Raw genomic sequence first — 57,671 nt, 5'->3', positions numbered from 1 at the left:
TCTTCAACTGCGACATCATCTGCTCGAGCGAGCCGCGCATGCCGGAGATCGAGGCCGCCGCGTTCTCGCGCTTCTGGTGCGCGCGGTAGCTGGTGACCTGGCGGGCGCGGGCTTCGTTCTCGACCACGGCGAGACGATCGCCGGCTTCCGGCGGACCGTTGAAGCCGAGCACTTCGACCGGCACCGAGGGGCCGGCTTCCTGCACCGTCTCGCCCTGATCCGAGATCAGCGCGCGGACGCGGCCCATCTCGGCGCCGGCGACGATGATGTCGCCGACACGGAGCGTGCCGCGCTGGACCAGCACGGTCGCGACCGGACCACGGCCCCGATCGAGCTTGGCTTCGATCACGGTGCCTTCGGCCGGACGCTCCGAATTGGTCTTGAGGTCGAGGATTTCGGCCTGGAGCGCGATCATCTCGAGCAGCTTGTCGAGATTGGTCTTGTTCTTGGCGGACACCTCGACGTCGACGACGTCGCCGCCGAAGGATTCCACCTGCACCTCGTGCTGGAGCAGCTCGGTGCGCACGCGCTCGGGCTTGGCTTCGGGCTTGTCGATCTTGTTGATGGCAACGATGATCGGCACTCTCGCCGCCTTAGCGTGATTGATGGCCTCGATCGTCTGCGGCATCACGCCGTCATCGGCCGCAACCACCAGCACGACGATGTCGGTGACCTTGGCGCCGCGGGCGCGCATCGCAGTGAACGCGGCGTGGCCGGGCGTGTCGATGAAGGTGATCTTCTTGCCGGTTTCGGGCGAGGATACTTGATAGGCGCCGATATGCTGGGTGATGCCGCCGGCTTCGCCCGAGACGACGTTGGCATGACGCAGCGCGTCGAGCAGCGAGGTCTTGCCGTGGTCGACGTGGCCCATCACTGTCACGACCGGCGAACGCGTCTCGGTGTCGGTGGAATCGTCGACCTGGTCGAACAGACCCTCTTCGACGTCGGAGGCGGCGACGCGCTTGACGGTGTGGCCGAGCTCTTCGGCGATCAGCTGCGCGGTGTCGGCGTCGATCACGTCGGTGATCTTGTGCATCGCGCCCTGCTTCATCAGCATGCGGATGACGTCGACCGCGCGCTCGGACATGCGGTTGGCGAGCTCCTGGATCGTGATCGCTTCCGGAATCGTCACTTCGCGGACGAGCTTTTCCTTCGGCTCGTTCGAGGCGTGACCCTTCAGGCGCTGGGTGCGGCGGCGGAACGAGGCGATCGAGCGCTCGCGCACCTCGTCGGCATTGAGCGCGGTGACGACGGTCAGGCGGCCGCGTTCTTTCTGCGGGCCGGGCTTGTGGGTGGCCTTGGGAGCTGCCGCGGGACGCGCAGCGCCGCCGGGACCGCGACGAATCTGGCGCGGACCATCATCCTCGTCCGGTCCCGCGGCAACGGCGGGGGCGCGACCCACAGGGCCTCCCCGTGACGGAGTGGTGCTTGCCGGACGAGCGGTCGTCGTTGCTCCAGGTCGCGTCGTGGTGGGCGCGGGGCGCGGACCGCTGGTCGCCGGGGCTGAGGCTGCAGCGGTCGGACGCGCGCCGGCGGCGGGCTGGTCGCCTTCGCCAAAACGCTTCTTGGCCTCGGTCTCGGCCTTGCGCTTGGCCTCGTCCTCGTGACGGTGGCGCTCTTCCTCGGCCTTGCGGCGGGATTCGGCGGCCTCGCGCTCGGCGCGTTCGGCGGCTTCGCGGACGGCGCGGCGCTGGGCCTCTTCCTCGGCCTGGCGGCGTTCCTCGATTTCGCGCAGCTTGGCATCGGCCAGCGCGCTGGCGCGGGCCGAACGTTCGTCCTCGGTCAGCGTGCGCAGCACCACGCCGGAGCCGGCATTGCGCGGGGGCGAGGGGCGCGACGGAGCGGGCGCGGGTGCAGCCTGCGCGGGCTTCGGCGCCTCGGGAGTCTGCGGCTCTGGGGTGCCGTCGATGCGGCGCTTGCCGCGCTTCTCGACCACGACCTGCTTGCTGCGGCCATGGCTGAAGCTCTGGCGCACAGTGCCCGTTTCGACGCGCGGCTTGAGCGATAGCGTCTTGCTCGGAACGCTCAGCTTCTTGTCGCCAGGGGTCTTGGTATCAACCATTCAGCAGTCCTAATCCTGATCTTGTTAGTGTTGTGCGTTCCCGCACCGTCCCATCGGGTCGTCGTTTCTTCTCAGAAATCCTGGCCGGGTTTCTCGGCAGTCTTGTCAGCGTCCGCCATCCGGTATCGGACCAGCATCTGGCTACGCGACAGGAATGACTTGCTCGCCGGGCCCGTGAGCAGGGCAGCATGTATCACATTTGACCGGGTTAGTGCCAAATCCAATTCTACCGATTTCAGTGCGGTGACGACGGGAATCGGCGGCTTGGCGCCGCGATTTCCGGCATTTTGACGCGCCAGCATGTCCAATTTGCGGATTCCGTCCGCGGCCCCGTCGCTGGCGTGGATCAGGACCTCGACCGTGCCTTCCCGAAGCGCGCTTTCGACCTTGCCGAAGCCGGCCACGACCTGGCCCGCCTTGGCGGCGATCCCAAGGGCTTCCGTCACACTCCGAACCAGGAGCGCCTCGATATCGGCGGGAAGCGTCTGAGGGATGCGCAGCTCGCGCTTGAAGGCTTTGCTAAATTGGTGACGCCGGACGGCTTCCGCAACCGCCTCGCGCGAGGCAGTGATCCACATGCCCCGCCCGGGCAGCTTGCGCTTGAGATCGGGAACTATCTGCCCGTCAGGGGATACGACGAAGCGGATTAGCTCGTCGATCGGCCGGACCTCGCGACTGACCGCGCACATGCGCATGGTCGCGGACCTTTCGGTCCGCGGCCCATGGTCGAGTTCGCTGTCAGTGCTGGCGAGCATCCGGGCGACATCCTCCGTCGCCCTTAAGCCGGCTGATCTTCGGTTGCCTCGGCCTCTTCAGAGGGCTTGGCGAGATCGGCCTCGGTGATCCAGCCGGCCTTGACGCGCGCCTGCATGATCATCGCTTCGGCATCGTCACGGGAGATGTCGATGCCGTCGAGCGCACCCGGATGCTTGGCCTGCTCGCCGCCTTCCTTGCGCTCGGTCCAGCCGACCAGATCATCGGTGGCACAGCCGGCGAGATCCTCGACCGTCTTGATGTCGTTCTCGCCGAACTTTACCAGCATCTTCGAGGTCACGCCGGGCACGTCCTTGACGGCGTCCTCGACGCCCAGCTCCTTGCGCCTCGCCTCGATCTCGGCTTCCTGCTGCTCGAGATATTCGCGGGCACGGCTCTGGAGCTCCTGCGCGGTCTCCTCGTCGAAGCCCTCGATGCTGGCGAGTTCCTTGAGGTCCACCATCGCGAGTTCCTCGACCGAGGTGAAGCCTTCGGACGCCAGCAGCTGGCCGACCACTTCGTCGACGTTGAGCGATTCCATGAAGACGCGCGTGGAGTTCTCGAAGTCGGCCTGGCGGCGCTCCGATTCCTCCTGCTCAGTCAGGATGTCGATGTCCCAGCCGGTGAGCTGGGAGGCCAGACGCACGTTCTGGCCGCGCCGGCCGATCGCGAGCGAGAGCTGGTTGTTGGTGTCGGGCACCACGACCTCGATGCGCTCGCGATCCTCATCGATGACGACCTTGGAGACTTCGGCCGGCGCCAGCGCGTTGACCACGAAGGTGGCGATGTCGGGCGACCACGGGATGATGTCGATCTTCTCGCCCTGCAGCTCGTTCACCACCGCCTGCACGCGCGAGCCGCGCATACCGACGCAGGCGCCGACCGGATCGACCGAGGAATCGCGGGAAATCACGCCGATTTTCGCGCGCGAGCCTGGATCGCGGGCCACCGCCTTGATCTCGACGATACCGTCGTAGATTTCAGGCACTTCCTGCGCGAACAGCTTCGCCATGAACTGCGGATGGGTACGGGAGAGGAAGATCTGCGGGCCGCGCGTCTCGCGGCGCACGTCGAAGATGTAGGCGCGGACGCGGTCGCCGTTGCGGAACACTTCGCGCGGCAGCATCTCGTCGCGGCGGATGATGGCTTCGCCACGGCCGAGATCGACGATCACGCTGCCATATTCGACGCGCTTGACGACGCCGTTGACGATGTCGCCGATGCGATCCTTGAACTCCTGATACTGCCGGTCGCGCTCGGCCTCGCGCACTTTCTGCACGATCACCTGCTTGGCCGACTGCGCGGCGATGCGGCCATATTCCAGCGGCGGCAGGGTGTCGGCGATGGTATCGCCGACCTGGGCGCCGGGATTGGCACGCTGCGCATCGGCCAGCGAGATCTGGTTGGAATGGTTTTCGACTTTGTCGACGACGAGCATGTGGCGCGACAGCCGCAGCTCGCCCTTCTTCGGGTCGATCTCGGCATGAACGTCAGTCTCGCTGCCGTAACGGGCGCGCGCGGCCTTGGCGATGGCGTCCTCCATCGCCGCGATGACGATGCCGCGGTCGATCGATTTCTCGCGCGCAACGGCATCGGCGATCTGGAGCAATTCAAGTCGATTGGCGCTGACTGCCATGGCTAGTCTCCTTCGTCAGGCTCGATCTCGCCACGCCGCGCGCGTTCGGCGGCCAGGCGATGTTTCTTGGTATTGGTCGGGGCCGGCTTCTTCTTCGGCCTGGTGTTCCTAGTGGTCTTCTCGCTGATCTTGGCGTGCGGTGCCTGCGGCGGTTCCAGGCCGAGATCCCGGCGCATCTGGCGCTCCTCGGCCTTGCCGCGGCGCATGGATTCCGCGATCAGCTCGTCGGTCAGCACCAGCCGCGCCTCGCCGATATCTTCCATCGTCAGAAGGACGTCGGGATTGTCGCCGGCCTTGACGTCGTCGCGGTGCAGATGCACGCGGTCGCCTTCGACAGCGCCGAGCGTGCCGCGGAACCGCTTCCGCCCCTCATGGGCGACAGCCATCTCGATCTTGACGAGGTGCCCGGAAAAACGTTCGAAGTCGGAACGGCGCACCAGCGGACGATCGATGCCTGGCGATGAGATTTCCAGCCGGTAGGCGCGGTCGATGGGATCGGCGACGTCGAGCACGGGTGACAGCGCCCGCGAGATCGCCTCGCAATCCTCGAGCTGCATCGATCCGTCCGGCCGCTCGGCCATGATCTGCACCGTGCAGCCGGCTTCGCCAGAGATGCGGACCCGCACCAGGCGGTAGCCCATGCCTTCCAGCACAGGCGTTGCGACCGCAGACACCCGTGCCGCCACGCCCGGCTCGACCACGAGCCTCGGCTCGGCCAGCAACTCGGCATCGGTTGAACCAGTGGTCGGTCCGGTCATCGCAAGGATCAAGGCGCTCGTTGGTTAACGCTTGGGTTAAGGCTTGGTTAACAAAGCCCGCTTCGGAACTTTCCCGACAGCGCGTCGGGCCGCATCTTCCACCAAGCCGCGCCCAGGTAATAAAAAAGAGCGGGTCCTTTCGGGCCCACTCTCACTACGCGGATCGTATGAGAAGATGAATTAGCGCTGATATAGCCCTTTCCGCCCGCTCGGACAAGGCCCATCGCAGCGGCGAGGAGCCTTTTTGCGCCCGATTCGCGGCCCCCTTAAGGCAACGCTTCTTTCATGAAGCAGGCCTAAATTCCCCGATTGTGGGGCGACTTGGACCAAGGGCGCATCCGCGGCGTGCCCTGTACGAGTTTGCGTTTTCATGACCGTTGCCACGTCGCTCATTCCCGAACTGGACGATATCGTCAAACGCGGCGACCCCAGGCGTCGCGGCGAGATCGCGCGTGCCATCTCCGACCTGTTCTTCCAGGATCCCGAAAGGCTCCGTCCCGAGCTGATTGATCTCTTCGACAATCTCCTGATCGATCTCGTCCCCCATGCCGAGCTCGCCTCGCGGATCGATCTCGCCGAGCGCTTCTCGCGCCTGAACAATGCGCCGCCGCATCTGGTCAACCAGCTGGCGCGCGAAAACGAGATCATGGTGGCCGGCCCCGTGCTGCGCCGCTCGCCCGTGCTCGACGATGCCGCTCTGGTCGAGATCGCGCGGCTGAAGGGCCAGGGCCATCTGCTGGCGATGACCGAGCGCCCTGCTTTGTCGGCCGTCATCACCGACGTGCTGATCGAGCGCGGCGATCGCGACGTGGTGCGTCGCGCCGCAGGCAATGGCGGCGCGGTGTTCTCGCCCGGCGGCTATTCCGAGCTGATCAGGCGCGCGGCGCAGGATGGCGTGCTGACGCTCAAGATCGGCCAGCGCAGCGATCTCTCGGGTGAGAATCTGAAGGAGCTGCTCGACGGCACGCTCGACGTCATCCGCCGCCGTCTCTCCACCGTGGTCAATCCCGCGCGCCAGGTCGAGATCAAGCGCGCCATGGCGGCGATCGAGGAGGCGGCGCTACCGCCGGGACCGCGCCGCGATTATTCGGACGCGCAGCGTACCGTGCTCGCACTGCGCCGCGAGGGTCATCTCGGCGAGAGCGCGCTGCTCGGCTTCGCCAAGGCGCACAAATACGAGGAATCGATCGCTTCGCTGTCGGCAATGTCCGGCGTCCGCCTCTCGATCCTCGATCGCCTGATCGCGGGCGATCGCTACGATCCGATCCTGGTGCTGGGTCGTGTGCTGAATCTCGGCTGGCCCACGGTGCGCGCGCTGGTCCTGCTCTGGTACGGCCCGCAACGCACGCCTGCAGACGCCGACATCGAGGCGGCCCGCACGAACTTCTCCCGCCTGATGCCGGCGACGGCCGAGCGCGTCGTCAATTTCTGGCGCAACCGCCAGACGATTTGAAATGTCATTCCGGGGCGCGCGAGCGCGAACTATGGTGCGCGATTGCGCACCATAGTTCGATGCTGCGTATCGCCCCGGAATAACGGCTACACCCGCCTGAACCGCAAATACGCCGCCTTGCGCCCCTCGCGCGCGGCCTTCCGGCCGTAGCGCGTCATGGTGTAGCCCGCCCATGGCTGGCGGAAATCGTCGGCGCGCTCGGCAAGCCAGACGAAATCGGGAGAGCGCGCCAGATGCGACAGCGTCCAGGCGCAGTAATCGTCGATGTCGCAGACGAAGCGGAATTCACCGCCACGCTTCAGCACGCGCGCCATCGCCGCGATCATCCTGTCCTGGACGAAGCGCCGCTTCCAGTGCCGGCGCTTCGGCCAGGGGTCGGGATGGATCAGATCGATCCGTGACAGCGAAGCCGGAGGCAGCCAGGCCAGCAGCTCGGCGGCATCGCCGGCGAACAGGCGGATGTTGCCGATGTTGCCGGCCTCGATTTGCGCGAGGATCTTGGCCATGCCGTTGACATACGGCTCGCAGCCGATGAAGCCGGTGGTCGTGAAGTGCTGCGCTTCCGCCGCAAGATGCTCGCCGCCGCCGAAGCCGATCTCGAGCCGCACATCGTCTGCCGCGGGATCGAAGATCTCTGCGGCATTCGCCGGCGCTTCGCCCTCGATGTCGAGCGCGAGATGCGGCAGCAGCTGATCGACCAGCGCGGCCTGGTGCTGCCGCAGCTTGTGGCCCTTGCGGCGTCCGAAGAAGGCGCGCTCGCTGTCCTCGCGATTGGGATCTGATTTGCGTTCGCTCATCGCAGCGTCTGGTATAGCCGATGGAGCAGCCGCGCGCGCGGCGCGAGCGAGGAGACGTAGAGCTGCTCATAATGGGTGTGCGCGCCTTTGCCGTCGACGCCGAGGCCGTCGAGCGTCGCGGTATGCGCGGCGGTGAAATTGCCGTCCGAGCCACCGCCGGTATGGGTGTCGATCAGCTCGAAGCCGATTTCGGCGGCGAGCGTCTTGGCATGCTCGTACAGCGAGGCGCCGGCGTTGCTCTTCTCGTAGGGCGGCCGATTGAGCTCGCCCGTGACGGTGACGCTGACGCCTTCGGTCTTCGATGTCAGCCCGAGGATCTTGCCGACGAATTCTTCTGCGTCGGCAAAGCTCGGCACGCGCAGATCGACTTCAGCAAAGGCCTCTTCCGGGGTCACGTTGGGGCGTGTGCCGCCGCGCGCCACGCCGACATTCACGGTGACGCCGCGCTCCAGATCGTTCATGCCTTCGAGCGCCAGGATCACGTTGGCGAGCTCGCGGACGGCGCTGCGGCCGTCCTGGGGCCGCGTGCCGGCATGCGCAGGCACGCCCTTGATGAACACGCGGAAGCGTCCGACGCCCTTGCGCCCCGTGACGATCTTGCCGCCTTCGCGCGCCGGCTCCGTCACCAGCACGTATTTGGCCTTGCGTCCCTCGTTCTCAATCAGCGCACGCGAGGTGGGGCTGCCGATCTCCTCGTCGGAGGTGAAGATATGGGTGATGCCGAGCGGCGAACGATTGCCAGCGGCGCACAGCGCGCGAAAGGCGTGATGGGCGATGTAGGCGCCGCCCTTCATGTCGTAGATGCCGGGACCGAATGCGCTGTCGCCTTCAACCTTGAACGGCAGGCGCTCGATGAAGCCCATGGGGTGAACCGTATCGAGATGGCTGAGGACCAGGACGCCTGGCTGATCCTGCCCCACGCCGAACGCGCGATGAGATGATCGCCGCAGCCGTCGATGCCGGCGACGCGTTCGAGCGTGACGGGCAGGTCGCGATGTTGCTCCGCGACCAGCGACATCAGCTTGTTCACCTGTTCAGGTGTGTCCGTCGGCGTCTCGATCTCCACCCAGCGGCGGATGCCATCGAGAATAGTTTGGGAATCGAACCAATTGGCGCTGGTCATGAACGCATCTGTGCCTTCGAGCTGCATCATCGGAGAGGGCGCGCAGCAAAACGCGGCCGCAAATCACGACATAGGCCAGATTTCGCGCAGCCTCAAATCGGATCGAAGCGGCGCCTCAGCGTTTGTCGGGGCCTTCGCGCGCGGCGATCTGCTCGACGAGATCGACGATCGAGCGGCGCATCTTCGAGTCGGTGATTCGGGTGAACGCCTTGGTCAGTGCGAGACCTTCGGAGGTCGCGAGGAAGTCGGAGACGTAAGAGGGTGAGGCGCCTTCGCTGAAGCCGTCCGGCCCCGGCACGCCGCTCGGGCCGCCCTCGAACAGGAACGACACCGGCACCTGGAGGATCTCGGCGATCTGCTGGATGCGGCTCGCGCCGACGCGGTTGGTGCCTTTCTCGTACTTCTGAATCTGCTGGAAAGTCAGACCTAAAGCTTCACCGAGCTTTTCCTGACTCATGCCCAACATGATGCGGCGCATACGCACGCGACTGCCGACATATTTGTCAACAGGGTTGGGCGCTTTCGACATTTCCTCAGCCTCCAAACACCACCCTCAGCGCAATCGGCAAGTTGCCTCAGGTGCCAGCATCGTCAAAATCAAACCCTGTTATTGGGTCACATTGCGGAGAAATTTAGCAATGCACCGCTGTCTTTCGCAGCCGGTGCAGAATGGGGAACCCGCGTGCAGTCTGTCAACCGTGGGACCGCGGTTGTCAAAGGATTCCGGCCGCGGCCCGCGGCGCGAGTGCGATCAGGGGTGCCGCTTGGTCCCACGGCGGCGGAGCGCCAGAAATACCGCCAGCGCGACGAGCATCGCTGCGGGCGCATCGCCGACGCGCGCATAGACGGTCGGCGGGATCGCGGCGGGCAGGCTTGCATCCAAAATGCCTTCGATGCCGAGACCGAGGCTGGCAATCGTTCGCCCGACCGGATCGATCACTGCGGAGATGCCGGTATTGGCGGAGCGCACCAACGGCAATCCGAGGTCGATCGCGCGCATCCGCGCCTGCTCCAGATGCTGATAAGGACCGGTCGAGATGCCGAACCAGCCGTCATTGGTGAGGTTCACGATCCAGCCCGGCCGCTCGCTTCGTCCGGCAACCTCGCCGGGAAAGATGGCTTCGTAGCAGATCAGCGGCAGTGCGCTTGGCGCGCCCGGCACTGAAAGTGCGTTTCGCACAGTTCCGGGAATGAAGCCGCCGCGCACGCGCGTGAGCTGCTCGAAGCCGAGCTTCTCCATCAGATCCTGATAGGGCAGGAATTCGCCGAACGGCACGAGATGCAGCTTGTCGTACACGGAGAGCACGCTGCCGTCGTGATCGATCAGATAGATCGAATTGTAGGCGCGCGTGACCGGCACGCCGCGCGGCAAATCGGGCGCGCGAACCGAACCCGTGATCAGCGTCGTGCCCTTCGGCAACAGCTCGGCGATTTGCGCCATTGCGTCGGCTTCGCGGGTCAGGAAGAACGGAAAGGCGGATTCCGGCCAGATCAGGAGGGTGGCATCGCGCACGCCGGTCGATTGCGGCCCGGAGGCGCGGTCCGACAGCGCGAGGTATTTCTTCATCACCTCGGCTTTGGCGGCGTAGTTGAATTTCGCGTCCTGCTGCAGGTCCGGCTGCATCAGGCGCAGCTTGGTGCCCGCGACCATGGTGGTCGGATGCAGCGACAGGCGGACCGCGCCGAAGATGCCCATGACGATCAGCAGCGCAATCGCAGCGGCGGGCACGCGCCATTGCAGGCGGCGATCGGGCGTGCGGTCGATCAGCGTCGCGGGGCTCGCAAAGATCGCAACCGTCAGGAACGTCATGCCCCACAGCCCGATCAGCGACGCCGTCTGCGCCAGCGGCAGCGGCTCGGATAGCGCATAGCCGAACGCGTTCCAGGGAAAGCCCGTCAGCGCGTGCCCGCGCAGCCATTCGCTGATGGTGAGGCTTGCCGCGAGCGCGAGCACGCGCGTGGCGTTCTTGGTCCAGAGCAGGCGCGCGAGCGCAAAGCCGATCGCCGTGAAGATGGAGAGATAGGCGGGCAGGCCCAGCACGGCGAAGGGGGTCAGCCAGGCGAACACATCGGCATCGACAAAGAAGGCGTAGCCGATCCAGTAGAGGCCGGGAACGAAATAGCCGAGCCCGAACCAATAGCCGGTCAGCGCCGCGGCGGGCACGCCGCCATATCGTCCGGCGCCTGCGCCGTCGATCAGCCAGACCAGCACCGGAAAAGTAATGAGCAGCACCGGGAATATATTGAACGGCGCCAATGCCAGCACCGACAGCGCGCCGGCCGCCATCGCGATGAGCGCACGCTTCCAGCCCCACGTGAGGATGATGGCCAGCGCGATCTGCCGAAGTCGCTGGAGCGCGCTCACTGCTGGCCGGTCCCCTCGCTCGGCGGCGGGGTGGGCGTGTCGCCGGCCGGCGGCTGACTGCCGTCCGGCGTAGCCTCGCGGCGGCGGCTCTCGCGCTGGGTGCGCGGGGCCGGGCGTTCCTTGCGGGTCGAGATGCGCAGCCGCTTGACGCGGCGCGGATCGGCATCGAGCACCTCGACCTCGTAATTGCCGGGGCCCGAGATCACCTCGCCGCGCACCGGCAGGCGGCCGACGAAGCTGACGAGATAGCCGCCGAGCGTCTCCACCTCCTCGCCGGCCTCGCCGGTGACGAAGTCCTCGCCGATCACGGTGCGGACATCGTCGAGGCTGGCGCGGGCATCGGCGATGAAGGCGTTATCGGGCAGGCGCACGATCGACGGTGGCTCGTCGCTGTCGTGCTCGTCGTCGATCTCGCCGACGATCTGCTCCACGATGTCTTCCAGCGAAACCAGCCCGTCGCTGCCGCCATATTCGTCGACGACCAGCGCCAGATGAATGCGCGTCGCCTGCATCTGCGCGAGCAGGTCGATCGCGCGCATCGACGGCGGCACGTAGAGCAGCTTGCGGATGATGCGCGCATCCTCCAGCGGCAATGCGAGGTCGACCGCCCGCAGGTCGAGGCCCGCCGGGAGCGGCTTCTTGCGCTTGGTCTTGGCGGCTTCCGACACGCGCGCACGCGCGGTCATGAAGGCGAGCAGGTCGCGGATGTGGACGATGCCGACGGGATCGTCGAGCGTCTCGTTGTAGACCACGAGGCGAGAATGGCCGGCGCTCTCGAAGCGGTCCATCAGCTCGCCGAGCGGGATGTCGCGCTTCACTGCGACGATGTCGGCGCGATGCACCATGACGTCGGCGATGCGGCGCTCGTGCAGGCCGAGAATGTTGCGCAGCATGGTGCGCTCGACCGCGGAGAAGCCGGTGTCGTCGGGCGTGGTGGCGTCGAGCACGACCTGGAGGTCGTCGCGCACCGAGCCGGCCTTCCAGCCGAACAGCGTGCGGATGGCGCGCAGCAGCCAGCCCTCCGCGGTCGGCCGCATCACCTCGCCTGGCGTCACCACGGCCGGCAGATTGGCCGTGTTGCGCGGGTTGTCGTGGATTGGTTCGGAATCCGGCATCTCAATGCGTCCCCGGACGCTCGGCATAGGGATCGGGGATGCCGAGGTGCGCCAGGATCTGCGTCTCCAGCGCTTCCATTTCCTCGGCGTCGTCGTCGTTCTCGTGGTCGTAGCCGATCAGATGCAGAAAACCGTGCACTGCGAGATGGCTCAAATGATGGTCGAACGGCTTGTGTTCCTCGTTCGCCTCGCGCCGCATGGTCTCATAGGCGATCGCAATGTCGCCGAGCATGCGCGGCGCATCGCCCTCCTTCCGCTCGCCCTCCGGCTGGAGCGCGGGAAACGACAGTACGTTGGTCGGCTTGTCGATGCCGCGCCAGTTGCTGTTGAGGGTGCGGATGCCGGCATCATCGGTCAGCATCACAGCCACTTCCGCGTCGGCGACGTCTTCATCGACGCTCTCGGCGGCGGCGGCAACCGCGCGCTGGATGACGGCTTCGGAATCGGGCTCGCGCTGCCAGCAATCGGCAACGACGAGGACCTCGGTCATGGGAAGGTTGGGATGGGCCATTGTGTTGTCTGGGACGAAAGGCGCTGTGTCGGCGCCCACTTGGTCCGGTTGCTATCTCGTCAGGATTGCGCGGCCGGCCGCTGCGGCGAACCTTCATAGGCGGCGACGATGCGCGCCACGAGCTCGTGGCGGATCACGTCCTCGGCTTTGAAATGAACCTGGGCGATGCCTTCGACTCCGCTCAAGAGGCGCGTCGCTTCAGCCAGGCCCGAAGTCTGGCCGTTCGGCAGATCGATCTGCGAGGGATCGCCGGTCACGATCATGCGGCTGTTCTCGCCGAGACGGGTCAGGAACATCTTCATCTGCATCGACGTGGTGTTCTGCGCCTCGTCCAGAATGATGGCGGCATTGGTCAGCGTGCGGCCGCGCATGAAGGCGAGCGGCGCGATCTCGATCTCGCCGGTCTGCAGCGCACGTTCGACGATGCGCGCATCCATCAGGTCATAAAGCGCGTCGTAGATCGGGCGCAGATAAGGATCGACCTTCTCGCGCAGGTCGCCGGGCAGGAAGCCGAGCCGCTCGCCGGCTTCCACCGCCGGACGCGACAGGATGATCTTGTCGACCTCCTTGCGCTCGAACAGCTGCGCGGCATGCGCCACGGCGAGCCAGGTCTTGCCGGTGCCGGCGGGCCCGATGCCGAACACCAGCTCGTGGCGCTTCAGCGCGCGGATGTAGGAATCCTGCGCGGGGGTGCGCGCGCGCACCGGACGCTTGCGCAAGTTGATGCTGTCGAAGGTCGCCTTGGCCGATTTGGCGTCGAACTCGAACAGCGACCCCTGCGCGATCACGGCGCGAATCGCGCCTTCGACCTCGCCCTGGTCGAGGTCCTGTCCCTTCACCGCTTGCGCGTAGAGCATCTCCAGCACGCGCCGCGCCGCGTCGCAGCCGTCACGCGTGCCGCCGATGGTGATGTGGTTGCCCTTGGAGTCCACGACGACACCGAGCCGCCGCTCGATCTGCGCGAGGTGCTGCCCGTAGGGGCCGACCAGCGCGGATGCGGCACGGTTGTCGTCGAAGTCGATGACGACCTGGGTCTCGGGCGGAACTTGCATGTCGCGGTCAAATTTGCGGCTGGGAGCGATAGAAGACGAATCCGATGCACTTTTGGGCAAGGGTTCAGGCTCCAGTGGCTTGCGATAAAGCGGGCTCGCGCGCGCTGCGCGTTGTGGCGAGCTCGCCAAGGAAACTGTAGCGCTCGAGCCTGTCGATCCTGACCGGCAGGATCTGTCCGATGATGTCGGGCGAGGCCATCACATGGGCGGGCTGGAGGAATGCGGTGCGGCCGACGATCTGGCCGTCCTTGCGCGCCGGACGTTCGAACAGCACGTCGACCGTTGAGCCAATCGCAGCCTTGTTGAAGGCCGATTGCTGGCTGTCGATCAGTTCCTGGAGCCGCTCCAATCGCTGGTCCATCTCGGCGGGGGACACCGTCTCCTGCATATCCGCAGCCGGCGTTCCCGGCCGGGCGGAGTATTTGAACGAATATGCCGCAGCGTAGCCGATTTGCGTGACAAGCGCGAGGGTGGCGAGAAAATCTTGCTCGCTTTCGCCGGGGAAGCCGACGATGAAATCTGATGAAAAAGCAATGTCTTGGCGCGCGGTACGGAAACGGTCGATGACGCGCCGATAATCATCGGCGGTATGTTTGCGGTTCATGGCGGCGAGAATCCGGTCGGAGCCCGACTGCACCGGCAGGTGCACGAACGGCATCAAGGCCTCGAGATCGCGATGGGCTGCAATCAAGCTGTCATCGACGTCGCGGGGATGGCTGGTCGAATAGCGCAGCCGCGCAATGCCGGGAATCGTCGCCAGATGCTCGAGCAGGCGGCCGAGCGGCCAGATTTTTCCGTCGGGGCCCTCGCCATGATAGGCGTTGACGTTCTGGCCGATCAGCGTGAGCTCGCGCACGCCGTTATCGGCGAGCCGCTTCACGTCGTCGACGATTTTTGCGACCGGGCGCGAGACTTCCGAACCTCGCGTGTACGGCACGACGCAGAACGTACAAAACTTGTCGCAGCCTTCCTGCACCGTGACGAAGGCGGAAATGCCGCGCGCGCGGATCGCGTCAGGCTTGGGCTGCGCCAGGAAGCCGAACTTGTCGGCGGCCGGAAACTCGGTCTCGATCGCACGGCCTTCATGGCCGGCGCGCTTCAGCAGATCAGGTAGGTGATGATAGCTCTGCGGCCCGACCACGACGTCGACGACCGGCGCGCGGCGCACGATCTCCTCGCCCTCGGCCTGCGCCACGCAGCCGGCGACCGCGATCTGCATCGCGCGGCCGGAGCGCGCCGCCTCGTCCTTGGCAACGCGCAGCCGGCCGAGCTCGGAATAGACCTTTTCCGAGGCCTTCTCGCGGATATGGCAGGTGTTGAGGATGACGAGGTCGGCGTCCTCGGCGCTATCAGTCTCCACGAATCCTTCCGGACCCAGCGTGTCCACCATGCGCTGGGCATCGTAGACGTTCATCTGGCAGCCATATGATTTGATGTGCAGCTTGCGCGGCGGCGTCATGGAACCCGGCATTGAGGTGGAGGACGGCCCTCAGATATAGGCTGGAGGGCCGAAAATCCAGCGAACGGGGCACTTTCAGCCGTCATTCCGGGGCTCGCGCCAGCGCGAGGGCGGAATCTCGCGCCAAAACCTCTGGATTCCGCATTTCACGCGCGCCGTGCGGGCCCCAGAATGACGCTGAGCGGCCGAAATCACCCCGCGAGGGCGTCCGCCGCGACCTGCCGGACCAGCTCCGGCAATTGATGCATGTCGGAGAAGGTCAGGTCGGCCCCGGCCCGGCGCAGGGTCTCGGCATGGCCGGCGCCGCAATGACTGCCGCCGCAGAACCCGAACACGGTCATGCCGGCGGCCCGCGCGCCGGCGATGCCGGCCAGGCTGTCCTCGATCACGACGCAGCGCTCGGGCGGCACGCCCATTTCCTTGGCCGCGAACAGGAACAGGTCCGGTGCGGGCTTGCCGTTCGTCACTTGCGAGGACGAAAAGATGTTTGGCGCGAGGCGATCATAGAGCCCTGTCTTCCCTAGGCTCACTTGCATGCGCGGATGCGAACCGCTCGAGGCAACGCAGACACGTTGCGTAAGGACGTCGAGCACGTCGTGGATGCCGCGGATCGCTTCGAGGTCGGCTTCGAAGGCGCGAAACAGCTCGTCCTGCAGATCGCCGTGATAGGCTTCGGGCAATTTACGGCCGAGCTCGGCTTCGATCTCGAGATTAGCCTGTTTTGTCGAGCGGCCGAGGAAGCGTTCGGACACCTTTGCCGACGTGATCGGATAGCCGTGCCGCGTCAGCACATCGGCATGCGCGCGACAGGAGATCGCCTCGCTGTCCACGAGCACGCCGTCGCAATCGAAGATGATGAGATCTATGGGCATTCAGTGTGCGGCGAGGTTGAAATGATCTGGGCGATGCGGGTCCTGCCACCTCTCCCCAACGGGGAGAGGGGAAGAGAGCTCGCCGAAAGATAGGTTCATCAATTCGTCGGCTTGTCGTCGTCGAGCGGGACGCAATAGAGCTCGAGCCGGTGGTCGACCAGGCGGTAGCCGAGCTTGCGGGCGATCTCCGCCTGCAGCTTCTCGATCTCTTCGGAGGTGAACTCGATCACCTTGCCGTCGCGCAGATTGATGAGGTGGTCATGATGGCTGTCGCGCATCGTCTCGTAGCGCGCGCGGCCCTCGCGGAAATCATGGCGTTCGATGATGCCGGCATCCTCGAACAGCTTGACGGTGCGATACACGGTCGAGATCGAGATCTTGTCGTCGACGGCGACACAGCGCCGGTACAATTCCTCGACGTCGGGATGATCGACCGCCTCGGCCAGCACGCGGGCGATGACACGGCGCTGCTCGGTCATGCGCATGCCGGTGGCGGCACAGCGCGCCTCGATGCCGGACGCCTTGGAAGCGGAAGAAGGTTTCAGTGCGGTCATGATGTGTCTGCCTGGCGGGGCGCTTTCTGCCATCGATGTTACGACAAGTCACGTCGCATCAGAAGGGCGTTCAATTGTTCCCCGTTGGCCTGCTTATAGTAGCGTTCGCGGCGCCCCACCACCACGAATCCGGCCCCATCATAGAGCCGCCGCGCCGGTTGGTTATTTTCTTCGACTTCGAGAAATATTGTGCGCACACCGCGCCCGGCAAGGTGGCCGAGATGGGTCATCAGCAGTGTCCGGGAGAGGCCGCGGCCCGCGATGGGCCTGGTCGACCGCAATCGAGAGGATCTCTGCCTCGTCCGCGCCGATCCGCGACACCGCAAAGCCGATCGTCTTGCGGCCGAGGCGCAAGCGATGCACCAGCGTGTTGCGCTCGATCAACATGCTTTCGAATTCGCTTTCGCCCCAGCCGCGCGCAAACGACGCGCCATGCAGCTGTGCGAGCCGCGCGGCATCGCGCGCGGAGGCGGGCTCGACGGCGGCGGTGCCGCCGCGCCACCACTCCGAAAGCCATCTCATCATGAGGTTGCGGCTTGTGCGAGCGGCGGCAGCGCAGGTGGCTTTGCGTCGGGCGCCTTCAGATAGAACGGCCGCGCCGGATTTGTCTCGGGAGCGGCCGCCGCGCCAAGCCAGGCGACCCAGTCGATATCCGGCGCGGGTTGCGCGTCCACCGCAACGGGCTGCGCTGCGTCTGTTGGCCAGCGCTCGGCGAGGATGTGTGCGGCATTGCCGACCAGATGCGGGGCGCCGAACTGCGAGGCCGCGATGGCTTCGTCGATGGCAGCAACGCCCGGCCGCACCAGCTGGCTGCCATCACCGGCGACGATCTGGAAATAGACGTGATCATGCCGGGCATCGATCGCGGAGATCACGGGCGCCGCCTCGTTCCGGCTGACGATAGCCGCGGCATAGGCCGACAGCGTGGTCACTCCGACCGTCGGCTTGCCGGCTGCGAGCGCAAGCCCGCGCGCCGCCGAGATGCCCACCCGCAGGCCGGTGAAGCTGCCGGGGCCGGTGGTGACCGCGATGCGGTCGAGCGCGGTGAACGCAAGATCTGCCGATTTCATCACCCGCGCGATCAGCGGCATCAGCGCTTCCGCATGACCGCGCTTCATCGGCAGGGATTCCTGCGCTTGCAGCTCGGCCGTTTCGGTGTCGAGCACGGCCGCAGAGCAAGCGTCGAGCGCAGTATCGATGGCGAGGATCAACATGGAAAAACGAATGGCGTGTGGCGAATAACGATCAGTCTAGCGAAGCAGACGCCTATCCGCCATTCGTCATTCACTATTCGTAGCCCCCGACAGCGCCGCATTTCGTAGGGGGCAAAGCGAAGCGTGCCCACCATCTCTATCGCAGGTACATGGTGGGCACTGCGCAAACGCGCCTTTGCCCACCCTACGGCACCTTTTACATCGGCCGGACTTCGACCACGTCGGGCACGAAGTGCTTCAGCAAGTTCTGAATGCCGTGCTGAAGCGTCGCGGTCGACGACGGACAGCCGGAGCAGGCGCCCTTCATGTTGAGATAGACGATTCCGTCCTTGAAGCCGCGGAAGGTGATGTCGCCTCCGTCATTGGCGACCGCCGGCCGCACGCGGGTCTCGATCAGATCCTTGATCATGTCGACCGTCTCGGCATCGGCCTCGTCGAAGAACTCGTCCTGGTCGTCGAGATCGTTATCGCTGGTCGCGGTGCCGTCGGCGAGCAGCGGCGCGCCGGACATGTAGTGCTCCATGATGGCACCTAAGATCGCGGGCTTGAGCTGCTGCCACTCACCGCTCGCCTTGGTCACGGTGATGAAATCCGATCCGTAGAACACGCCGGTGACGCCGGGCACGTCGAACAGCTTTTCCGCCAGCGGCGAGCGCGCCGCCGATTCGCGGCTCGAAAATTCCATCGGACTGCCGTCGACCACGACGCGGCCGGGAATGAACTTCAGCGTGGCGGGATTGGGGGTGGCTTCGGTTTGAATGAACATGGTTTTCTCCAGACGTCGCCGGTTCAAGGCCGGCGCGTGCTCCATCCACTAGCAGATGGCGACGGCGAACGCACGATCAAGGGGCGGCGAGGGTGTTTTGCTGTTATTTCAGGGGGTTAGGGAGTTAAAGCGCCTCCGCGACGTCATGGCCGGGCATAGCCGTCCGAAGGAGGGCGTCGCTTCCGCTCGCCTATGTCCCGGCCATCCACGCCTTGCTTCGTCGCGCCAAGAACGTGGATGCCCGGGACAAGCCAGGACAAGCCCGGGCATGACGAATATTGGGCTGGCTGCAAGCCTACGATAGCGAATCCACGCTTTGGTCGCTGAGCGCGCCCGAGATGATCGTCACCGGCACCGGGAACGTGCCCAGCTCATGCGCGAGCAGTGCGACCAGCGGCCCGGGACCTTCGGCGCCCGGACTGGCGGCGAGCACCAGCATGGCGATATCAGGGTCCTCGTCGATGACAGCGAGCAGCTGTTCCATCGCTGCGCCTTCGCGGATCACCCGCTCCGGCGTGATCGCGGCGATGCCGTTCGCTCTGCCGGCGGCGCGGTCGAGCGCGGCCTCTGCCGCTTCATGCGCCTCGGCGCGCATGATCTCGGCGACCCCCAGCCATTCCTGGCTCTGCTGCTCGGGTTCGATGATGCGCAGCATCACCACGCCGCCGCCGGCGCGGATCGCCCAGCGGCTCGCATAGTAGACCGCGCGATCCCATTCGGCGGTGTCGTCGACGATGACGAGGCATTTGGGCTTGTGACCCGGCTCGAAGCAAAGTCGCTTGCTGGTCATGCATGTCCCGGAATGTGCACGGCTGGCATGCTGCCACACTCCCGCAAAATTGGGGAGGGGAGAAGCGGCCGGCGCCCTGACGCCGGCCGTATGTCGCGGATGCGCTTTAGCGCCGGCGGATGAAGCCGACGATGTCCTTCGACAGGTTCATGGTTTCCTCGGCGATGGCGCGGGCGCGATCGGAACCGTCGTTCAGGATGGTGTCGATATGGCCGGGGTCGGCGACGAGGCGCTTCATCTCGCCAGCGATCGGCGCGAGCTTGGTCACGCATAGCTCAGCCAGCGCGTTCTTGAAGCTGGAGAACTGGCCGCCTCCGAAATCCCTGAGCACGTCGGCCTTGGGGCGGCCGGAGAGCGCGGCGAAGATGCCGACGAGATTGTCCGCCTCGGGGCGCGCTTCCAGGCCCTTCTCCTCGGTCGGAAGCGGCTCGGGATCGGTCTTCGCCTTGCGGATCTTCTGCGCGATGGTGTCCGCATCGTCGGTCAGATTGATGCGCGAATTGTCGGACGCGTCCGACTTCGACATCTTCTTGGTGCCGTCGCGCAAGCTCATCACGCGCGTCGCCGGGCCCGTGATCAAGGGTTCCGGCAGCGGGAAGAACAGGCCGTCATTGGCGCCGTTGTTGCGGATCGACTCGCCGAAGTCATTATTGAACTTCTGCGCGATGTCGCGCGAGAGCTCGAGATGCTGCTTCTGGTCCTCGCCGACCGGAACGTGGGTGGCGCGGTAGAGCAGGATGTCGGCCGCCATCAGCACGGGATAATCGAACAGCCCGACGGAGGCGTTCTCGCGATCCTTGCCGGCCTTCTCCTTGAACTGGGTCATGCGGCCGAGCCAGCCCATGCGAGCGACGCAGTTGAAGATCCAGGCGAGCTCGGCATGGCCCGAGACTTGGCTCTGGTTGAACACGATGTGCTTCTTGGGATCGATGCCGCTGGCGATGAAGGCCGCGGTCACCTCGCGGGTATTGCGCGCGAGCTCGGCCGGGCCGCCCCAGACGTCCACGCCTTGCGTGATCGCGTGCATGTCGACGACGCAATAGATGCAGTTGTGGGTTTCCTGCATCTTCACGAAGTTGACGATCGCGCCGAGATAATTGCCGAGGTGCAGATTGCCGGTCGGCTGGACGCCCGAAAAGACCCGTTCAACGAATGGCATGGTAAGCCTTCCCATAGGTATTCGGCCGTCGTTTCCAACAGCGGCGCTGCCCCGTCAAGGGTAATTCGCTTGCTTCAGGCGCGCTGGTCCTTCGTGACGGGCCGCTTCAAGGCACTGACCGCCTCGCGCCAGGAGGCGGCGCCGAGGATTTGCAGCAGCAGCCCGTAGATGGCGATCCCGGCTCCGATTTGCGCGCCCAGGACGATGAAGCGGATCAGGCCGTGCGCTTCGTCAGGGATGAGATCCATGGTCAGCCAGAGCAGGCCGCCCATGGCGACCGCGGCGAGCACGATCCGTGGCAGCCGTTTTCGCGCGGCTGCATCGACCGAGAAGCCGAATTTGCTGTTGCCTTTCCGGAGCAGCGAAAGCGCGCTGCTCCAGGCGCCGGCCGCGATGCTCGCGGCGATCCCGCTCGCGCCGAAGACATGGCCGAGCAGGACGGCGAGAGCGACCGCGACGACAAAGCCTTTGGCCGTGGCCATGAGCGGCGTCATCGTGTCGCTGCGGGCGAAGAAGGCCGGCGACAGCGCCTTGATCAGCACGTGGGCAGGCAGACCCAGCGCCAGCCACATCAGCGCATGTGCAGTGGCGACGCTGTCCTCGGCGCCGAAGGCGCCATGCTCGAACAGCAGCCGCACGATCGGCTCGGCCAGCACGATCAGGCCGAGCATGGCGGGCAGCGCAAGCCCCGTGGCAAGCTCCAGCGCGCGCGATTCCGCATGCGCCACCGTATCGCGATCGCCGCTCCCGACGGCGCGCGTCAGCTCCGGCACCAGCACGGTGCCCATGGCGACGCCGACGATGCCGAGCGGCAGCTCGATCAGGCGGTTTGGCGAAATAGAGCCAGGACACGGCGGAGGGCGTCGCCGAAGCGATAATCGCGCCGGCCACCATCAGCCATTGCGGCCCCGAGCTTGCGATCATGCCGGGGATGGCCTTGGCGAAAAAGCCGCGCATCTCCTTGTCGAAGCTGACGCGCAGCGGCGTCGCAAGCCGTCCGCTTCGCTGCGACAGCAGCATCGCGAGTTGCAGCAGGCCGGCAATGCCGACCGTCGCCGCCAGCATCCACGCCCCGAGCACCGCATCGGCGTGCCAGGCGAGCAGCATCGCGATCACGGCGATCAGCGCGATATTGAACAGCAGCGGCGAGAACGCAGTCAACGCAAACCGCCCCCGGGCGTTCAACAGTCCCATCAGCACCGTGACCGGGCCGGCGAAGGCGAGATAAGGCAGCATCAGCCGCGCGTTCTGAACCGCGAGATCGAGCGTCCCGCTGCTGAGGAATCCCGGCGCGATGATCGTGACGATCAGCGGCATCACCAGCGCAATGACGATCGAGAGCGCGATCAGCGCCACGCTCACCGTGCCGAGCACGCGGCCTGCGAAGGCGGAGGCGGCCGCCTCGCCCTCGCGTTCACGGACGCGCAACCAGGCCGGGATCAGCGCCGCATTCAGCGCACCCTCACTGAGCAGGCGCCGCACCACATTGACGAGCTGGAAGGCGGCCAGGAACGCATCCGCCACCGCCCCGGTGCCGAGCAGCGCCGCGATCAGGGAATCGCGGGCAAAGCCCAGCAGCCGCGAGGCCAGTGTTCCCGTCGAGACGGTCAGGAAGGAGCGGATCATGGCCCGTTATAATACCGTTGCTTGCCCGTGCAGGCCCGGTCGTGATAGGCCGCGAGCCGGATTTCAGGCCGACAGGAAGCGGATTTTGCCGGGTATCGCAATCCGCCAAACAGGATCAAGGTGAATGGCTGACGTGAAATATGACGTTCTCGGCATCGGCAACGCGCTGTTCGACGTGCTGGTCAGGACCGACGAGGCTTTTCTGGCCAAGCATGCGATGACGAAGGGCAGCATGTCCCTGATCGACGAGGCGCGGGCGGCCGCGATCTACGCAGACATGGGCCCGGCCACGGAAGTCTCGGGGGGGTCGGCCGCCAACACCATCGTCGGCATCGGCAGCCTGGGCGCACGCGCCGCCTATGTCGGCAAGGTCAAGGACGACCAGATCGGCAAGCTCTATGTCCACGACATCCGCGCCGCCGGCGTCGCTTTCAACACGCCCGCCGCGAAGGACGGCCCCGCCACCGGCTGCTCCTACATCCTGGTCACGGATGACGGCGAGCGCACCATGAACACCTATCTCGGCGCCGCGCAGGACCTGTCGCCCGCCGACATCGATCCGGCCGAGATCGCGGCGGCCGGCATCGTCTATCTCGAGGGCTATCTCTGGGACCCCAAGAACGCCAAGGACGCCTTCGTCAAGGCGGCCGGCATCGCCCATGAGGCCAAGCGCAAGGTGGCGCTGACGCTGTCGGATTCGTTCTGCGTCGATCGCTACCGCGACGAGTTTCTGGGATTGATGCGGGGCGGCACCGTCGACATCGTGTTCGCCAACGAGTCCGAGCTGCATTCGCTCTATATGACCTCGGATTTCGACACCGCGCTGAAGCAGCTGCGCAACGACGTTAAGCTCGGCGTCGTCACCCGCAGCGAGAAGGGCTGCGTGGTGGTGACGCCGACTGACGCGGTCGCAGCTCCCGCTTCGCCGATCAAGCAATTGGTGGATACCACCGGCGCCGGCGATCTGTTCGCGGCCGGCTTCCTGTACGGCCTCGCGCGCGATCTGTCGCACAAGCAGTGCGGCGAGCTCGGCGCGCTTGCGGCCGCCGAAGTGATCCAGCACATCGGCGCCCGCCCGCAGGTGTCCTTGAAGCAGCTCGCCCAGCAGCGTGGGCTGACGGTTTAGGCCCTCGCTCTCTCCCCGTCATTGCGAGGAGGGCAGCGACGAAGCAATCCAGTCTGTCTCCGCGGAAAGACGCTGGATTGCTTCGCTGCGCTCGCAATGACGACGTTGATGCAGGCGCGCGTCAAGCACTCAGCCGTCATGCCCGGGCTTGTCCCGGGCATCCACGTTCTTCGTACCACTCGGTGAGGCGTGGATGGCCGGGACAAGCCCCCGGCCATGACGCGGGGACAGAGACGCGCAACTACGCCGCTTTCTTCCCGCTGCCCGCATCGAGCCCGGCATACACGCCGCGCTCGAAGGCCGCGAACGCCTCAAGGCACTTTCCGTCCGCGAACGGCAAGAGCTGCATCAGGATCACGCCGGTGACGTCGCGCGCGGGGTCGATCCAGTAATAGGTGTTGGCGAGGCCCGCCCAGGCGAGGCTGCCCGCGCTGCGGCCCTCAGCGGTCCTGGCCGTGTTGATCATGAAGCTGAGGCCCCATTTCTTCACCTGCTCGGGATAGAGATCGACGTCGTTGGTGTACATCGGGGCCGCCGTGGTCAGCTTGCCCATGGCGAGATCGCCGATGTGGTTCTGCCCCATCGTTGCGACCGTCTCGGGCTTCAGCACCTGGTTGCCGTTGCCGTGGCCCTTGTTGAGGATCATCTGGGTGAATTTGATGTAGTCGGCGGCAGTCGAATAGAGCCCGCCGCCGCCCATGTGGAATTCCGGGGTCTGCTCGAGCTCGAACGGGATCGAGGCGAGCTGGCCGTCCGCGCCGCGGGCATGCATGCCGACGAGGCGCTTGCGCATGTCGTCGGTGATCTTGAAACCGGTGTCGCTCATGCCGAGCGGTGCGAACATGTTGTCGCGCAGGTAAGCGTCGAGCCGCTTGCCGCTGACGGCTTCCACCGCCTTGCCGACGAAATCGATGTTGGTGCCGTATTCCCAGCGCGTGCCGGGATCGGTCATGACGGGCGTCTTCAGTGCGGCGTTCTGGCAGGTGATGATCCCGGGCGTTCCGGTCTTCTCCATGTAGCGCGCGAACTCGCCGTTCCACATGTCGTAGCAGAAGCCGGCGGTGTGGGTCATGAGCTGGCGCAGCGTGATCGGCCCCTTCGCCGGCCGCAGCTTCGGCTCGCCCGCGGCGTCGAAGCCTTCGAGCACCTGCGGCTTGGCGAGGTCGGGCAGCACGTCGCCGATCGGCGCGTCGAGCGAGAGCTTGCCTTGCTCGACCAACTGCATCGCGCCCGCCGATGTCACCGCCTTCGTCATCGAGGCGATCCAGAACACGCTGTCCTCGGTCATCGCATCGGGCTTCGACAAATCGCGCTTGCCGAACGCGCCGTGATACAGCACGTCGCTGCCGCTCGCGGCGATGGCGACGACGCCGGGGATTTCCTTGGCGTCGCTCTTCTGGCGCAGGATCTCGTCGATCTCAGCTTGGCTTCGCATACGCGTTTCCTCCGGTTTGATTATTGTTGGAAGTGATCGATTGTCCTCCCGGAGGTCGCGTGCGGCAAGTATCTCAACTTGCGCGCCGGTCGCGATGTCGTGACTTGACGGTGCGCTGTCGCCGCAGGACGACAAGACGCGCTGAACTGCAATTTGCGGTGGACGGCCGCAACTCACCATGACCTTGGATGGGCATAGGCGATATGTTTTCAATGTTTGAAGCACTTGAAACATTTTGTGCGTTGCGGCGTTCAGCACATGGCCCGATCAGCGCCTGACGTTAGAACTTGATGCAATTTGCGGCCGTCCATGACCGCGAGGGGACCTCAAATGATTTCGACTTGGAGCGAATGGAAGCGCTATCCCCGTCCCGGACGAGGGGACAATCTGGAGGCGCCGATCTCGCCCGGCATTTACGAGGTCCGGATCGCCGGCACCGGCGCACTCTACTCGTTCGGCGCGGTCGACAATCTCGCGCAGTCGCTGGCGCTGCTGCCGGTCGGCTCGAAATCCTGGTTTGGCCGCCGCGATACCTCCGACGTTCCCGATCTCGAATACCGGACTTGCGCGACCTCCTCGAAGGCGGATGCCAAGGCGGCCGCCGAGCGCATGATTGGCCGGCGCGAGACCTATATGAGCGGCGCGGCGTAACCACCGACGACCGCGTTGAGCTGTTGCCGAGCTCACGATGCCTACCGCTCCCTTAGGGAGAGGTGAGGTAAACGCTGCTCCCAGCTTAGCTCCCATCAGATGTGCGTTGCCGGGCGGTGCATTGCGCACCGCCTGCCCCTATATTCGGGACCAAATCGATGTCCGAGGAGCAACGCCATGACCCCGACCGCCGCCGCACGCGCCACGCAAGCCACCACCCTGCGCGACCGGTTGAAGGATCCCTCGCTGCTGAAGGAGGCCTGCTACATCGATGGCGCCTGGGTCGGCACGCCCGTCTTCGCCGTCAACAATCCGGCAACCGGTGTCGAGATCGCGAAGGTCCCGCAGCTTGGTGCGGACGAGACCACCAAGGCCGTCGAAGCCGCCGAGCGTGCGTTCCCGGCGTGGGCCAAGCACACCGCAAAGCAGCGCTCCAACATTTTGCGCAAATGGTTCGAGCTGATCATCGCCAACCGCGAGGACCTCGCGCTGATCCTCACCTCAGAGCAGGGCAAGCCGCTGTCGGAAGCGCTCGGCGAGGTCGACATCGGCGCCGCCTATATCGAGTTCTTCGCCGAAGAGGCCCGCCGCGTCTATGGCGAGACCATCCCGACGCAGCGGCCCGATGCGCGGCTGCTCGCCATCAAGCAGCCGATCGGCGTCTGCGGCGCGATCACGCCGTGGAATTTCCCAAACTCCATGATCACGCGAAAAGTGTCGCCGGCGCTGGCCGCGGGCTGCACCGTGGTGCTTAAGCCCGCCAACGAGACCCCGCTGTCGGCGCTGGCGCTGGCCGTGCTCGCGGAAAAGGCCGGTATCCCAAAGGGCGTGCTCAACATCATCACCGGCGATGCGCCGCCGATCGGCAAGGTGTTGTGCGAGCATCCGGCGGTGCGCTTCGTCGGCTTCACCGGCTCGACCGCGGTCGGCAAGATCCTCTATCAGCAGGCCTCCGTCGGCGTGAAGCGGCTCGGCCTTGAGCTCGGCGGCAATGCGCCGTTCATCGTGTTCGACGACGCCGACATCGATGCGGCGGTCGAAGGCGCCATCGTCTCGAAATACCGCAACATGGGCCAGACCTGCGTCTGCGCCAATCGCATCTACGCCCAGGACAAGATCTACGACGAGTTCGTGCAAAAGCTCTCGAAGAAGGTCGCGGCGATGAAGATCGGCGACGGCACCGAAAGCGGCGTCACCCAGGGGCCCCTGATCAACATGAAGGCCGTCGACAAGGTCGAGCGCCACATCGCCGATGCGGTGAAGCGCGGCGCCAAAATCGTCACCGGCGGAAAACGCAGCGAGCTCGGCGGCTCGTTCTTCGAGCCGACGGTGCTCGCCGACGTCAAGCCGGACTCGCTGGTCTCGCAGGAAGAGACCTTCGGCCCGCTCGCGCCGGTGATCCGCTTCAAGGACGAGGCCGACGTGATCGCGATGTGCAACGCCTCGCCGTTCGGTCTTGCCTCCTACTTCTACTCCCGCGATCTCGGCCGTGTCTGGCGCGTCGCCGAAGCGCTGGAATCAGGCATGGTCGGCGTCAACACCGGCCTGATCACGACGGAAGTCGCTCCCTTCGGCGGCGTCAAGGAGAGCGGCCTTGGCCGCGAAGGCTCGCGCCACGGCATGGAAGAATATGTCGAGATCAAATACGTGATGATGGCGGGGGTCTAAGGCCCTCGCTTTCGAGCGCCTGTCGTGCTCGGAGAACCAATGGTACGCATGACCATAGTTGGAAATGGGCGCCCGGAGCCATTGTGCCAAGGCCGCGCAATGGGTCACGCCAACTGCCTTATCACGGGGCTTGGCAGCACAACTCTTACCGCCGCAGCACCGCGATCGTCCGGTTCGCGAACGTCAGCCGCTCGGCCATGACTGACACGAAATAGGTCAGCAGCTTGTGGCTGAGCGCGGGATCTTCCTCCTTGATGGCGTCGAACTGGTGCGTGTTCAGCACGTAGAGCACGCTGTCGACTTCAGCCTGGATCGTCGCGCTGCGCGGGGCGTGTGACACGAGGCCCATCTCGCCGATCGTGGTGTAGCGGCCGAGGCTGCGCACGCGCGTCGTGCGGTCGTCCTCGGCGGGCACCATGACGCCGACGCGGCCGTCGAGGACGAAATGCATGGAATCCGCGGGATCGCCGGCCTGCACGATGACCTCGCCGGCGACGACCTCGAGACGTTCGCAGCAGCGGCTTAATTGTGCGGCATCGTCTTCGTCGCCGAGGATCTGCGTGAACCAGTCGCGCAAGGAGGCCTCCTCCTGCGCATGGCCGCGATGCAGGGCAATGATCTCGTTTTCGCACCGCTCCAGGGCATGGTCGAGCTCCTCAACGACAAGCACCTCGTGCGAGATGAAGCCGCTGGCGCGCAGCGCCTTGGCCGCACTGGTCGGAAGATGCACCAGCACGAGTTCGACGCCACGCTCCCGCGCCGCACGCTTGATCTGGTCAAAGCTGTAGGCGGCCGAGGAGTCGATGCCGGTGACGAGCGTGAAATCGAACACCAGGAAGCGGCACTCCGGATGCAGGTGTAGCAGCGCCTTGACATGCTGGTACAGACGATTGGCCGAGCCGAAGAACAGGTAGCTCTGCAGTTTCAGGCCCTGGATGTTGCTGCCGTGGGCAGCCAACAGCGCCCGCTCTTGGCGCGATCGGTCGAGGGAAGAGCGATATTCGGAGCCGTCGAAGCCGAACTTGACGGAGCTGATGCGCGAGGCGCTCACGGCGAAGATCCCACAGCCGATCACGACGCCGATCAGGATTCCGGCAATGAATCCCCATTTCAGGATGATGAGGATGATCGCGAGCAGCGACAGATATTCCGGCCTCGACAACCGCCGCCGCGACTGCACGATCCATTTGTGCAGCGTGTCGCTGCCGAGATAGACCAGCAGCCCGCCGAGCACGAGCTTCGGCATGAAGCCGAGCAGCGTCGGCGCGATGACCAGCATCGAAGCCGAGATCGCCGCAGCGCTGAGGCCGGAGAGCCGGCCGCGCCCGCCGGCGGAGAAGTTGAGGATGGAACGGCTGACCGAGATGCAGCCGGTGTATCCGCCCAGCGCGCCGCAAAGGATGTTCGCAAAGCCGGTGACATTCAACTCGCGCTCGAGGTCGGCCTCGCGGTGCGTCGCGACCTCGACGCCGGTGGTGTTGAACAGCGTGCTCGACGCGGTGACGAAGATCACGGCGATGAGATTGCCGAACAGCTCCGGCAGCGTGGACCAGGGATGATCGGCAAGCGCCTGCACTGACCACGGCCACACCAGCCCGATCTGCTCCGGCGGATGGAAAGTCCACCCCAGCGCCCGCGCGTCTGCCGGCGCAATGCCGGCGAGCCAAAGCGCAAGATGCGCGGCGAGTGTCCCTGCGATCAGGATGAGCGGCAGCCCCATTGGCGCGCGAGAGCGATGCCAGGTCAGATAGAGCACGGCGGCCATCGCGCAGGCGGCGGCGATCTCGAGCGCCGTGGTCGTATTGGCGAAGCTTCCGAGCGTCGCCACCTGAAGTGGCTGGTCGGTGATGACCCTGATAGCTCCCAGGAGGATCAGGCAGCCCGTCGCGCCGAGGAAGCCGCCGACCACGGGATACGGCACGTAGCGAATGGCCCGGCCGATCCGCGTCACTCCGAAAGCGCAGAGCACGAGGCCGGTGGCAATGCTGACGAGACCGAAGGTGACGAGGAGCGGAGCCAGGAGCGGCGCAGTGGGGTCCGCTTCAACGATCCGTTCGACCAGGGAGGAGGCGACGATCCCGGTCACGGCGGCCGTCGAGGCCTCCGGCGCGGCGATCGCAAACCGTAACGAGCTTCCGACGCCGATGACGAGAGCGAGAACCGCTGATGCCACGAAGGTGACGCCGACGCCGTAGCTCAAATAGGGCGCCAGCGGGCCGGCGAAGATCAGGACCGCATAAGAGAGCCCCAGGGTGACGGTCAGGACGCTTGCGGCGGCGCCACCGAGCACGTCGTGCAGCGCGCGTGTGACGATCGGGCTTAAGCGGAGAAACGAAGTGGAATGAATTGTCGAATCTGCCACGCGCTGGTCGCCCGCATCCTCTGCTTGAATGGTCGGAGGCTGCGACCCTAGCGCAACCGGACGGTCCGGTCTTTCAACGGCCGTTGATGAAGATCGGGATCGAGGACCATGGGGATGTCCCTCGCCACGATGTTTCGTCGCGCTCTGCCGGACATATCTGGAGAGTTGGGCAGCCGACGTCTCCTCGTGGCCCGGATTGCACTTCGCTCATCCGGGCGAGGCATCCGGTTTTTGAGGCTGCGAGGGCCTAAATCGTCAGCTCCTTACCAGTCACCCGCCGATACGCCTCCAGATACCGCTTGCTGGTAGCCTCCACCACGCTGGCCGGCAGAGGCGGCGCTGGGGCGTCGCCGTTCCAGCGGCCGGCGCGGCGCTCGACGTCGAGATAGTCGCGCAAGGGTTGCTTGTCGAAGCTCGCCTGCGGCTGGCCGGGCTTGTAGGCGTCGACCGCCCAGAAGCGCGAGGAATCCGGCGTCATCACCTCGTCGATCAGGATGATGCGGCCGTCCTTGTCGCGACCGAACTCGAACTTGGTGTCCGCGATGATGATGCCCTGCTCGCGCGCCAGCTCCTCGCCGAGCGTGTAGACCGCGCGCGTCATGCTCTCGAGCGTGTAGGCGACCTCTTCGCCGACGACCTCGCGCATCTTCGCGATGGTGATGTTCTCGTCATGGCCACTTTCGGCCTTGGTCGCCGGGCTAAAGATCGAAGGCTTCAGCTTCTCGCTTTCGACGAGACCTGCCTTCAGCTTCTCGCCGGCGAGCGTGCCGCTGGCCGCGTACTCTTTCCAGGCCGAGCCCGAGAGGTAGCCGCGGATGACGCATTCGATCGGAAAGACTCTGGTCCGCTTGCACAGCATGGCGCGGCCGAGGATCTCGGCGCGATGCGGCTTCAGCGCAGGCACGGCGGCGATGATCTCGTCGGTGTCGGCGCTGATCATGTGATGCGGCACCACGCCTTCGAGCTTGCCGAACCAGAACGCGCTGATTTGCGTCAGCACCGCGCCTTTCATCGGGATGGTCTCGCCCATCACGACGTCGAAGGCGCTGATGCGGTCGGTGGTGACGAGCAGCAGGCGGTCGTCGTCGACGGCGTAGATATCGCGCACCTTGCCACGGCCGATCTTCGGCAGCGGCAGGTTGCTGGAGAGCATGGTGGCCATCGGGTAAGCTTTCGCACGGGACGTCCGGCCGCGTCTGATGGCGCGGCCGGAAACCGGATTAGCCTATTCCGGCAGCGGAATGAACTCATGTTCCTGCGGAACCGCGGCGAAGCGGCCGGTTTTCCAGTCCTGCTTGGCCTGCTCGATGCGCTCCTTGCTGGAGGAGACGAAATTCCACCAGATGTGGCGCGGGCCTTCCAGCGCATCGCCGCCGAGAAACATCATCCGCGTCGCCTTGAGCGCCTTCACGGTGATGCGGTCGCCCGGGCGGAAGATCAGCAGCCGCGGCCCCTCAAAGCGCTCATTGGCGATCTCGACCTCGCCGTCGACGATATAGATCGCGCGCTCCTCTTGATCGGGGTCGAGCGGCACGGTCGCGCCCGCCACCGCCGTGACCTCGGTATAGAACCAGGGCGACACCATCGACACGGGCGAGGTGATGCCGAAGGCGGAGCCCGCGATCACTCGCGCGGTGAAATCGCGCTCGGAGATCATCGGCAAATCGCCCGCGGCGTAATGCTGGAACGAGGGGGCGATCTCTTCCGATCCAGCCGGCAGCGCGATCCAGCTTTGCAGGCCCAGCATCTTCTGCCCGGACGCGCGCTGTGCATCCGGTGTGCGCTCGGAATGCGCGATGCCGCGGCCGGCCGTCATCAGGTTCATCGCGCCCGGCGAGATCTCCTGGACGTTGCCCTCGCTGTCGCGATGCATGATGGCGCCGTCGAACAGGTAGGTGACGGTGGCAAGCCCGATATGCGGATGTGGCCGCACATCCATGCCCTTGCCGGAGACGAACTGCACCGGTCCGAAATGATCAAAGAAGATGAAGGGCCCGACCATCTGCCGCTTGCCATGCGGCAGCGCGCGTCGAACCTGAAATCCGTCGCCGAGATCGCGCGTGCGCGGCACGATGACGAGATCGAGCGCGTCGCAGGACATGGGATCACCGAGCACCGGATCGTTGAAGGGCTGCCAGCTCATGGTGGACTCCTGTTCTTTGCTGGTATGATCGTAGCAGAACAATGATGGGAACGGGAGGAGACTGATGATTCCGCCGCTCAAGCATGGCGCCGTTCTGCTCCAGGCCACCGGTCCCAGAATAGAGACGGAACGCCTGATCCTGAGGCCGTGGCGCGCCAGCGACGTCGCGCCGAACGCCGCCATGTTGACCGATCCCGGCACCGCCCGCTTCATCGCGCCGGACGGCAAGCCCGTGACCACCGAGATCGGCGGCTGGCGCAACGCCGCCGTGATGTCCGGGCATTGGGCGCTTTATGGCTTTGGCATGTTCGCGGTCGAGGAGAAATCCAGCGGCAAATATGTCGGGCGCGTCGGTCCCTGGTGCCCGCCGGGCTGGCCCGCCTTCGAGGTCGGCTGGGGCATTGCCAGGGAGTATCGCGGCAAGGGTTATGCGGTCGAGGCGGCCCGCGCATCGATCGACTGGTCGTTCGACAGTTTTGAGATCGACGAGATCATGCACTGCATCGAGAGCGAGAACGTGCCATCGCAAGCCGTGGCGCGCAGCCTGGGTGCACGGAAGGAGCGACAGATCGACCTGTTCGGCAAGCCTGCCGACGCCTGGATCACGTCGCGGGCCTTGTGGCGCCGGCAAAATTGAATCGATCTCCGATCTGACCTAAGTTCATGGCGCCGACGAAGCGGACCGACCGGATGCTGCTGACCAACCTCGAACTCGCCTTCCGCGCCGCCAGCGTGGCGCTGTTGCTGGTGCTGGCGGCATCATTGGTCTCCGATTTCCGCAACGTGCTGGCGGGGCGGCTCGGCACGGCCTTCGCACTCGGATCGGCCGCGCATGCGGCGAGCTACTCGGTCGGCGTCTCTTCTCTGGCCGCAGGCTGGCACGCGCCGCTGATCGCGCTGTCGACCGGCAATATCGTCGTGTTCTGGCTGTTCACACGCGCGCTGTTCGACGATGAGTTCCGCCTGCGCTGGTGGCACGGGATGATCTGGGCTGCGGTGACTGCGTTCAGCTTTGCCGGATGTCTCTGGATCGCACCGGGCGGAAACGCGCGATTCTCCGTGAAGGTCGTCAATCTGATCGTGCTGGGATTCATCGCGCTCGCAGTCGCGCAGATGATCAAGTCGTGGCCAGCCGATCTGGTTGAGCGCCGCCGCAATGTTCGCGTCTTCATTGCCTGCGCCGCCGCACTTTATGGTGGGCTGAATGCAGTGCTTCAGATCCTGGTTGCCGACAGCGTCGGCGACGTCGGCAACACGATCAACGCCGGTGTGCTCGCCGGCATCGTCGCGGCCATTGCCTGTACGATGATGCGCGTCGATGAAGGCGATCTGTTTTCGGTTGCCGCGGAGGCCGCGCCAGCGGTCGTTTTCAGTCCGCAAGCCACGGATGACGCCGTCGATCAAAAGCTCATCGAAGCCCTGATGCGGCTGATGGCGGACGAGCGGATCTATCGCCAGGAGAACATCACCATTGGCGCGCTGGCGGGCCGGCTGAAAATTCCCGAATACCGGTTGCGCCGGCTGATCAACCAGCGCCTCGGCTACCGCAACTTCAATGTGTTCCTCAATAACCACCGCATCGAGGAAGCCAAGGCCGCGCTGGCCGATCCCGCCCAGGCCGAAGTCCCCGTCATCACCATCGCCATGGACGCCGGCTTCCAGTCGCTCGGCCCGTTCAATCGTGCCTTCAAGGCAGTCACGGGCGTGACGCCGACGGAGTATCGGCGGCTGAAGGTGAATGCGGTCTAGATTTTAAGGCGCTGTAATCGCTGAACTATTTCAAAATCGACCAGCCCGCTACGACTTCAATCAGGCCCTGTTCCAAATCCGGCGAGCGCTCCTCCGCCGGTTCCGGCTTCCTCCCGCCACGTCCCCAGCCGGAGAAAAGCCGTGACCCGCCGCCGCCAGATCGTCCTCCTCACCACCACCATCGCCGCTGCCGGCCTCGCGCTCGGCGCCGCACGGGCCCGCGACGTACCAAAGGTCGCGACCGGGTTCGTCGCCGACATCCTGTGCTCGGAGACGTTCGTCTCCGGCCTCGACCCTCGCCGCAACTTCACCGAGACCAACGACGCCATGCCCGGGACCGGGCTGATCACCTGGGCGATGGACTATCACGTCGACCGCGCGCGCAAGGACGTCACCGTGACGCTGTTTGGCGTCGGCCGCAGCCACGCCGTCTATCGCGAGGGGCTCGGCTGCACGCTCGAGCACGGCAGTGGCATCACCGACGTCGCGCCACCGCCGGACGAGAGGCAGCCCGCGCTATTGTCGGAGATCGCCGGCCCTTCGATCGTGCCGCCGCAAACTCCCGAGCTCGCTGCGGCGCTCGATCGCGCCTTCACCGAGCCCGCGCAGCCGCCCTACCGCCGCACCCGCGCGATCGTCGTGATGAAGTCGGGCCGCATCATCGCCGAGCGCTACGCCGACGGCACCGGGCCGGAGACGCCGCTGCTCAGCTTCTCCATGACGAAGTCCATGATCTCGGCGCTCATTGGAATCCTCGTGCGCCAGGGCAAGCTGAAGCTCGACGCGCCCGCGCCGGTCGCAGCCTGGAAGAATGCCGACGATCCACGCCGTGTGATCACCGTCGATCAGCTGCTGCGCCATACCGCGGGCCTCGCGCTCGGCAGCTCGCTGCAGGCCTCGCTCGGTTCGGCGTTCGAGCCAGTCAACCGCATGAAGTTCATGGAGACCGACATGGCGGCCTATGCCGAGAGCATTCCGCTTGCCACCGCGCCGGGCACGGCGTGGAATTATCACGACGGCAACATGCTCATCCTCTCGCATCTGATCCGCAATGCCGCCGGCGGCAGTCCCGCAGATGCGCTCCGCTTTGCGCGCCGCGAATTGTTCGCGCCGCTCGGTATGCGCCATGTCACGCTCCAGCTCGACGGTTCAGGCACGATCGAGGGCTCGAGCGAGATGCTCGCCTCCGCGCGCGACTGGGCGCGCTTCGGCCAGCTCTATCTCGATGACGGGATCGTGGGCGGCAAGCGCATCTTGCCGGAGGGCTGGGTGAACTATTCGGCCACGGCGACGCCGGGCGGATGGGTCGGCATCGGCGCCGGCTTCTGGACCAACCAGGGCGACAGCTTTGGCGCCAACTTTCGCGTCACACACGGCTGGCCGCGCGATGCCTTCTTCGCCAAGGGCACGATCGGGCAGTACACCATCGTGATCCCGTCCGAGAAGCTGGTGATCGTGCGGATGGGCCGCTCGCCGAACTGGCCGCCGGAAGCAGACGGCGTGTTCGATCTCGTACGCGATGTGGTGGCGGCGACGCACCCCACCTCTTCCCCCTTGCCCTGTTTGCGGCAGGGGAATCGCACATGAAGTTCACGGGACTGTCTGCGGGCTTGCTCCGCCTCTCCCGCTTGCGGGAGAGGCCGACGCGCTCGCAGAGCGCGGCGGGTGAGGGCTCTTTCCTCTGGGGGATTATCCCGTTGCGGAGACACCCTCTCCCCAACCCTCTCCCGCAAGCGAGAGAGGGAGCCCAGTGCCGATGCCGCCGCATCGTGCAAGCCATATGCGATTGCCCTGCCGCTTGAGGGGAGAGCGTTGGGGTGAAGGGGAGTCTCCGCGAGGGAGGTGAGAGTCGGATTCGCGGAGAGTTCGCGCGCATTCCACGCAAGCGGGGCGAGGCGAAGAGACGCCTCCTACCTCGCAAGCTCCGTCGCCTGCGCCACGCGGTCGAACCGCTCCAGCGTCATGATCGCGTCGGCAAACTTCTCCGCCCGCGCGTTCAGCACCGGGCGGGCCAAGGTCAGAAACTTCTGCTGCATGGCCTGCGTGTCGGGAAACGACGTCGGCTCGCCGGAGGGATCGGCGTAGAGCCGCTCATGGACGCCATCATCCGTGGTGATGCTGACGCGCGCGCCGAACGGATGGGTGCGGCCGACCTCGAGCCGGTCGTCCTGCACCACGTCGAACTTGTCGGCGAGCGCGTCGATGGCGGCGTCGCCAAGGCGGTTGTAATCGTCCCAGCCGAACGAGCCCTGATCGAGCGCGAGCGCGCCGGTGAAGAACATCGAGAACTGACCGCCGACGATCGAGCGCGGATGGCGCTTGGTGGCCGCATCGCCGGTCAGGGTGATGCCGTTGCGATGCAGGCCGATCTCGACGCGCTTGACCTGGTCGGGGGTCAGATTGTGGTCGCGCCGCATCGCGATCAGCGCGTCGATCGCAGCATGGGTGTAGCGGCAGCTCGGATAGGGTTTGACGCCGATCTTCATGGTCTCGTAGCTCTTGCCGAGCTCGGCCACCGCCTTGTCCGGATGCGCATCGTCGGTGTAGCCGGCGAGCAGGCCGTGCTTGCCTTCGACCGATTCGGTCGACCCGACGAAATCATTGCGCGCCAGCGTCGCGGCGATCACGCCATTCATCGCGGCGGCGCCGACCTGGTAGCGCTTGTTCCAGGCGCCGTTGACCAGAAATTGCAGCGAGCCCGCGGCCTGGCTGCCGGACACGCCGAAGGCGGAGATGATCTGCTTCTCGGACAAGCCGAACAGCTTTCCAGCCGCCGCGGCGGCGCCATAGATGCCGGCGGTCGCGGTCGGATGGAAGCCGCGCGCATAATGCGAGGTCGGGTCGAGCGCGTTGCCGAGCCGGCAGCACACCTCATAGCCCGCGACGATCGCGGTCAGCACGTCGCGCCCGGACGCGCCGACCATCTCGCCGACGGCAAAGGCGGCCGGAACCACCGGCGCACTCGGATGCAGCGATGAATCGGCATGGGTGTCGTCGAAGTCGAGGGAATGGCCCAGCGCGCCATTGAGCAGCGCTGCGACCGCCGGCGTCCAGGTCTTTGTGTCGCCGAACACGGTGGACTCGCCCTTGGTGTCGAGCGCGAGCGCCTCCAGCATCTTCAGGATCGAGGGGGTGGATTCCGCCTCGCTGCGAGCCCGGATGGCGCTGCCGAGGAAGTCCAGCGTCAGCACCTTGGCGCGATCCAGCACCTCCGCCGGAATATCCTGGTATTTCAGATTGACGACATAGGCGGCGAGCGTTGCGGTTTCGTGGGCCATCGTGTTTCCTCGTTTTGGCGCGCAAGTTAGGCGGGCTGATTTGGCCTTTCAAGCCGCCTTGCTTCCGCGGGCATCAGCTATGCTTTGGCTTGGTTGCGAGGGACTGGAGCGGGGCTTCTGACGATGACATTCGCGAAGAAGGCTTTCGAGCGGATCCGGTCACGACGCACGCAGCTGGGACTGGCGATCCGCGTCACCGTGGCCGCGACCGCGGCCTATGCGATCGCCACCGCGTTGCATCTCTTGCTGCCGCTCTGGGCTGTCCTGACCTCGCTGATCGTGACCCAGATGAGCGTCGGGCGCTCGCTGAAGGCGACGCGTGACTATGTGCTCGGCACCATCGGCGGCGCGATCTATGGCGGCGCCATCGCGATCCTGATCCCCTACTCGAGCGAGGCGGGTCTGCTCGGCCTCTTGGTGCTCTCGGTCGCCCCGCTCGCCTTCATCGCCGCGATCAATCCGAGCCTCAGCGCCGCGACGGTGACGGCCGTGATCGTGCTGCTGGTTCCGACCATGCATCACTCCGATCCCATGACCTCGGCGATCGACCGCGTCAGCGAGGTCGGCGTCGGCGCGGTCACCGGATTGCTCGTGTCGTTCCTGGTGCTGCCCTCGCGCGCGGTACGGCAGATCCGCGCCAGTGCGGCAAAGCTGCTCGAGCTGATCGCCGATGCCTTCACCGAGCTGCTCGCCGGCCTGACGCGCGGCCGCGACAACGACGCGCTGCACCGGATCCAGGACGGCATCGGCACCGCGATGGTCGGCATGAACGCCATCGGCGCCGAGGCCGAGCGCGAGCGCGCCGCGCGGCTGTCGAGCGGGCCCGACACGGGTCCCTTGCTGCGCACCGTGCTGCGGCTGCGCCATGACGTCGTGATGATCGGCCGCGCCACCGTGGTGCCGCTGCCGGTCGAGGTGCAGATGCGGCTCGCTGCGCCCCTGACGGAGGTCTCCACGGTGATCGCGCGCTTCCTGCGCGCGGCCGCTGCGGCCTTGCGCGAGGGCGCCGGCGCGCCGCCGATCCATCCCGTCCACGTCGCGCTTCAGCACTATGCCGAGGCGGTCGCCGCCGTGCGCCAGGATGGCCTGATCCGCGGCCATCCCGGCGACACCGCGGAGCGTTTCTTCGCGCTCGGCTTCTCGCTGGAGCAGATGCACCAGAACCTCTGCGATCTCGACCGCGTCGTCGGCGAATGGTCGGAGGCAGCAAGCGGCAAGTCCGCGCGCGTGGCGGAGTAGGGCAATGGCACATGGAAGCGGCTTCCCTGCGGCCATCCTTCGAGACGCCCGCTTTGCGCGGGCTCCTCAGGATGAGGACGGAGTGCGTGGCCGCCATTTCAGCAGGCTCCGATCCCGATTAGCCTCATCCTGAGGAGACCGCAGAGCGGTCGTCTCGAAGGACGAGGCGCTTGCTCAGGCCGTGCAAGTAGACAGGACGCAGGTTCACCGCGAGATCATATTGCTCGACGAGCCTCAGCGTTTTCGGCAGCGCCAGATAGCTGAAGGGACTCCGGTAGGAGTAGAAGAGCTCGACCGACAGGGTCATCGGACCGGCTCCACGATGTCTGCCATCATGCTGCGGGCCACGAGCTTGTGGAACGGTACGATCAACGTGAGATACGCACGTCCGAGCAGATTGTTGGTCCGCACCAACGTGGTCAATGTCACGCGCCGGTCCACCGCCTCGCCGGTGACGTCAACCACGACGCGAAAATCGAGATGGTAGTCGTCAAACCCGGCGATTAGCCGCTCCGGCGTCTCGCTCAGCACTGGAAACAGGCCGATCATCCCGTGCGGAGCCGGAGCACCCTCGCCCGACGTCTTCAGTCCGAAGGGTTTCACCAGGATGTTGCGCAAGCGCGTCAGCGCATCGATCCAGCGCGGCCCGTGCAGCACCATTTGGGTGCAAGCCTCGCGGGCGCTCAATTGCCTCGCGCCGACCTCGACACGAAAGGCATCGATGAACTGGGCGCCCGACAGCAGCGCGCCGGCATCGACATTAGGAGCGACTTCGCGGACGGTCCCGATCATCCCGCCATTTTGCGCGTCAGCATGTGGAAGCGCAAGATCAGGAGGCCGGCATAGACGAACGTCCCGACCGAGAACCCGATCCAGATGCCGACCGCGCCGAAGCCGGCGTTGAAAGCCAGCACCCAGCCGACGGGAAATGCCACGCACCAATAGCCGATCGCCGCGAACACCAGTGTCATCCTGGTGTCATTGATGCCGCGCAGCGCGCCGCCCATGATGGTCTGCAGGCCGTCGGCGATGAAGAAGGTCGCGCCGACCACCAGCAGCGTCGCCGTCAGCTCGACCGTTGGCGCGCTGGCCTCGCCGCTGCCGAAGAACAGCCGCCCAACCTGATAACGGCCGCTGATGATGACGACAGTCAGGGCGGAGACCAGGACGATGCCGAGCAGGGCCGCGACGAGGCCCGCGCGCGTGACCGCAAGCGGCTCGTTGCGGCCGAAGGCCTGGCCGACCCGCACCGTCGCCGCCATGCCGATGCCGAGCGGCACCATGAACAGCACGGCGGTGATCTGGAGCGCGATCTGGTGCGCGGCGATCGCGGCCGTCGAGATCAACCCCATCAGCAATGCCGCCGAAGAGAACAGGCCATATTCCAGCAGCAGCGAGAACGAGATCGGCGCGCCGACGACGATGAGCTGGCGCATCAAGGGCCAGTCGATCCGCCAGAGATGGGCGAGCGGATGATAATCCGCGAACGGCTTGCGCCAGGCGGCGATGGCGAGCGCGGCGACGAAGGTGCCGAGATTGACCAGCGTGGTCGCAAGCCCCGCGCCGAACAGGCCGAGCTCGGGCAGGCCGAACAGGCCGTGGATCAGGCAATAAACCAGCGCGGCATTGACGGGGATCGCCGCAATGGTGATCCACAGCGGCGCCTGCGGCCGGTTCACCGCGCTCATCATGCTGCGCAGCGCGATGAAGCCGAGTGCCGGCGCGATGCCCCAGGCCAGGCCGTTGAGATAGCGCTGGGCGAGCGCGGCCGATTGCGGCGCCTGGCCGAGCACCAGCAGGATCTGCTCGCCATAGAGCGGCGAGGCCATCATCGGCAGCGAGATCAGCAGCGCGGCCCACAGCCCGACGCGCAAGGAGCGGCGGATCCGCCTGACATCGCCGGCGCCGAATGCCTGCGCCGCCAACGGCGACACCGCGGACATCAGGCCGAGCCCGAAGGTGAAGCTGACGAAATAGACCGTATGCGCCAGCGCGGCCGCGGCGACAGAATCCTCGCCGAGCCGCCCAATCAGCGCGAGATCGGTGGTGATCATCGCGATCTGGCCGAGCTGCGTCAGCATCATCGGCACGGCCAGCCGCAGCGTCTCGACCAGTTCCTGCGCGAGATGGTTCTGCGGCACGCCGGCCTGCGGCCGCGAATGATGTTGGACGGTGTCGAGCATGGCGGGTGAATAGCACAGCCGCTGGTCGAAAACATGGCTCTCGGGTCCCGGACGCGTGAAGCGCGAACCGGGACCCAGGAGTCACGAGTGTAGCTCTTTGCCGTATGGGCCCCGGCTCAGCAGCGCATCACCGACGTGCTGCGCCGCGTCCGGGGCACGAGATGGGTGAGGGATGCTCTATCAGCGAGCTCGAAACCGTAGCCGCAAGTTGAAACATGGCTCTGGTGTCCCGGACGCGCGAAGCGCGAGCCGGGACCCAGGAGTCACGAGTGTAGCTCTTTGCTGTATGGGCCCCGGCTCAGCAGCGCATCACCGACGTGCTGCGGCGCGTCCGGGGCATTTCTGAAAGTGGAAGCGGCCTCACCCCTTCCGCTCCGGCACGCGCTTGATCTTGGCGCCGAGCGCGTTGAGGCGCTCCTCGATGCGCTCGTAGCCGCGCTCGATCTGGTCGGCGTTGTTGATCGTCGAAGTGCCCTCGGCGCACACCGCCGCGAGCAGCATGGCCATGCCGGCGCGGATGTCGGGCGAGCTCAGCGTCGCGCCGTGCAGCCGGCTGGGACCGGCGATGATGGCGCGGTGCGGATCGCAGAGCACGATGCGCGCGCCCATCCCGATCAGCTTGTCGACGAAGAACATCCTGGATTCGAACATCTTCTCGAACATCAGGATCACGCCCTCGCATTGCGTGGCGGTGACGATCGCGATCGACATCAGATCGGCCGGGAAGGCGGGCCAGGGCTGGTCCTCCAGCTTCGGCACGTGGCCGCCGAAATCGTCCTGGATCTTCAATGTCTGGTTGGAGGGCACGATGAGATCGTCGCCCTCGACGCGGCAGACGATGCCGAGCCGCTCGAACCCCATGCGGATCGAGCGCAGATGCTCGACGCCGGCGCGCGTGATGCGCAAGGGCGAGCGCGTCACGGCGGCAAGCCCGATCAGCGAGCCGACCTCGATGTGGTCGGGCTGGATCCGGTAGGTCGTCCCGCCCAGCGTCGCCGCCCCATGAATGGTCATAGTGTTGGTGCCGATGCCCTCGATCCTGGCGCCGAGCGCGACCAGGAAGTTGGCGAGGTCCTGCACATGCGGCTCGGACGCCGCGTTGCGCAAATAAGTAACGCCGTCGGCGGCGACCGCCGCGACCAGCGCGTTCTCGGTCGCGGTGACGCTGGGCTCGTCCAGGAACACGTCAGCGCCCGTCAGCCTCGGCGCGCGGAACTCCAGCCGGTCGGTCGCGGTGACTTTGGCCCCGAGCTGCTCCAGCGCCAGCACATGCGTGTCCAGCCGGCGCCGGCCGATGACGTCGCCGCCGGGCGGCGGCAGCATCAATTCGCCGCAGCGCGCCAGCAGGGGACCGGCGAGCAGGATCGAGGCGCGGATGCGCACGCAGAGCTCGGGATCGAGATCGGCGGCGCGAATGCTCTTGGCGTGGATGTGAAGCGTGTTGCGCTCGATCCACTCCGCCGCCGCGCCGACCGAGCGGACCAGCTCGACCAGCGTCTCGGTGTCGCGGATCCGCGGCACGTTCTGAAGCGTCACCGGATGCTCGGTGAGCAGGGCGGCCGCGATGATCGGCAGCGCCGAATTCTTGTTGCCGGACGGCTCGATCGAGCCCGAGAGCCGGTGACCGCCCTCGACGATGTATTGGATGGGCGCCACTTGGTTCTGTCCTGTTGGGGGCCGGGCTGTTTCGGGCGGAAACTACAGAGAATCGCGCGCGGGAGCAATTGTGGTGGGCGCTATTGCCGCTCCGAAACGGCTGTTGATCCCTCATGGTGAGGCGCGCGGAACGCGCGGATCCGGACGATGCTTCGCATTGGCGGGCCACGCCGACCTCCCGCACGCAAGCGGGAGAGGTTGCAGCGAGCCCTCGGCTTAACCGGCCTCAGATATCGATCGTCGCGCTGAGCGAATGTTCCTGGATGAAGTCGCGGCGCGGCTCGACCACGTCGCCCATCAGCTTGGTGAAGATGTCGTCGGCCTCGTCGACCTCCTTGACCTTCACCTGCAAGAGCGAGCGGGCCTCGGTGTCGAGCGTGGTCTCCCAGAGCTGCTCCGGGTTCATCTCGCCGAGACCTTTGTAGCGCTGCAGTGTGATGCCCTTGCGCCCCGCATCGGTGACCGCCTCGAACAAATCGACCGGGCCGTGCACCACGTGCTCGCTGTCCTTGCGCCGCAGCTTGCCGGAGCGGGCGTAGACGTCCTGGAGCTTGGTCGTGTACTCGTCGAGCTTGCGGGCCTCGGCCGAGCCGAGCAACGCGTCGTCGATCACGGCCGCTTCCTTGACGCCGCGCACGGTGCGCTCGAACACAAAACCCTGGCCCTCGACGAATTGCCCGACCCAGCCGCGCTCGACCTCTTCGGCCTGGTTGTCCAGCCGGCTTGCCATGTACTGCGCGGCGGCCGTCGCGTTCTCGGGATTGCCGTAGATCGTCTTGTTCAGCACGCCGGTGATGGCGGCTTGCTCAACCACCTTGCGGTTATAGCGGCTGTGCAGATTGCGCAGGATGCTGCGGACCACGCGGGCGTCGTCGACCAGCGCGCGCAAATCGCGCCCCGAGCGGTCGCCACCGGTGCCGGGGATGTACACGCAGTCGTCGAGACCGGCGTCGATCAGATAGTCTTCCAGCGCCCGCTCGTCCTTCAGATATTGCTCGGACTTGCCGCGCGAAACCTTATAGAGCGGCGGCTGGGCGATATAGAGATAGCCGCCGTCGATGATGTCGCGCATCTGCCGGTAGAAGAAGGTGAGCAGCAGCGTGCGGATGTGAGCGCCGTCGACGTCGGCGTCAGTCATCACGATGATCTTGTGGTAGCGCAGCTTCTCGACCGAGAAGTCGTCGCTGATGCCGGTGCCGAGTGCCGTGATCAGCGTGCCGATCTGTTCCGACGACAGCATCTTGTCGGGGCGGACGCGCTCCACGTTCAAGATCTTGCCGCGCAGCGGCAAGACGGCCTGGAATTCGCGGTTGCGGCCCTGCTTGGCGCTGCCGCCTGCCGAGTCACCCTCGACGATGAAGAGCTCGGATTTGGCCGGATCCTTTTCCTGGCAGTCGGCAAGCTTGCCGGGCAATGAGGAGACCGAGAGCGGGCTCTTGCGCGTCAGCTCGCGCGCCTTTCGCGCGGCCTCGCGCGCGGCGGCCGCCTGGATCACCTTGCCGACGATCATCTTGGCCTCGGACGGGTGCTCCTCGAACCAGGCCTGGAGTGCCTCGTTGAGCACGTTCTCGACCACGGGGCGCACTTCCGAGGACACCAGCTTGTCCTTGGTCTGCGAAGAGAATTTCGGATCCGGCACCTTCACCGACAAGACGGCGGTGAGGCCTTCGCGGCAATCGTCGCCGGTGAGCGCGATCTTTTCCTTCTTGGCGTTGGCCTCGGCATAGCCGTTGACCTGGCGCGTCAGCGCGCCGCGGAAACCGGCCAGATGGGTGCCGCCGTCACGCTGCGGGATGTTGTTGGTGAAGCACAGCACGTTCTCATGGTAGCTGTCGTTCCACCACAAAGCGGCCTCGACGCCGATGCCGTTGGCCTCCGAGCGCACCATGATCGGCGTCGGCACCAGGGCCTTCTTGTTGCGGTCGAGATATTTGACGAACTCCTCGACGCCGCCGGAATAGTACATCTCCTCGCGCTTCTCGACGGCGTGGCGCATGTCGGAGAGGGCGATGTGGACGCCGGAATTGAGGAAGGCGAGCTCGCGCAGGCGGTGCTCGAGGGTGGCGAAGTCATATTCGATGTTCTTGAAGGTCTCGGTCGAGGCCAGGAACGTCACCTCGGTGCCGCGCTTGCCGGGAGCATCGCCGACGACCGCCAGCGGTGCCACGGCATCGCCATGGGCGAACTCGATATAGTGCTCCTTATCGTCGCGCCAGATGCGAAGCATCAGCTTGCTCGACAGCGCGTTGACGACGGAGACGCCGACGCCGTGCAGGCCGCCGGAGACCTTGTAGGAATTCTGGTCGAATTTACCGCCGGCGTGGAGCTGGGTCATGATGACCTCGGCCGCCGAGATGCCTTCGCCCTTGTGGATGTCGACCGGAATGCCGCGGCCGTCGTCGCGCACGGTGACGGAATTGTCGGCGTTGAGAATCACCTCGACGCGCGTGGCGTGGCCCGCCAGCGCCTCGTCGATGGCGTTGTCGACGACCTCGTAGACCATGTGGTGCAGGCCCGAGCCGTCGTCGGTGTCGCCGATATACATGCCCGGGCGCTTGCGGACGGCATCGAGACCCTTGAGCACGCGGATCGATTCCGCACCGTAATCGCTCGCGTTGGAGGGCTCGTTTTCGGCACGCGGCTGCCGAGCTGGTTCTGTCATGAGAGGCCTTCGAGATGTCGCCCGAATCAGCGGCGCAAAAGGCGCTGATTTGAGGTTATTTGTGCCATGAAAGAGGGCCTGCGCCTAGCGCAAAGTATCTTCCGGCAACCCTTTGGGAAGATGGGGTTTTTTGACCGATTTTCAAGGCCGGTGGGAGCCGATTCTGGGCGCTGCAAAAAGCGCGAATCGAGGTCGTGTTCCGGGGCTCTCGAAGGCGGTGTTTTCACGGGATCGGTGAGGCTGTCCGAGGATCTTCCAGTAAACGGTTCGGGGGGCCGAAAGGACGTGGTTCACCTCTCCGTCGGGAGAGGTGAACCACGTGCGGCGCCCACGCGCTGGCGCTGGCCGCGAGCACGCAGAGGCGAGGCCGCACACGAACGCCCGCCATCGTGCCGGGATTTTCGTCCCGAGCCTTACCGTCCGCATCTTGCTCTCCAAGGATATCAAGGATGTCGCGCTTGATGTGATCGCGCGATTTGCAGCGGCTGCGACAGCGTCGGCGCGGCCTCACAGAGCTAGTCGCCGCGGAAAACGGCCGGGTTCAATGCCAAGGTCTATCGCCGGGCCGAGACTCGTCCGCTCTCGACGTCAAACACTTCGCCGCCGGCGCCGATCTCGGCGAAGGCGGCCGGGTCGGCGCCGGTCAGCCAAACCTGCGCGCCGAGCTTGCGCAGCTCGTCGAACAGCGCCGCGCGGCGGTTCGGATCAAGATGCGCGACGACCTCGTCGAGCAGCAACAGCGGCACGATGCCGGTCATCTCGGCGACCAGGTTCGCATGCGCCAGCACGAGGCCGATCAGCAGCGCCTTCTGCTCACCGGTCGAGGCGTCGCGCGCCGGCATGCTCTTCGGCGCATAGACGACCTGGAGGTCGGTGAGGTGTGGACCGTCGGTGGTACGGCCGGCGATGGCATCGCGCGGCCGGTTGTCGCGCAGGATCTGGCGGTAGCGGTCCTCCACCGAGGTCGCGGTCTCCTCGAGCAGCGCGTTCTCCATCCAGCCGTCGAGCGCGATCTGCGCCGACGGAAATGCGGAGGCCTGCGCGCGTGCGTTGAGCATGCCGGTGAGCCGTGCGGCGGTCTGGCCGCGCGTGGCCGCGACCGCCACAGCGAGCTCGGCGGTCTCGCGCTCGATCGCGTCACACCAATGGTCGTCGTAATTGCGCGTCTCGAGCAGGCGGTTGCGCGAGCGCAGCGAGCGTTCGAGCGCGTTGATGCGGCTGGAATGCTCGTTGTCGATGGCGAGCACCAGGCGGTCGAAGAAGCGCCGCCGCTCCGAGGCCGCGCCCATGAACAGCCCGTCCATCGCCGGCGTCAGCCACACCATGCGGATATGGTCGCCGAAGGCGGCCGCCGAACTCACCGGCTCGCGGTCGATGCGGCAGCGCCGGCTCACGGTGGCATCGGTGCGCGGCGGCTCGATGCCGGTGCCGAGCGTCGCCAGCCCCAGCGCGCCCTCGACTTGCGCCGACACCGCCCAGGAGCCGTCGCCCTGGTTGTCGGCGACATCTTCCAGCGTGGCGCGCCGCAGGCCCCGTCCCGGCGACAGGAACGAGACCGCCTCGATGCAATTGGTCTTGCCCGCCCCGTTCGGCCCGACCAGCGCCACCATGTCAGCCGCCGTCTCGAGCCCCGCCGCCCGGTAATTGCGAAAATGCGTCAGCGTCAGGCGGTGAATGCGGGAGGGGGTCATCTTAGCTCGTCATTGCCGGGCAGTGCCTTCCCCCCTTGTGGGGGAGGGTGGCGCCTCACGAAGTGAGGCGACGGGTGAGGGGTATCTTACCGCCCGGCAAGCTTTGCAAGGATATCCTCCAGCACAGAGGTGGGCTGCTGTAGCACGTCGTTGTTCCAATAGCGCAAAGTCCAAAACCCTTCGGCGGCAAGCACGGCCTCACGAGTCGCGTCCTTCCGTGATTCTGCGTGTTGGCTTCCGTCGATCTCGATCACCAGCGATTTCTCGAAGCAGACAAGATCGAGAATGTAGTTTCTGAACGGCACCTGTCGACGAAACTTGAATGTGGAGAGCCGACGATCCCTCAGCAAGCGCCACATTGCCCTCTCTGCGTCCGTCGGCTCGTGCCGCATGTTCTTCGCACGTTGGCGGAGATGCTTGGGAATGGCCGATGGGACGGATCCTGCGGCATCAACCCCTCACCCGACCGAATATATACCTGCCTGCGGAGCTGCCCTCTCCCACAAGGGGAGAGGGCCCGACAACGCGCATCGCGCTTTTTCAAGCCGAGGAACTGGTGCTTTACCCTCGCTCTCTGCGAGAGAGGGTGCCGACGCGAAGCAGCGGCGGGTGAGGGGTTGTCTCCGATGTCCGCGAGGAGCACGCCTCTCACACCCGCATCGGCATCAGCACGTACAGCGCGCTCTTGTCGTCGCGGTCTTGCACCAGGGTCGGGGAGCCGGGGTCGGCGAGCCTCAAGGTGGCGACGTCGCCTTCGATCTGGGCGGCGATGTCGAGCAGATAGCGGGAGTTGAAGCCGATATCGAGGGCGTCGGAGGCGTATTCGACCTCGAGCTCTTCGGTCGCGCTGCCCGAGTCAGGATTGGTCACCGACAGCACCAGCTTGCCCGCGGACAGGGAGAGTTTCACGGCGCGGCCGCGTTCGCTGGAGATCGTGGAGACGCGGTCGACCGCGTTCTCGAAATCCTTCTTGTCGACGACGAGCTCCTTGTCGTTGCCTTGCGGGATCACGCGGCCGTAGTCGGGGAAGGTGCCGTCGATCAGCTTTGAGGTCAGCACCACGTTGCCGATGGTGAAACGGATCTTGGCCTGTGACAGCTCGATGGTCATCTCGGCTTCAGTGTCCTCGATCAGGCGCTGCACTTCGCCGACGGTCTTGCGCGGCACGATCACGCCGGGCATGCCCTCGGCGCCCTTGGGCTGCACCAGGTCGAGCTGGGCGAGGCGGTGGCCGTCGGTGGCGACGCCGCGCAAGGTGGCGGCCTTCGCGGTGCCTGCGGCGTGCAGGTAGATGCCGTTGAGGTAGTAGCGCGTCTCTTCCGTCGAGATCGCGAACTGGGTGCGGTCGATCAGCCGCTTGACGTCCTTGGCGGCCAGCGAGAACGAATGCGACATGTCCCCGGCGGCGAGATCGGGGAAATCATTCTCCGGCAGGGTCTGGAGCGTGAAGCGCGAGCGGCCGGCGCGGATCGCCAGCACCGCGCGGTCGCCGTCGGCCTCCAGCACGATCTGCGAACCATCCGGCAGCTTGCGCACGATGTCGTAGAACATGTGCGCCGGCACGGTGGTGGAACCGGCGGTTGCGGTTTCCGCAGCGAGCGTTTCCGTCACCTCGAGGTCGAGGTCGGTCGCCTTCAGCGACAATTTCGCATTCTCGGCCCGGACCAGCACGTTGCCGAGGATCGGGATCGTGTTGCGGCGTTCGACCACGCGGTGGACATGGCCCAGCGATTTCAGGAGTTGCGCGCGTTCGACCGTAACCTTCATTGCACTACTCGCCCGATCCCCAAGGAAAACACAGCATTGAGAAGGCCGGGCGGCGGGACGCGCGCCTCGGCACCGAAGATCCCCGAAAGCCGGATCATCCAGCCGATATGACCAAAGCCCTCAGGGTCGCGCAAGGTGGCGCGGAAAGCCCCCGGATTCAAGGGATTGGGGGGTGGTTCCCCACGATTTACCGATGTTTTCGTGCCGAAGCTCAACGCCCTCGTCAGGGGCACGGACGTCTCCGCGCGTCATGGCCGGGCTTGTCCCGGGCATCCACGCCTTTCCTCGCGGCACCAAGAACGTGGATGCCCGGGACAAGCCCGGGCATGACGATCTCCGATGCAGGCTAGGATGCAGTCAGCCCTGCGCAGAAAGAAATAGGCGTTTATTCCTGAAGCTGGCGCTTCAGCGATTCCACTTCCTCCGAGAGCGCGGTGTCCTTGGAGACCAGCGCCTCGATCTTGCGCACGGCATGCAGCACCGTGGTGTGGTCGCGTCCGCCGAAGCGGCGGCCGATCTCGGGGAGCGAGCGCAGGGTCAGCGTCTTGGCGAGATACATCGCCACCTGGCGCGGGCGCACCACATTGGCTGTGCGGCGCGACGACAAGAGGTCGGAGCGGCTGACATTATACTGCCGCGCCACGACGCGCTGGATGTCCTCGATCTTGATCCGCTTCGGCTCCTGCGGCCGGACCAGGTCGCGCACTTCGCGCTCGGCCATCTCCAGCGTCACCGGCTGGTTGTTGAGCTTGGAGTGGGCCAAGAGGCGGTTGATCGCGCCTTCGAGGTCGCGGCCATTATGGGTGATGGTGCGCGCCAGATAATGCAGCACCTCCTCCGGCACGTCGAAGGTCGCATGATGGGCGCGGGCCGCCGCGACGCGCGACTTTAGAATGCCGTGGCGCAGCTCCTCGCCGAGCGAGCCCATCTCGACCACGAGACCACCGGCGAGACGCGAGCGGACGCGATCATCTAAGCTTTCGAGATCGGACGGCGGACGGTCGGCCGCGATCACGACCTGACGGCCGGCGTCGATCAGCGCGTTCAGCGTGTGACAGAATTCGGCCTGCGTCGACTTGCCTTGAAGGAATTGCAGATCGTCGATGACGAGCACGTCGATGCCGCGCAGCGCTTCCTTGAAGGCCAGCGCCGTCTGCGTCTTCAGCGCGGCGACGAAGCCGTACATGAATTTTTCCGCGGTGAGATACAGCACCTTGCGCTCGTTGCCGGAATTGCCGGCCCAGGTCACGGCCTGGAGCAGATGCGTTTTGCCGAGGCCGACGCCGGCATGGATGTAGAGCGGGTTGAACATCACGGCGTCGCCGCGACGTCCCTCTGCGACCTGGCGCGCTGCGGCATGCGCCAGCGTGTTGGAGCGGCCGACGACGAAGCTTGCAAAGGTCAGGCGCGGATCGAGCGGCGAGCCGCCGAGCGCATCATGATTGGCCGAGACCGGCGCGGTCGCGGTCGAGCGCAATTCCGGCGCCGGCGCGCGGCGCGTCTCGACTGGCACGGGCGCTTCCTTCGGCGCCGCCAGCGGGCGCACCGCGGAGCGGACGGTGAGATCGATGCGATGCACTTCGGGCATCTCGGCCTGCCAGCACGACAGCACGCGCTCGGCGTAATGGGCCTGGATCCAGCTCTTCAGGAAGCGGGTCGGAACCGACAGCCGTACGCTCTCGTCCTGCACGCCTTCCAAATCCATGCGCGCAAACCAGCTCGTATAGACGTCTTCGCCAACGTTCGAGCGCAGCCGGTTCTTCACGCGCGACCAGCGATCCTGTTCCGATGTGTTCATCGTCAAAAAACTTCTCTTGGGAGATTTAGTTGCGTGGTGAGCGCCATGCAGAGTTCCTGCCATCAGGGGTTCTGTCATGGCGCGACCTCAGAGCGAGTCCAGCCTCGGGCATGGCTCGACCGTTCGGCGTGAACGCCGCGTCCGGTCAGCGATGTCAGAGATGGAGGGTTCGCGAGGTCAGCGCGTACTCGGCGCTCCGTCGCAGGCGGGGGGCTGGAGGTCGGACTGATCTAAACCGGCATCATTGGAATAGGAATAGGAAACGTGTTTCAATACCGCGTTGCGTCCGTAAAACATGATACCTCCCCGTCCTGCCGTGATTGCTCACGGCAAGGTCCTACGTGTCCAATAGACAACCGCGGCGCAATGGTGTCGCGGATGCCTGCCCGAGTACTAGTTGTCCGCTCGACTTCGCCTCATGCGCGCCGGAGTAGCTTTACGACATCTCTCATTTGCGCTTGGCGCGAGCAGGACGAAATCCTGCTTGGAGACATTCAGACAAAGAGCTACCGTTCCCACAGTGCTGTGGGTTTGAACCGACTATCGCTTGTTGATGCGTTGCCAACGTGCCCACCGCCGCCGATTTGCACGCTCGCCCCGTTTCCGATACCGCGCTGGTCTCAAGATCGTGGGCGCCGCTGACGACTTAAGGAATACACTAAGCGGAAAGACTCGCAACGGAATTGATTCACACTTGAGGCATCTAAAATCTTGACCAGCGTTAACGCGGCGCGCGAGTTGTTCACAGGTCTGAGACCAAGAGTTTGAATCCGCGTGGAGAATCGAAGACGAGACGCGTTGTGTGACAATCCGCGTACAGCGGCCAAAAAAAATTCAAAAAACCTTCACGCGCCGACTTTGCCGGGGCGTTTTCCAAATGCTTGCTGTCACTATGTTGATAAGTTGTTCGCGAAACATCGTTTTTTGAGTCGCGTTTCACAGGGTAACTCCACCGATGGATCCACTCCTGTGAATCTACGGTGTGCAGAACTCGCGCGCGAGCGAATTCAACTTAAGCCCGTCCCGCAAGGGTTTTTCGCAGCGCGGTGAAAGTTTCCGCTGTTGCAAAATCGTCCGCGGTAAAACTACGGACGTATCATCCTGCCGTCGAGATGAATCTTGCAACGTCGATCGTTGGTCGAGCGACTGCTTGCGTGAATTGTGACAGACAACGAAAAGCCCGGCACGAGGCCGGGCTGATGTGACGAACGCGATGTCGCTTCAACCGATCGAATGACTCGCTCGGTTTGCTCGGCCGCCTTACTTGGCGAGCTTGGCGATCTGCGCGGTGAGGCGCGAGACTTTGCGGCTGGCGTTGTTCTTGTGAATGATATTGCGCTGCGCGGCGCGCATCAGGGCGGGCTCGGCAGTTGCCAGCGCCTTCACGGCAGCGGCGCGGTCGCCGGTCTTGATGGCTTCCTCGACGGTGCGAACTGCGCCGCGCATCTGAGTGCGGCGCGACTTGTTGACGGCAGTGCGGCGGGCGATCTTGCGCGTCGCTTTCTTGGCGGAAGTGGTATTGGCCATGGTCTCAATATCCTTTGCGGTACCGGTCGCGTCTTGGTCGGGTAGCGCCGGCTGCTTGACCGCGGAATCGACGCTCGGATTTAGGGTGTTCGGTTGCTGGGCCGTTCCCGGAACATGAGGCCTCAGAGAGCCTGCAACTGCTCAAAGAACAGCGGCGGCGGGATTGCGCCCGCCGCCAGTTGGCGCCCTTATAGAGGGGGTCTGCGGCACCGTCAACGCTTTCCGGGGCCGGAAAACGGCACTGCTGGGGGCTCAAGGAAGGGTGTAACGCCCTGAAGCGGTTGAATTTCTGCCGTCGCTTGGCTATTGGCTGGCGGGCGGTATACGGGTCGACCGATCGGACGACCATCTGGGGTGAGGCATGATCCGCGGCTTTTTCCGACTGATTGGGCTGTTGCTGCTCGCCGGCGGGTTCATCTTCATGGTCTATGACGGCGCCCGCTGGGTGGCCGACCAGACCCTGCGCTTCACCCGTTTCGGCCAGTTCTGGAACGACATTAACCAGGCCAGCCAGTCCGCCTTCCGGACCTGGGTCGAAGCCAAGGCGCCCTGGCTCTGGACCTCCGTGATCCGCCTGGTGCTGGATCAACCGGTCTTCGCCGTGCTCGGCATTTTGGGCATCTTGCTGATGATCCTGTTCCGGCCGCGCAAGCCGCTGATCGGATATTCCCGGGATTGATCTTCAATTCCCGCGTGGCTGAACCGCGCGAAGGCGCGACGTAACAACGCTGCCCTCGCTGACGTAGACACCTATATTCCCACCTGATGGCGAGCACGCCGCCCGAGCATCTGGCTCGCGCGACGGACGCTCGTTCCGGAGACTCAATCATGCTGTTCATGCGCAAGAGCACCGCATTGCCGAGCGCAGCCGAGGCGCTGCCCGGCCGTGCCCAGGCCATCCCGACTGCAACCACGCATTTCGTCAACGGCAGCAAGCTCAAGCCGCCTTATCCGGCCGGCCTCGAGCAGGCCGTGTTCGGTCTCGGCTGCTTCTGGGGCGCCGAGCGCAAATTCTGGGAGCTCGGCGAGGGCATCTACACCACCGCCGTCGGCTATGCCGGCGGCCACACGCCGAACCCGACCTATGAAGAGACCTGCTCGGGACGCACCGGCCACACCGAAGTGGTGCTGGTCGTGTTCGATCCGAACAAGATCCCTTACGAGAAGCTGCTGAAGACGTTCTGGGAGAACCACAACCCAACGCAGGGCATGCGCCAGGGCAACGACATCGGCACGCAGTACCGAAGCGCGATCTACACCTATTCCGATGCGCAAAAGAAAGCGGCTGACGAGTCGAAGGCGCTCTATCAGAAGGCGCTCGCCGCGAAAGGTCTCGGTGCCATCACCACCGAGATCGCGCCCGCCGGCGAATTCTATTTCGCCGAAGATTATCATCAGCAATATCTGGCGAAGAACCCCGCCGGCTATTGTGGCCTCGGCGGTACCGGCGTGTCCTGCCCGATCGGGGTTGGTGTGCGCGTGTAAGTCGTAGTCTGTGCCGTTATTCCGGGGCGCGCGTCAGCGCGAACCCGGAATCTCGCGCCACAACCTCTGGATTCCGGGTTCGTCGCCGGCGCGACGGCCCGGAATGACAGCGCGGTAGCGCCGCAACCACCCGCTCAACGCTTTATTAACCATAACCGGTGCATCAGTGGAGCCGTCTCGTTTCGAGGGATAGGTCCGGTGCCGGTTGCACGCGCGTTTCGATGGTCGATCCTGACAGCCTGTTGGGCAGCGTCCGCCGCGCTGACCCTTGGCGGCTGCATGCAGACAACCGGTCCTGTCGCATACGTCCAGCCGCGCCCCGATCTCGACGCCATGGCCTATGGCGCTCCGCAACCGGTCGTCGTTGCCAACAACGGCGGCGGCGCCATCGCCGCGCTCAGCAATTCCTTTGCCTCCTCGCCTGCGCCGATGCCCGTCGGCTATGCCGCGCCGGTGGCGGCGCCCGTCCGCTACGACACCTCCTACCATCTCGACGCCGGCGACAAGCTGCGCGTCGTGGTCTACGGCCAGGAAGGTCTCACCAACAGCTACGCCATCGATGCCGGCGGCTCCATCACCATGCCGCTGATCGGCGCCGTGCCGGCGCGTGGCCGCACCACCGCGGGGCTCGCCGGCGAGATCGCCGCGCGCCTGCGCAACGGCTACATCCGCGAGCCCTCGGTCGCCGTCGAGATCGACGCCTATCGTCCGTTCTTCATTCTTGGCGAAGTCTCCGCGCCCGGCCAGTATCCCTATGTGCCGAACATGACGGTCGAAAGCGCCCGTCGCGATCGCCGGTGGCTTCTCGCCGCGCGCCAAGCGCGATATGGTCACCGTCACGCACACCGAAGCGGGCGGCGCCATGCGCGCCGTCGTCCCGCTCGGCACGCCGCTCGCGCCGGGCGACACCGTGTTCGTCGGCGAGCGCTGGTTCTGACGCTCGAGATTCCGGGCTCGCGCTCCGCGCGCCCCGGAATGACGGAGGGATAGACGAGCGCGCTGTGTCCGCGCTCACCGCCTGAAATCCAGCCGCCCGTTCGGAAAGCATCCGTCGATCCGCGTATCATCGACCACGAGCCCGACCCACGGCCGCGTGATCGCCGGGTTGGTGAGGTTGATGTACTTCCCGACCAGCCGCGTACCCTCGCGCGCAGCATCGATCAGTCCGTGCCGGCGGCCACGATCCCAGTCGAAGCGCAGATAGATGCGCTCGCCGATGACGCGCACTTCCGCGCGCCCCTCTTTCCACTTCTCCGGCGTGTCGCCCGCAATGCTCGGATCGGCGCCGCCGTTCCAGCGGCTCGCCCAGACGCCTTCGAGCGGATCGGAGGGCGCGACAATGGACACCCATGCCGCCGCATTGACGTCGCCCGCATCGCCGGCAAGTGCCGCGCTCGCGGCATAGTCCATGACCTCGCGATCATCAGGCGCGGGCACGTCCATGGTGCCGAACGGATTGCGGATGACGATGTTCGTGTTGGCCTGCTGCATGATGGGTTCCCGGCGTCAGTTGGCGTGATCGGCCAGCTCTATCGCCGGGCGGCAGCATGCAGCCACCCGATTTCTGCTGAGGACGTCGTTGTCGGGCTTGACCCGGCAATCCATTGGCTTGGCAAAAAAGACTTGCCTGATGGATGTGCGGGTCAAGCCCGCGCATGACGAGTGGCGCTACTTCAAATGCCTCGCGAAGAATTCCATGCTGCGCGGCCAGGCGATCTCCGAGCTCGCCTTGTCGTAGCTCGGCCGCTCGTCGCAATGGAAACCGTGCTGGGCGCCCGGATAGATGAACACCTCCACATCCGGCCGCTTTGCCTTGACGGTCTCGACATCGGTCAGCGGGATGCCGGAGTCCTTCTCGCCGAAATGCAGCTGCGTCGGAACCTTCGGCTTCTCGTCGGCAAAGCGCACGACGGCGCCGCCGTAATACCCGATCGCAGCCTTGAGGCCGGACAATCGCGTCGCCGCGACAAAGGCGATGCTGCCGCCGAGGCAGAAGCCGATGATGCCGACGGGGCCGACGCTTTTCACGGCATCGATCGCGGCCTGGGTGTCGCGCAGCATCGCCTCCCAATCGGGATTTGCCACGAACTTGCGCGCTTCAGCGATCTCGTCGGGCGTGTAGCCGGACTGGAAGCCCGGCGAGGTGCGGTCGAAGATCGACGGCGCGATCGCGACATAGCCGTCGCCCGCGAGACGGTCGCAGACCGAGCGGATGTGGTGATTGACGCCAAAGATCTCCTGGATCACCACCACCGCGCCCTTCGGCGTGCCGGAAGGGTCAGCGCGATAGGCGCCGAGCTGGAAATTGTCGGAGGCCGTCAGTTTGATGTCCTGTCCCACGCGAATTGTCCTTCTTGATGGTTCGATCCGAAATTTCAGCGCCCGCTCCTCATCCTGAGGAGCGCGTCAGCGCGTCTCGAAGCATGAATGGCCCGGATGCAGCAGCGGGGGCCTTCATCCTTCGAGACGCTTGCTGCGCAAGCTCCTCAGGATGAGGAGACACCTCACTCCCACATCCAGTTCTCGCCGTAGTCCTCCTTCCATCCTGCCAGCCGTCCATGACGAAATTGCAGGAATAGGCGGTGGCGGTAGGGGACCAGGCCGCTGCCGCCGATGTTGCGCAGCGCAAGGTAGATCTCGTTCCCGGGCCGTCCCCGCACATATTGCAGCGGCTGCCCGAGCGCGCGCGCGGTCTGCCCGGCGTCCATGCCGAAGGCGAGCGGGATGTTGTTCGACAAGGTCGTGACGAAGGGCTGGCGCACGCCGCCGAACGGCTCGGCCTGCGCCGATATCGAGAGCAACATCGCGCTGGCTGCCAACATCGCCCGCTTCATTGCCTGTGTTCCTGTCCGAGGGCCTATGCCGGCAAGTTCTTCAGGAAAGGCATCACGGCGTCAACAAAAGCCTTGGGCTGATCGATGTTGACGGCATGTCCGGCGGCGGGGATCACGACCTTTTGTGCGCCGGGAATTTTCGCCGCCATGTAGTCCGACGCCGCCAGGAACGGCGTGTCGTCGGCGCCGACCACGATCAGGCTGGGTACCTTGATCTCGGGCAACAGCTCGATGACGCGGGCCTCGCGCTGAGTCAGCATGCCCCGCGCCGCAAGCGCGAGGCCGCTGGCGTCGCGATGGTTCGCGGTGGCGCGCTCGCGCGTCGCCGATTTCAGCACCGCAAGCCCCTCCTGATCGAGCTTGTCCGCGGTGGCGAGCGCCCGCGCATTCCAGGCCTCGCGCGCGTCATCTTTCTTGAAACCCGGGCCGGTGTCGATGATCAGCAGCGCGCGGGTGCGTTCCGGATGCGTGCGATAGAACGCCAGCGACATGTAGCCGCCGAGCGAGAGCCCGCCGATGATCGCGCGCTCCGCGCCAACGGCATCAAGGATCGCCGCGATGTCGCCGACCGTCAGCGCTTCGCTATAGGCGTTGGGATCGTCGGGATAATCGGACTGGCCATGGCCGCGCATGTCCCACAGGATCAGCTGGTGGTCTTTCGCCAGCGCATCGATCTGCCCATGCCACATCGCCGAGGTCGAGGAATAGCCGTGGGTGAGCAGCAGCGGCGGCCCGTCGCCATGAACCTCATAGTAGATACCGACGCCGTCCCGATCGATCTTCGGCATTGTTTCCGCCCTTTCTTTTTTCTCACCGCGACACAGTACTTCACCCTTCAGAGAAGGGCTCGCTTTGGATCGGCCCGGTCAAGCCGGGTGATGACGGCGGAGGGTGCGGACAGCGCCGCAAAAAATTTCCCTTATCCATCAATGCCCGTTCTACTGTGCATGGGGTTGTTTTTCGCCCAGTTCCCTAAAATTGCGGGCAATGCCTCAGGGTTCCATTGAGCACGCCTCTTAAGGGGCGGAGAACCTGATCCGGCTTAGGCTGACGCCAAATCCAGTCCCGTGCTTTGGGGAAGCCATGACCGCCTCAGCCAAACCCGCCGCCAAACGCCGGCTTCTGCTCGCCTCCGACCGGAGCGACGAAAGCACCGAGCTCGCCAGCATCCTGAAGGCGGTGGGCGATGTCTCGACGGTGACGACGGAGGGCATTCCCGAGCAGCCCTCGCGCGATCTCTCCGGTCTCGTCGTCGACATCAATCTGCGCTCGCCCGAGAGCGTGCAGCGGGTGCGCAACAAGCTGCGCGGTGATGCCTATCGTTCGATGCCGAGGCTGTTCGTGCTGGCCGATGCCCTGCATCACGGCACCATGCAGGCCTGGGCGCTCGGCGCGACTGATACCATCTCGCGGCCGCTGCAGTCGGAAGCCATTCTCCAGCGCATTCGCGCCGCTTTTCCCGACACCGCCGTCTACGACGCGACCGACCGCGGCAAGACGCTCAACCGCGGCGTCGAGGCCGCGCATGCGGTGCTGGCAAAGATGTTCGAGAAGCTGCCGCTCGGCGTGCCCCTGACCTTCGACGACGTGATCGCAGCCGAAAGCAAGATCCTGAAGGCGATCAAGCACTCGTCATTGCGCGAATGGCTCACCACCGTCGGCTGCCACCATGTCGGCAGCTATCGCCACTGCCTGTTCGTCACCGGCTTTGCGGTTGCCTTCGCACAGCATCTCGGCATGCGCGAGGACGACCAGCGTCGCCTGACCCGTGCCGCGCTGCTGCACGACGTCGGCAAGGCTTTCGTTCCGTCCAACCTGCTCGACAAGCCCGGCAAGCTCACCGACGAGGAGATGGCCGAGGTCCGCCAGCATCCGCGCCGCGGCTATGACGCGCTCGCCGCGCAAGGCGGCTTTCCGCCGGAGATGCTCGACGTGATCCTGCATCACCACGAATTCCTCGATGGCAGCGGCTATCCCAACGGCCTGTCGTCGAACCAGATCAGCGACATCGTGCGTCTGACGACGATCGTCGATATCTACGCGGCGCTGGTGGAGAAACGGGCCTACCGCATGCCCTTCACCCATTCGCGCGCCTTTGCGATGATGGAAAGCATGGGCGGCAAGCTGGACCAGCAATTGCTGCAGGCGTTCCGCCCGGTGGCGCTGGGGTCGTTCTGATTTTTTGACGAGGCGTTCCGGGGTGCGCGAAGCGCGAGCCCGGAATCTCGAGATTCTCAGGTGCGCAACTGCGCACCATAGTTCTGTGCTTCGCACCGCTCGGAACGAGTGTGGTCACCCCACCATCTTCCGCAGCTCAGCCTTCGCCACCTTCTCCAGCGTCGAGCGCGGCAT

At 65.4% G+C, this 57,671-nt stretch carries 45 protein-coding genes and 7 pseudogenes (2 of these 52 only partly in view); 12 read left to right on the top strand and 40 right to left on the bottom strand.

The features are described 5' to 3' along the window. The 4 genes from infB to rimP form a co-directional block, all read right to left on the bottom strand. On the bottom strand, positions 1-2,062 hold the 5' portion of the coding sequence (gene infB, locus ACVWY3_RS29565) for a translation initiation factor IF-2 (RefSeq protein WP_456841623.1). The gene continues 623 nt to the left of window position 1, outside the view; 2,062 of the gene's 2,685 nt are visible here — the first part of the coding sequence; it begins with the start codon at positions 2,060-2,062; its stop codon lies off the left edge, out of view. A gap of 71 nt (positions 2,063-2,133) precedes the next feature. After that, positions 2,134-2,817: an RNA-binding protein gene (locus tag ACVWY3_RS29560; protein WP_456841622.1), complete on the bottom strand. Its 684-nt coding sequence runs from the start codon at positions 2,815-2,817 to the stop codon at positions 2,134-2,136. A 23-nt stretch (positions 2,818-2,840) separates the two neighbouring features. After that, positions 2,841-4,451 carry a transcription termination factor NusA gene (nusA, locus tag ACVWY3_RS29555; RefSeq protein ID WP_456841621.1) on the bottom strand — a complete coding sequence of 537 codons (1,611 nt, stop codon included), beginning with the start codon at positions 4,449-4,451 and terminating at the stop codon, positions 2,841-2,843. Positions 4,452-4,453: 2 nt separating this feature from the next. Beyond that, positions 4,454-5,209, bottom strand: coding sequence for a ribosome maturation factor RimP (gene rimP, locus ACVWY3_RS29550; protein ID WP_456841620.1), 756 nt, complete (start codon positions 5,207-5,209; stop codon positions 4,454-4,456). Positions 5,210-5,579: 370 nt separating this feature from the next. On the opposite strand from rimP, the gene ACVWY3_RS29545 reads away from it, so the two are divergent. Beyond that, on the top strand, positions 5,580-6,662 hold the full coding sequence (locus tag ACVWY3_RS29545) for a DUF2336 domain-containing protein (protein ID WP_456841619.1): 1,083 nt from the start codon (positions 5,580-5,582) through the stop codon (positions 6,660-6,662). Positions 6,663-6,748: 86 nt separating this feature from the next. Here ACVWY3_RS29545 and trmB read toward each other — a convergent pair whose 3' ends face one another. The 16 genes and pseudogenes from trmB to murJ form a co-directional block, all read right to left on the bottom strand. After that, complete coding sequence (trmB, locus tag ACVWY3_RS29540; protein ID WP_456841618.1) at positions 6,749-7,459, bottom strand: tRNA (guanosine(46)-N7)-methyltransferase TrmB; 711 nt, start codon at positions 7,457-7,459, stop codon at positions 6,749-6,751. Next, positions 7,456-8,612, bottom strand: a pseudogene (locus ACVWY3_RS29535) (M20 family metallopeptidase). The gene trmB and the pseudogene ACVWY3_RS29535 overlap by 4 nt, the downstream one beginning before the upstream one ends. 85 nt (positions 8,613-8,697) lie before the next feature. Next, positions 8,698-9,111: a helix-turn-helix domain-containing protein gene (locus ACVWY3_RS29530; RefSeq protein ID WP_018319423.1), complete on the bottom strand. Its 414-nt coding sequence runs from the start codon at positions 9,109-9,111 to the stop codon at positions 8,698-8,700. Between the two features lie 222 nt (positions 9,112-9,333). Beyond that, the gene (gene lnt / locus ACVWY3_RS29525) at positions 9,334-10,947 is read right to left on the bottom strand and encodes an apolipoprotein N-acyltransferase (RefSeq protein WP_456841617.1); all 1,614 of its coding nucleotides are present in this window, start codon (positions 10,945-10,947) and stop codon (positions 9,334-9,336) included. Continuing rightward, complete coding sequence (locus ACVWY3_RS29520) at positions 10,944-12,062, bottom strand: hemolysin family protein (protein ID WP_456841616.1); 1,119 nt, start codon at positions 12,060-12,062, stop codon at positions 10,944-10,946. The genes lnt and ACVWY3_RS29520 overlap by 4 nt, the downstream gene beginning before the upstream one ends. A gap of 1 nt (position 12,063) precedes the next feature. Then, positions 12,064-12,573, bottom strand: coding sequence for an rRNA maturation RNase YbeY (gene ybeY / locus ACVWY3_RS29515; protein ID WP_456841615.1), 510 nt, complete (start codon positions 12,571-12,573; stop codon positions 12,064-12,066). A 59-nt stretch (positions 12,574-12,632) separates the two neighbouring features. Continuing rightward, entirely contained in the window at positions 12,633-13,625 is a 993-nt protein-coding gene (locus ACVWY3_RS29510; protein ID WP_456841614.1) for a PhoH family protein, read from the bottom strand. A gap of 64 nt (positions 13,626-13,689) precedes the next feature. Next, complete coding sequence (gene miaB / locus ACVWY3_RS29505; RefSeq protein WP_456841613.1) at positions 13,690-15,084, bottom strand: tRNA (N6-isopentenyl adenosine(37)-C2)-methylthiotransferase MiaB; 1,395 nt, start codon at positions 15,082-15,084, stop codon at positions 13,690-13,692. A 191-nt stretch (positions 15,085-15,275) separates the two neighbouring features. Next, on the bottom strand, positions 15,276-15,956 hold the full coding sequence (locus ACVWY3_RS29500; RefSeq protein WP_456841612.1) for an HAD family hydrolase: 681 nt from the start codon (positions 15,954-15,956) through the stop codon (positions 15,276-15,278). A 98-nt stretch (positions 15,957-16,054) separates the two neighbouring features. Then, positions 16,055-16,510 (bottom strand): Fur family transcriptional regulator, encoded by a 456-nt coding sequence (locus ACVWY3_RS29495; protein ID WP_456841611.1) that lies wholly within the window; start codon positions 16,508-16,510, stop codon positions 16,055-16,057. A gap of 38 nt (positions 16,511-16,548) precedes the next feature. Next, positions 16,549-17,035 (bottom strand): annotated as a pseudogene (gene rimI, locus ACVWY3_RS29490) (ribosomal protein S18-alanine N-acetyltransferase). Further along, positions 17,032-17,724, bottom strand: a complete 693-nt coding sequence (gene tsaB / locus ACVWY3_RS29485) for a tRNA (adenosine(37)-N6)-threonylcarbamoyltransferase complex dimerization subunit type 1 TsaB (protein ID WP_456841610.1) — start codon at positions 17,722-17,724, stop codon at positions 17,032-17,034. The pseudogene rimI and the gene tsaB overlap by 4 nt, the downstream one beginning before the upstream one ends. A gap of 196 nt (positions 17,725-17,920) precedes the next feature. Next, positions 17,921-18,490 (bottom strand): NifU family protein, encoded by a 570-nt coding sequence (locus tag ACVWY3_RS29480; protein WP_456841609.1) that lies wholly within the window; start codon positions 18,488-18,490, stop codon positions 17,921-17,923. Positions 18,491-18,785: 295 nt separating this feature from the next. Then, positions 18,786-19,280 (bottom strand): universal stress protein, encoded by a 495-nt coding sequence (locus ACVWY3_RS29475; RefSeq protein ID WP_456841608.1) that lies wholly within the window; start codon positions 19,278-19,280, stop codon positions 18,786-18,788. A 106-nt stretch (positions 19,281-19,386) separates the two neighbouring features. Further along, the gene (trpS, locus tag ACVWY3_RS29470) at positions 19,387-20,439 is read right to left on the bottom strand and encodes a tryptophan--tRNA ligase (RefSeq protein WP_456841607.1); all 1,053 of its coding nucleotides are present in this window, start codon (positions 20,437-20,439) and stop codon (positions 19,387-19,389) included. 74 nt (positions 20,440-20,513) lie between these two features. Then, positions 20,514-22,065, bottom strand: a pseudogene (gene murJ / locus ACVWY3_RS29465) (murein biosynthesis integral membrane protein MurJ). 124 nt (positions 22,066-22,189) lie between these two features. On the opposite strand from murJ, the gene ACVWY3_RS29460 reads away from it, so the two are divergent. Further along, entirely contained in the window at positions 22,190-23,191 is a 1,002-nt protein-coding gene (locus ACVWY3_RS29460) for an adenosine kinase (protein WP_456841606.1), read from the top strand. A 241-nt stretch (positions 23,192-23,432) separates the two neighbouring features. Here ACVWY3_RS29460 and ACVWY3_RS29455 read toward each other — a convergent pair whose 3' ends face one another. Then, positions 23,433-24,626 (bottom strand): serine hydrolase domain-containing protein, encoded by a 1,194-nt coding sequence (locus tag ACVWY3_RS29455; RefSeq protein WP_456841605.1) that lies wholly within the window; start codon positions 24,624-24,626, stop codon positions 23,433-23,435. Positions 24,627-24,956: 330 nt separating this feature from the next. Here ACVWY3_RS29455 and ACVWY3_RS29450 point away from each other — a divergent pair, with 330 nt between their 5' ends. Both ACVWY3_RS29450 and ACVWY3_RS29445 read left to right on the top strand, forming a co-directional pair. Further along, complete coding sequence (locus ACVWY3_RS29450; protein WP_194478636.1) at positions 24,957-25,277, top strand: hypothetical protein; 321 nt, start codon at positions 24,957-24,959, stop codon at positions 25,275-25,277. Positions 25,278-25,454: 177 nt separating this feature from the next. Continuing rightward, positions 25,455-26,945 (top strand): NAD-dependent succinate-semialdehyde dehydrogenase, encoded by a 1,491-nt coding sequence (locus tag ACVWY3_RS29445; RefSeq protein WP_456841604.1) that lies wholly within the window; start codon positions 25,455-25,457, stop codon positions 26,943-26,945. 145 nt (positions 26,946-27,090) lie between these two features. Here ACVWY3_RS29445 and ACVWY3_RS29440 read toward each other — a convergent pair whose 3' ends face one another. The 3 genes from ACVWY3_RS29440 to ACVWY3_RS29430 form a co-directional block, all read right to left on the bottom strand. Beyond that, complete coding sequence (locus tag ACVWY3_RS29440) at positions 27,091-29,307, bottom strand: SLC26A/SulP transporter family protein (RefSeq protein WP_456841603.1); 2,217 nt, start codon at positions 29,305-29,307, stop codon at positions 27,091-27,093. A gap of 247 nt (positions 29,308-29,554) precedes the next feature. Then, positions 29,555-30,469, bottom strand: coding sequence for a phosphoribosylaminoimidazolesuccinocarboxamide synthase (locus tag ACVWY3_RS29435; protein WP_456841602.1), 915 nt, complete (start codon positions 30,467-30,469; stop codon positions 29,555-29,557). A 63-nt stretch (positions 30,470-30,532) separates the two neighbouring features. Next, positions 30,533-31,450 (bottom strand): pirin family protein, encoded by a 918-nt coding sequence (locus ACVWY3_RS29430; protein ID WP_456841601.1) that lies wholly within the window; start codon positions 31,448-31,450, stop codon positions 30,533-30,535. A 64-nt stretch (positions 31,451-31,514) separates the two neighbouring features. Here ACVWY3_RS29430 and ACVWY3_RS29425 point away from each other — a divergent pair, with 64 nt between their 5' ends. The 3 genes from ACVWY3_RS29425 to ACVWY3_RS29415 all read left to right on the top strand — a co-directional run bounded on the left by ACVWY3_RS29425 (position 31,515) and on the right by ACVWY3_RS29415 (position 34,786). Next, complete coding sequence (locus ACVWY3_RS29425) at positions 31,515-32,087, top strand: GNAT family N-acetyltransferase (protein ID WP_456841600.1); 573 nt, start codon at positions 31,515-31,517, stop codon at positions 32,085-32,087. A gap of 53 nt (positions 32,088-32,140) precedes the next feature. Beyond that, positions 32,141-33,199, top strand: coding sequence for a helix-turn-helix domain-containing protein (locus ACVWY3_RS29420; RefSeq protein WP_456843487.1), 1,059 nt, complete (start codon positions 32,141-32,143; stop codon positions 33,197-33,199). Between the two features lie 141 nt (positions 33,200-33,340). Then, the gene (locus tag ACVWY3_RS29415; protein WP_456841599.1) at positions 33,341-34,786 is read left to right on the top strand and encodes a serine hydrolase domain-containing protein; all 1,446 of its coding nucleotides are present in this window, start codon (positions 33,341-33,343) and stop codon (positions 34,784-34,786) included. Between the two features lie 323 nt (positions 34,787-35,109). Here ACVWY3_RS29415 and ACVWY3_RS29410 read toward each other — a convergent pair whose 3' ends face one another. Beyond that, on the bottom strand, positions 35,110-36,477 hold the full coding sequence (locus ACVWY3_RS29410) for an MmgE/PrpD family protein (protein ID WP_456841598.1): 1,368 nt from the start codon (positions 36,475-36,477) through the stop codon (positions 35,110-35,112). A gap of 123 nt (positions 36,478-36,600) precedes the next feature. On the opposite strand from ACVWY3_RS29410, the gene ACVWY3_RS29405 reads away from it, so the two are divergent. After that, on the top strand, positions 36,601-37,716 hold the full coding sequence (locus tag ACVWY3_RS29405) for an FUSC family protein (protein WP_456841597.1): 1,116 nt from the start codon (positions 36,601-36,603) through the stop codon (positions 37,714-37,716). A 187-nt stretch (positions 37,717-37,903) separates the two neighbouring features. Here the strand turns inward: ACVWY3_RS29405 and ACVWY3_RS29400 are convergent. The 10 genes and pseudogenes from ACVWY3_RS29400 to rpsT form a co-directional block, all read right to left on the bottom strand. Then, positions 37,904-38,023: pseudogene (locus ACVWY3_RS29400) on the bottom strand (2-hydroxychromene-2-carboxylate isomerase); the annotation flags it as partial. Continuing rightward, positions 38,020-38,508, bottom strand: a complete 489-nt coding sequence (locus ACVWY3_RS29395; RefSeq protein ID WP_456841596.1) for a DUF2867 domain-containing protein — start codon at positions 38,506-38,508, stop codon at positions 38,020-38,022. The gene ACVWY3_RS29395 and the pseudogene ACVWY3_RS29400, both read right to left, overlap by 4 nt. Further along, positions 38,505-39,899, bottom strand: a complete 1,395-nt coding sequence (locus tag ACVWY3_RS29390) for an MATE family efflux transporter (RefSeq protein WP_456841595.1) — start codon at positions 39,897-39,899, stop codon at positions 38,505-38,507. The genes ACVWY3_RS29395 and ACVWY3_RS29390 overlap by 4 nt, the downstream gene beginning before the upstream one ends. A gap of 360 nt (positions 39,900-40,259) precedes the next feature. After that, complete coding sequence (murA, locus tag ACVWY3_RS29385; RefSeq protein ID WP_456841594.1) at positions 40,260-41,555, bottom strand: UDP-N-acetylglucosamine 1-carboxyvinyltransferase; 1,296 nt, start codon at positions 41,553-41,555, stop codon at positions 40,260-40,262. A 226-nt stretch (positions 41,556-41,781) separates the two neighbouring features. Then, positions 41,782-44,217, bottom strand: a complete 2,436-nt coding sequence (gene gyrB / locus ACVWY3_RS29380; protein ID WP_456841593.1) for a DNA topoisomerase (ATP-hydrolyzing) subunit B — start codon at positions 44,215-44,217, stop codon at positions 41,782-41,784. 554 nt (positions 44,218-44,771) lie between these two features. Next, positions 44,772-45,908 (bottom strand): DNA replication/repair protein RecF, encoded by a 1,137-nt coding sequence (gene recF / locus ACVWY3_RS29375; RefSeq protein WP_456841592.1) that lies wholly within the window; start codon positions 45,906-45,908, stop codon positions 44,772-44,774. Between the two features lie 86 nt (positions 45,909-45,994). After that, positions 45,995-46,359, bottom strand: a pseudogene (locus ACVWY3_RS29370) (endonuclease domain-containing protein). Positions 46,360-46,556: 197 nt separating this feature from the next. Further along, a complete protein-coding gene (gene dnaN / locus ACVWY3_RS29365; RefSeq protein ID WP_456841591.1) occupies positions 46,557-47,675 on the bottom strand; it encodes a DNA polymerase III subunit beta in 1,119 nt (372 codons plus the stop codon). Between the two features lie 385 nt (positions 47,676-48,060). Continuing rightward, positions 48,061-49,473 carry a chromosomal replication initiator protein DnaA gene (dnaA, locus tag ACVWY3_RS29360; RefSeq protein ID WP_456841590.1) on the bottom strand — a complete coding sequence of 471 codons (1,413 nt, stop codon included), beginning with the start codon at positions 49,471-49,473 and terminating at the stop codon, positions 48,061-48,063. A gap of 1,260 nt (positions 49,474-50,733) precedes the next feature. After that, on the bottom strand, positions 50,734-51,000 hold the full coding sequence (gene rpsT / locus ACVWY3_RS29355) for a 30S ribosomal protein S20 (RefSeq protein WP_035704405.1): 267 nt from the start codon (positions 50,998-51,000) through the stop codon (positions 50,734-50,736). A 361-nt stretch (positions 51,001-51,361) separates the two neighbouring features. Between rpsT and ACVWY3_RS29350 the strand changes: the two genes are divergently transcribed. From ACVWY3_RS29350 to ACVWY3_RS29340, 3 genes and pseudogenes are all read left to right on the top strand, one after another. After that, on the top strand, positions 51,362-51,679 hold the full coding sequence (locus ACVWY3_RS29350) for a hypothetical protein (protein WP_027563964.1): 318 nt from the start codon (positions 51,362-51,364) through the stop codon (positions 51,677-51,679). Between the two features lie 149 nt (positions 51,680-51,828). Continuing rightward, positions 51,829-52,485 (top strand): peptide-methionine (S)-S-oxide reductase MsrA, encoded by a 657-nt coding sequence (gene msrA / locus ACVWY3_RS29345; RefSeq protein ID WP_456841589.1) that lies wholly within the window; start codon positions 51,829-51,831, stop codon positions 52,483-52,485. A gap of 198 nt (positions 52,486-52,683) precedes the next feature. Beyond that, positions 52,684-53,422, top strand: a pseudogene (locus tag ACVWY3_RS29340) (polysaccharide biosynthesis/export family protein). 74 nt (positions 53,423-53,496) lie between these two features. Here the strand turns inward: ACVWY3_RS29340 and ACVWY3_RS29335 are convergent. From ACVWY3_RS29335 to ACVWY3_RS29320, 4 genes are all read right to left on the bottom strand, one after another. Further along, positions 53,497-53,976 (bottom strand): hypothetical protein, encoded by a 480-nt coding sequence (locus tag ACVWY3_RS29335; protein WP_456841588.1) that lies wholly within the window; start codon positions 53,974-53,976, stop codon positions 53,497-53,499. Positions 53,977-54,153: 177 nt separating this feature from the next. After that, positions 54,154-54,825 carry a dienelactone hydrolase family protein gene (locus ACVWY3_RS29330; RefSeq protein WP_456841587.1) on the bottom strand — a complete coding sequence of 224 codons (672 nt, stop codon included), beginning with the start codon at positions 54,823-54,825 and terminating at the stop codon, positions 54,154-54,156. Between the two features lie 164 nt (positions 54,826-54,989). Beyond that, complete coding sequence (locus ACVWY3_RS29325) at positions 54,990-55,319, bottom strand: hypothetical protein (protein WP_456841586.1); 330 nt, start codon at positions 55,317-55,319, stop codon at positions 54,990-54,992. 23 nt (positions 55,320-55,342) lie between these two features. Then, entirely contained in the window at positions 55,343-56,107 is a 765-nt protein-coding gene (locus ACVWY3_RS29320; RefSeq protein ID WP_456841585.1) for an alpha/beta fold hydrolase, read from the bottom strand. A gap of 295 nt (positions 56,108-56,402) precedes the next feature. Here ACVWY3_RS29320 and ACVWY3_RS29315 point away from each other — a divergent pair, with 295 nt between their 5' ends. Continuing rightward, positions 56,403-57,497 carry an HD-GYP domain-containing protein gene (locus ACVWY3_RS29315; RefSeq protein ID WP_456841584.1) on the top strand — a complete coding sequence of 365 codons (1,095 nt, stop codon included), beginning with the start codon at positions 56,403-56,405 and terminating at the stop codon, positions 57,495-57,497. A 114-nt stretch (positions 57,498-57,611) separates the two neighbouring features. Here ACVWY3_RS29315 and ACVWY3_RS29310 read toward each other — a convergent pair. Continuing rightward, positions 57,612-57,671, bottom strand: a pseudogene (locus tag ACVWY3_RS29310) (AMP-binding protein) (it continues 1,522 nt past the right edge of the window).

The organism is Bradyrhizobium sp. USDA 4486 (assembly GCF_054057995.1).
Note: the sequence above shows the minus strand (reverse complement) of the source record. Positions and strands in the feature narration are given on the sequence as shown.

Coding starts and splice junctions, on each gene's coding strand:
- ACVWY3_RS29560 (WP_456841622.1), bottom strand. CDS start 2,817: ATGCTCGCCAGCACTGACAGCGAACTCGACCATGGGCCGCGGACCGAA.
- nusA (WP_456841621.1), bottom strand. CDS start 4,451: ATGGCAGTCAGCGCCAATCGACTTGAATTGCTCCAGATCGCCGATGCC.
- rimP (WP_456841620.1), bottom strand. CDS start 5,209: ATGACCGGACCGACCACTGGTTCAACCGATGCCGAGTTGCTGGCCGAG.
- ACVWY3_RS29545 (WP_456841619.1), top strand. CDS start 5,580: ATGACCGTTGCCACGTCGCTCATTCCCGAACTGGACGATATCGTCAAA.
- trmB (WP_456841618.1), bottom strand. CDS start 7,459: ATGAGCGAACGCAAATCAGATCCCAATCGCGAGGACAGCGAGCGCGCC.
- ACVWY3_RS29530 (WP_018319423.1), bottom strand. CDS start 9,111: ATGTCGAAAGCGCCCAACCCTGTTGACAAATATGTCGGCAGTCGCGTG.
- ACVWY3_RS29520 (WP_456841616.1), bottom strand. CDS start 12,062: ATGCCGGATTCCGAACCAATCCACGACAACCCGCGCAACACGGCCAAT.
- ybeY (WP_456841615.1), bottom strand. CDS start 12,573: ATGGCCCATCCCAACCTTCCCATGACCGAGGTCCTCGTCGTTGCCGAT.
- ACVWY3_RS29510 (WP_456841614.1), bottom strand. CDS start 13,625: ATGCAAGTTCCGCCCGAGACCCAGGTCGTCATCGACTTCGACGACAAC.
- miaB (WP_456841613.1), bottom strand. CDS start 15,084: ATGACGCCGCCGCGCAAGCTGCACATCAAATCATATGGCTGCCAGATG.
- ACVWY3_RS29500 (WP_456841612.1), bottom strand. CDS start 15,956: ATGCCCATAGATCTCATCATCTTCGATTGCGACGGCGTGCTCGTGGAC.
- ACVWY3_RS29495 (WP_456841611.1), bottom strand. CDS start 16,510: ATGACCGCACTGAAACCTTCTTCCGCTTCCAAGGCGTCCGGCATCGAG.
- tsaB (WP_456841610.1), bottom strand. CDS start 17,724: ATGTTGATCCTCGCCATCGATACTGCGCTCGACGCTTGCTCTGCGGCC.
- ACVWY3_RS29480 (WP_456841609.1), bottom strand. CDS start 18,490: ATGTTCATTCAAACCGAAGCCACCCCCAATCCCGCCACGCTGAAGTTC.
- ACVWY3_RS29475 (WP_456841608.1), bottom strand. CDS start 19,280: ATGACCAGCAAGCGACTTTGCTTCGAGCCGGGTCACAAGCCCAAATGC.
- trpS (WP_456841607.1), bottom strand. CDS start 20,439: ATGCCATTCGTTGAACGGGTCTTTTCGGGCGTCCAGCCGACCGGCAAT.
- ACVWY3_RS29460 (WP_456841606.1), top strand. CDS start 22,190: ATGGCTGACGTGAAATATGACGTTCTCGGCATCGGCAACGCGCTGTTC.
- ACVWY3_RS29455 (WP_456841605.1), bottom strand. CDS start 24,626: ATGCGAAGCCAAGCTGAGATCGACGAGATCCTGCGCCAGAAGAGCGAC.
- ACVWY3_RS29450 (WP_194478636.1), top strand. CDS start 24,957: ATGATTTCGACTTGGAGCGAATGGAAGCGCTATCCCCGTCCCGGACGA.
- ACVWY3_RS29445 (WP_456841604.1), top strand. CDS start 25,455: ATGACCCCGACCGCCGCCGCACGCGCCACGCAAGCCACCACCCTGCGC.
- ACVWY3_RS29435 (WP_456841602.1), bottom strand. CDS start 30,469: ATGGCCACCATGCTCTCCAGCAACCTGCCGCTGCCGAAGATCGGCCGT.
- ACVWY3_RS29430 (WP_456841601.1), bottom strand. CDS start 31,450: ATGAGCTGGCAGCCCTTCAACGATCCGGTGCTCGGTGATCCCATGTCC.
- ACVWY3_RS29425 (WP_456841600.1), top strand. CDS start 31,515: ATGATTCCGCCGCTCAAGCATGGCGCCGTTCTGCTCCAGGCCACCGGT.
- ACVWY3_RS29420 (WP_456843487.1), top strand. CDS start 32,141: ATGCTGCTGACCAACCTCGAACTCGCCTTCCGCGCCGCCAGCGTGGCG.
- ACVWY3_RS29410 (WP_456841598.1), bottom strand. CDS start 36,477: ATGGCCCACGAAACCGCAACGCTCGCCGCCTATGTCGTCAATCTGAAA.
- ACVWY3_RS29405 (WP_456841597.1), top strand. CDS start 36,601: ATGACATTCGCGAAGAAGGCTTTCGAGCGGATCCGGTCACGACGCACG.
- ACVWY3_RS29395 (WP_456841596.1), bottom strand. CDS start 38,508: ATGATCGGGACCGTCCGCGAAGTCGCTCCTAATGTCGATGCCGGCGCG.
- ACVWY3_RS29390 (WP_456841595.1), bottom strand. CDS start 39,899: ATGCTCGACACCGTCCAACATCATTCGCGGCCGCAGGCCGGCGTGCCG.
- gyrB (WP_456841593.1), bottom strand. CDS start 44,217: ATGACAGAACCAGCTCGGCAGCCGCGTGCCGAAAACGAGCCCTCCAAC.
- recF (WP_456841592.1), bottom strand. CDS start 45,908: ATGACCCCCTCCCGCATTCACCGCCTGACGCTGACGCATTTTCGCAAT.
- dnaN (WP_456841591.1), bottom strand. CDS start 47,675: ATGAAGGTTACGGTCGAACGCGCGCAACTCCTGAAATCGCTGGGCCAT.
- dnaA (WP_456841590.1), bottom strand. CDS start 49,473: ATGAACACATCGGAACAGGATCGCTGGTCGCGCGTGAAGAACCGGCTG.
- rpsT (WP_035704405.1), bottom strand. CDS start 51,000: ATGGCCAATACCACTTCCGCCAAGAAAGCGACGCGCAAGATCGCCCGC.
- ACVWY3_RS29350 (WP_027563964.1), top strand. CDS start 51,362: ATGATCCGCGGCTTTTTCCGACTGATTGGGCTGTTGCTGCTCGCCGGC.
- msrA (WP_456841589.1), top strand. CDS start 51,829: ATGCTGTTCATGCGCAAGAGCACCGCATTGCCGAGCGCAGCCGAGGCG.
- ACVWY3_RS29335 (WP_456841588.1), bottom strand. CDS start 53,976: ATGCAGCAGGCCAACACGAACATCGTCATCCGCAATCCGTTCGGCACC.
- ACVWY3_RS29325 (WP_456841586.1), bottom strand. CDS start 55,319: ATGAAGCGGGCGATGTTGGCAGCCAGCGCGATGTTGCTCTCGATATCG.
- ACVWY3_RS29320 (WP_456841585.1), bottom strand. CDS start 56,107: ATGCCGAAGATCGATCGGGACGGCGTCGGTATCTACTATGAGGTTCAT.
- ACVWY3_RS29315 (WP_456841584.1), top strand. CDS start 56,403: ATGACCGCCTCAGCCAAACCCGCCGCCAAACGCCGGCTTCTGCTCGCC.